This window comes from Enterococcus songbeiensis, assembly GCF_005405265.1.
In the GTDB taxonomy this organism is placed as follows: Bacteria; Bacillota; Bacilli; order Lactobacillales; family Enterococcaceae; genus Enterococcus_C; species Enterococcus_C songbeiensis.
On the sequence record NZ_BJDS01000019.1, the window covers coordinates 1 to 57,671 of the forward strand.

Genomic DNA, 57,671 nt, shown 5'->3' on the forward strand with positions numbered 1-57,671 from the left:
TAACAAAAAAAGAGAACACCGGAATGCTCTCTTTTCCAGATTTAATTCAAAACAACACTATTTGACAAAGAGCCTTTATTTTTACATTTTTTATGCGTGGGCTGCGATCAATTGTTTCAATTGGTCTTTTGTATGAACACCGACGACTTTTTCTACAACTTCGCCGTCTTTTTTCAATAACAAGGTTGGAATACTCATGATTCCAAAAGATGCGGGTGTTTCTGGATTTTCATCTACATCCATTTTTACGATTCGGAATTCATCTTCATCGTATTCTTCCGCTAATTGTTCTAAGATTGGTGCTTGCATGCGACAAGGACCACACCATGTTGCCCAAAAATCGATCAACACTAACCCCTTATCTGTTTCTTCAGAAAAAGTTTTATCTGTAATTGCTTTTGCCATTTTTTCTGGCCTCCTCTTTATTATCTGAATCAATTATAGCATTGACCTTTTTTTCTTCCTAATTTCTTGCTTACAAATAGTAAGACTACTTAAAGGTCACAATAGTTGCTCCGTTCCCGCCTTGATTTGCTGGAGCAAATTCAAATTTCTTCACGCTGGAATGGTTTTTCAAATATTCGGTGATTCCTTGACGCAAGGCACCGGTTCCCTTTCCGTGAACGATCGTCACCTGTGGATATCCTGCCAAAATGGCAGCATCCAAATATTGATCGACTTCGTTTAGCGCTTCTTCATACCGCTTGCCCCGCAAATCTAATTGATTGGGAACTGGGGCACTGCTTGCTGAACGAACGGAATTTACGATGCGTTGAACGGGTTCTTTTGCCGGTGCAACAGACTGAAGATCGGTTTCCGGCAACGTCATTTTTAAAATTCCCAATTGTACTTGCCATTGCTCGCCTTTTTTTTGCAACAGGATGCCCCGCTGTCCGTAAGAGGTGACGAGTACTTCATCTCCAGCTTTTAATTTCTTAGCTTGTTTGGCTTTTTGCAGTACTTTATTTTTCTTCAACTGCTCTTCTTGATGGAGATTACCTAATTTTGTCCGTACATCGATCAGCTCATGTTCTTTTACTTTTGTCTGACCGCCAGCCAGCTGCATTTTTCGCAGATCAGAGATAATTTTCTCGGCTTCTTCTTTGGCTTGTTCCACGATTTCATTGGCTTTCTCCCGTGCTTTTTTCATTTCAGTTTCTCTTTCATCGAAGAAAAAGCTGTAAGCCTCTTTTAAATCTCCGTGGAGTTTTTGCGCTTCCTCCACATAGTGACGAACTTCTAAATACTCTGTTTCCGTCATTTTGCGGCGATTTTCCAAATCTGCAATCATTTCATTCAAGTCTTGGCTTTCGCCGTCCATGATTTGTCGGGCTTCATCAATGATATTTTGAGGCAGACCCAACCGCTTCGAAATCTCAAAGGCATTGCTTCGTCCCGGAACACCAATCAGCAAACGATAGGTAGGACTCAATGTATCCACATCAAATTCCATGCTGGCATTGATGGTATTCGCCCGATTATATCCATAAACTTTCAGTTCCGGATAATGGGTAGTCGCCATCACATAGGCAGATTTTGCACCTAATTCATCTAAAATTGAAATCGCCAGCGCTGCACCTTCTTGTGGGTCGGTTCCTGCACCAAGCTCATCAAAAAGTACTAGGCTGTGGGCATCAACTTTTTCCAAAACGTTAACAATCGTGGTCATATGGGAAGAAAAAGTCGACAGACTTTGTTCGATGGACTGTTCATCCCCGATATCTGCAAAAATTTCTGTAAAAATTCCCATCTGGCTTTCTTCATCCGCTGGGATGGGCAAACCAGCCTGTCCCATTAATTGCAGCAAGCCCAAGGTCTTCAGGGTGATTGTTTTCCCACCGGTATTTGGTCCGGTAATCACGACTGCCTGGTACTCCTTACCAATCGTGATATCATTTGCCACAACCTTTTCACTGTCAATCAGTGGATGGCGGGCGTGCTTGAAAACCACGTGATTTTCCGGACTGATTTGCGGAACAACTCCTTGGACTTCTTTGGCAAAACGGGCTTTGGCATTCATAAAATCTAATTTTCCCAACACATAGGCATTGTGCAAAATATCCTTGCGGTGAGGAACCAATGCTGCGGAAAGTTCTGCTAAAATCCGTTCGATTTCTGACCGTTCAGCGATTTGATGCTGCCGCAGTCGGTTATTTGCCTCCACGATTTGTTTTGGCTCAATAAAAAGCGTTTGTCCGGAAGAACTTTGGTCGTGGACCACACCTCCAAAAACACTTCGGTATTCTTGTTTTACAGGAATAACATACCGATCATTTCGCATGGTCACAATCGTGTCGCTTAAATAGCGGGCATTTTTCCCACGAATGATTCCATCCAATTGTTCTCGGATCGTTTGTTCGCTGCGACGGATGTTTTGGCGAATACTCCGCAGTTCAGGAGAAGCATCGTCTGTCACATAGCCGTCTTCATCAATCGCTTCCTTTAATCGACGATTCAAGTCAGGAATCGTAATCAGTTGTTCTGCCCATTCATACAAACGCAAAAAATCAATCTCGCTGTCTTCTAGATCATTGATAAATCGCTTGATTTCACTAGTTGTCGACAGTACTCGGGAAACCTGTGCCAATTCGATACCGTTCAAATCGGCACCGATTTCGATTCGCTTCATTTGCGGGCGGATATTTTCAATTTTGGGAATCGGAATTCCCCCACGCAACCGTTGAACCTTTATTCCATCTTCTGTTTCCTGCAGCCAAGAGGTGATTACCGACTCTTCGCTGACTGGCTGAAGTTGTGCCAACTCTTCTTTTCCTTGAGAAGTTGCCAAATATTGTGCCACGAGTTGTTTGACTTTATCAAACTCCATAACACTAAGAATTCGATGATTCATTTTTTCACCTACTTTTCATTCATTCAAAAAAGGCCAGATTAAATAGCTAGTAGCTCAATCTGGTCCTTTCTACATTTACGCTAAAATATTTGTTACCCAAAGCTTTTCAAAAAACCAAGATAAAAATGGTGAATGTTCTACCATTGTACGGGCTGTTACACTCTTTCGAAAGACATTTTGGATGGTTGCTAATGGAACCATCGACAACACATACAAAATCAAGAAGATAACCGTGTAAGCTAGCAACACGTTCAAAACACCACTTAACAACCAGTCATTTGCCGGCAATAACCGTCTAAATCGTAAGTTGTTAAAGAAAATTCCAATAAACTTTGTGATCAGCCAACAGATAAAAAAGACCACTAAAAAGGCAATCGCTGCATAATACGCCTTATCTAAATCCAGTGCAGTCGTCTGATCGAAGAAAACCATTTTAGAATCTTCGGTAACTGATGGGTAAGGAATGTATAGCTCCAGCTTCTCCGCCAGATCTTTGTAAAAGACATTTGCGAGAATCATGGAGAAAACAAAACCAATCGTATACACAATCTGTAACGGTGCACCACGGCGACCGCCAACATAAAATGAAATAATTAAGATAAGAAGGAGGATCAATCCAAACATTCTTGATTCCTTTCTGCTATTCCTGCGTAGCTTTTTCTTGAATATCCCGCTTGCGCTGTTCATTCAAAATTTGTTGCGCTTCAACATGATTTTTGATTTCTACATCTTGCCGACCAGTACGATCCAGAACATCTCGAGCTTCTGCTTCAATCGCTTCAATTCGTTTGATTCGATTTTCCAATTCGGTGGATTTAATCGCCTGCTTATGTAATTCTTGGCTTTTTTTCTGAAGTTTCAAGAGTTCTTCTTGTTTTTTTAGCTGATCGGAGATCGCATTGACCGCCAATAAAATAGCCGCTTGCTCCGTATCAATTTGGGGAGACATGGCTCTGATTTCATTCAATTGTTCGTTGACCAACTTCGTAACAGTATCCATATGACGATTGCTTTCACGTCCGATGATGGTATATGTTTGGTTGGCAATCACCGCTTTGTAACGCTTTTTTTCTGTTGCCACGGGAATCAATTCCTTCCTAGTTTTACCAGCATTCCTAAATATAACACGCAGACAGCCGTTTCACTTTTCGCAAACTCTTATTTATTATAAGCGAAAAACAAGAGAATTTCTACGGCTAGTCCAAATTATCCCTCACGTTTTTTTCAATCTATGGTAAAATTTACATCAGAGAAAAAAGACAGGATGAAGAAAATGAGCCACGTAGTATTAAAAGTTTCCAAAATAAAGATCACTGAAATGAAACATGCCTATCAAAACGATCTGCTGTCAAAGCAAGTCCCTTATACGGATTTCATTGCCAAAAAAAACGGTACGACCATTACTGCCTACACTTCCGGCAAAGTCATGTTCCAAGGTCCACAAGCCGAGCAAGAAGCCGCTCGCTGGGGAAGCGTTTCAGAAAAAAAGACTCCTACAACAACTGTTCTACCAAAAGATTTTGCGCAAAAAAGCATCATCGGCAGCGACGAAGTGGGCAATGGAAGTTATTTTGGTCCGTTGGTCGTCTGTGCTGTTTATGCTGAACAACCCGTTTTACCAGCTTTACAAAAACTAGGAGTCAAAGATTCAAAAATGCTGACGGATGTTCAAATTCGAAATCTGGCACCTAAAATCAAGGAGCTAGTTCCCTATCAACAACTGATTGTTGATCCCAAGAAATACAATGCGATTCAACCCACCTACAATGCTGTTCGTATGAAGGTTGCATTGCATAATCAGGCAATTTATTTACTGCAACAAAAAATCGCCCCTAAACAGCCAGAAGCGATCTTGATCGATCAATTTACAAATGAAAAAAATTATCGAAACTATTTACGAGCAGAAAAAAATCAAGTGACCGAGAAACTTTTTTTCATTACCAAAGGCGAGCAATACCATTTGGCTGTGGCTGCTGCCTCGATTCTTTGTCGAGCAGCCTTTTTGGACGCTCTGGAACAGGCTTCAACTGAAGTTGGTATTCCTTTGCCTTCAGGTGCTGGTGCAAAATCCGATGCCGTTGCCGCAAAAATATTAACAAAAGGCGGACTGGCGCTTTTGACCAATTATGCCAAACTACATTTTGCCAATACGCAAAAAGCTTTGAAATTAGCTGGAATGGAATAAAAAATTTGGTCAAAACCAACTAATCATAAAATTGATCGAGTACTCTTCATTCAACGCTCAACGATAAACCTCTGGCAATATAAATTGGTGATTTTCTTCAAAAAGTAAACCAATCTGTAACAATAAATCTTCCCGACCTTTCGACGCCATAAACTGAATCCCCATCGGCAAACCTTCTGCTGTAACGAATGTTGGCAAGCTGATGGCGGGATGTCCGGTGAGATTGGCAAGCTGAGTGTAGGGAGTGACCACTAAACTTTTTTCAAACATTTCATGGATCAAGCGATCCAATTGCTCCTTTGAAAATTCTGCGGAATGATGCAGTCGTTCACGGATGTCATCGCTTTGCAAATCCGCCAAAATTTCTGGGGCTGGGTGCGCAGTAGTAGGCGTCAGAAATAAATCATAGGAAGCGAAAAGCTGCTCCATTTTGTAGGCAGATTGATCCCATAAATGCAATCCATTAATGAATTCAGCAGCTTGAATATACTTTCCATATTGATAAATTCCCCAAGTCATTAATTCCATGTCTTCTTTTTCAACAGGACGCCCAATTCCTTCTGAAATTTCAGCAAACATCGCCGCCGTTTCACCGCCGTACATCAGATAATAACTGTCGATCAGTGCTCTGCCATCCAGCGGGTACTTGATTTCAGTTACTTCATGTCCTGCCTCGGTTAAAAAAGCCACTGCCTGTTTTACCGCCTCTTGCCCACTTGATGCCACGTCACTACCAACTGGGGATTCTGTTGTAAAGGCAATCCGTAATTTTGAATTAGACGCTGCTTTGTGGTGGTGCCATTCTTCTCGCACCGCTTGATAAGGAGCAACTTTTTCGACCCCTTCTCGCAGTCCGTAAAAAAGACGTTCCGTATCTCTCATTGAAATAGTTACCGCAAAATTAATAGCTGCTCCTTGCCACCCCCGCCAATTATTTGGTCCAGTAGGTATGGCTCCGCGTGTCGGTTTTAAGCCAATCAAGCCACAAAATGCGGCTGGGATTCGAATTGAACCGCCGCCATCACTGGCTCCAGCCATCGGAAAAATTCCTGCTGCAACCGCCGCTGCCGCACCGCCACTTGATCCACCCGGCGAATGTGTTAACTTCCAAGGATTTCTTGTCGGTCCATAAAGCTCGGGATCAGTGATATTTTTAAATCCAAATTCCGGTGCATTTGTTTGACCAAGAGGAATCAATCCGCATTTTTCCAACTGACGAACAAAATTATCCGTTCGTTTTCCCCGACGCTGACGCAACACACGCGAACTGGAATTCGCCAACCAGCCCTGCTTTTCCTGTCCTAGCATCTTCAATGGAATTGGCAGTCCGGAAAACAATGAATCCGTCGTTTGTCTTGAATGAAATTCCCTGATTGCCTGTCCTTCATCAAACGTAATAAACGCATTCAACGCTTTTTGTTTTTCTACCTTTTGTGCAATGTCCTTCACCAATTCTTCAAAACTGACCTTCTTTTTTGCTAACTGCTCTGACCAATAGATACCATCTTTCATCTTGATCCCTCCTTAGCACTTTTCTTATTCATAGCATAGCTCAAATTTTTCTACAACCCATCTGCTTGATGGGAAGCGAATAACACACGTCATTTTTGAATTATTCCCCATTTTATGGCAAAATACTAACGAAACTCATGGGAGGAATAGAAATGAAAAAAATTGCCATTATTGGCGGAGGCATTATCGGTTTGACCCTCGCTAATTATTTGGATACGAATAAATTCTCAATCACCCTTTTTGACGAGCCCACTGGTCAGGCAACAGGCGCAAGTGCCGGTATCATTTCCCCTTGGCTGTCAAAACGGAGAAATAAAAAATGGTATCGTCTGGCTCAAGACGGCGCAGCTTTTTTTCCAAAATTGATTGCAGATATGCAGTTGGATGAAAAGATCTATCAACAAACCGGCACCCTTCTTTTGCGAGATACTGCGGAGTTGGAAACTGTTGCGCAACTTGCTGAAGAAAGAAAAGCTGGGGCACCTGAAATCGGCGATATCCAATTATTAACGGCAGCAGAAACTCAAGCATCCTTACCACTCTTAAACAAAATTCCCTCACTAAAAATTTCTGGTGGTGGAAAATTGGATGGCAAGGCTTATCTGCAACACTTGACTCGGCGAGCAAAAGCAAAAAATATCACGATTATTTCGGCGACAGCCAATCTTCGTCAGACAGAAACCGGCTGGCAAGTTCTCACGGATCAGCCAGTGGATTTTGATTTAGTTGCTTTAACTCCCGGACCACGATTAAAACAACTACTGGCACCACTAGGATTTCAAGTTGATCTTCAACCACAAAAAGGCCAGTTAGTCGTTTTTGAAACAAATTTCAAGGAAAGCGGCAACTGGCCAGTGGCAATGTTAGATGGGGAAGCAGATTTGATTCCATTTATGGATGGTACTATTTTATTGGGGGCTACCCATGAAAATGACGCTGGTTGGGATTTGCAACCCACCAATGAAGCTTATTTACAACTGACAGAAAATAGTCGGCACTTCTTGCATGCACCAGATGAATTATTTTCCCACTTTAAAAAAATACAAGTAGGTACCCGTGCTTACACGGCAGATTTTGCACCATTTTTCGGACCACTGGAAACAGCCCCTTCTCTTGCGGTTGCCAGTGGATTAGGCTCCTCCGGCCTAACAACCGGACCTTATATCGGTTATCTTTTAGCAGAATATTTCAACACTGGTCAGCTTCAAACCACCCCTTACGAAAAATCCTTGGATACCTATATCCAGTAGTGAATGACATTAGTAAAGATTATTTGCTGGAAAGAATCATCTCTTCGGTACAATAAGTGTTCCTTAACTGAAGTGATCCCAAAAGTTAGATTTTTGATCTAGCTTTTGGAATCACTACAAAATCAGGGAACATTTTCTATTTGTAACCCAGAGTTGTTACGTTTCTCATTTATTGATAAAATAAAAAATACAAACGCTTTCTAAATAAGTACTCAACGCTACGTTGTATCCTATTTTATTCTATTCAACAAAAAAGACAGCTGTCTTTTATAGTAATTCGTCAAAGCGAGGGATATAGTGATGTTAGAAATCGGTGAGCAATTAAAAAAGTTAAGGGTACAAAAACAGTTAACACAAAAGGAGGTAGCTGACTACTTAAATATTACACCTCAAACCATCTCTAAGTGGGAATTAAATCGAAGCTATCCAGATTTAGATCATTTAGTAAAGCTGAGCCGTTTTTTTAATGTAGATATCAATTTAATTTTGGGTATAAAAAAAGAAAGTTTTATAAAGGGATGGCTCACAAAAGAGAAAACAAGAAAAAGGGAGTCAAAAATTATGAAAAGTGATAAAGTAGACACTATTCACGGTAATGAAAAAATCGTCATTATTAATAAAAAACATGACCTTGATGAATTTACTGCCTATCCTAAATTGCGTTCACTTGCGTCTCGTTGGACTTCAACCAATACTCAGAATAATTACCTACGTTTTAATTCCGAACTGACTGACGTAGAGCTTTGTACAAAGATTTCCCAAATAGTCCATGTTCCTATCGAAGATGTTCGCATTTATGAAGCCCCATTTTTATGGATTTGATGAGATATCAGCCCGCAACACCGTTTCTTCTCTCATGAAATTTTGACATTCCACTGATCGCCACAACATTAAACGACAAATAAGCTGAAATCCATTAACCGGATTTCAGCTTGTTTGGTACCTATTTTTTATTCGGTTCCTCAATCAGGTACCCATCTTCCATACGATACACCCGATCACTCCATTGAATCATGCGAGCATCATGGGTGACCATAACCGTAGCTTTTTCGTTTTCATGGGCTTCCTTGACCAACAGCTTGACCACCTCATAAGCATGATCTGTATCCAAACTGGCAGTGGGTTCATCTGCCAAAATCAAACTGGGCTCGTTGAACAGTGCTCGGCCAATCGCCACTCGTTGTCTTTCCCCACCGGATAAATCCCGAGGAAATTTCTCTTTTAAATCATAAATATCTAACGAACGCAAAATACTTTCCACACGTTGGTCTTCTTTTTTTCTCTTCTCCACTTTATCGACTAAATAAAATTGCTCCTTTACCTTTAAAAAAGGAATCAAATTGGAACTTTGCAGAATAAAACCGATTTCTTTGAAACGTAGGTTAGAACGCTGTTTGTCCGGTAATTTAGAAAAGTTCGTATCATTAATAAAAATTTCTCCCGAAGTCGGATTTTGCAGTCCGCCGGCAATCGTTAGAAAGGTGCTCTTCCCTGAACCGGATGGCCCAATGATACTGACAAACTCCCTTTGCTTCACAGTAAAATCAATGCCCTTTAGCGCTGTGATTTCCGTATGACCTTTTCCAAATGTTTTGACAATATTTTTCATTACCAGAATATCTTTCATCACTTTTTACCCTCCGATTGCCGTAATAGGATCAACTTTTGCAACTGTTCGAATAGAAAACAGCCCGCCGATAATTGCTACTAACAACAAAATACCGCTGTATAATAACCACTGACCGCCCATGACCGCAAAAGGCATGGCATCAGGCAGGACAAAGCTTGTTCCATAAGCGAGGACAAAGGCAATCGCCACACCCAGCACGCCCACGATAAAGGATTGACTGATGATGGATTTCGTAATGAATTTATTGCTGATTCCCTGTGCTTTCATCACACCAAAAATAGCCGTCTTTTGCAAAGTGATTACATACATAAAAATCCCCACTACCGCAGCAACAACGAAAAATAAAAAGTAAATCATTGCACCAAGAGTCAGATTTTGTGCGGAATACCCCGGTAAGTTTTCAATGAAGTCAGTGGTTGTCAGTTTTTCCAGTTTTGTTTCACTGTCAGCATTGATTTTACCATTTTTCGATTGCAGCACGATGCCATTGATTGGCTTAGCATCCTCAGATAAAAATTGCTGTTTACTGAATTTCAACTTAGTCCAGGTATCTAATGACGTATAGGCAACCGGTGTGACTGCGTAATAAGTCTCGGGAAAAATACCTGTGATGGTTAATTTCTCCGATGAACTGCCGATTTCAACCACATCTCCAACTTTAAATCCTTTATCGGCTAAATTCTTTGAGATAATAATTTCATTTTCTTGATTGAAACCTTTTCCTTTAGTAATTTCTGGGAGCAAAAAAGCATCTTCCGATGTCCCGAACACGGAAATATTGATTTTTTCTTTTCCCTTGGTAATGGCTCCGCTATATAAACCGATAGGTGCTTTTTTTGTTCCTTCAACTGCCGCTAAATCACTTCTTGTCAATTGTGAGGCAGCAAAGGTTTTATTTGCATCCTCAGATAGAACAATTTCTTGAGCATCCCAATCAATAATTACCTTTTTCACTTCTTCTGCCAATCCACTAGCCAAGCCGGATAACATAAAAACTACATAGGCAATTAAAAACATGATACCGATTACTAAGCCATAACGCAGCTTTGCATAGCGCATTTCTTTGATTGCTAAAAACATAACCTTCTCCTCCAACATATAAACTATTTCTCAGGTGACACTTTGTCACTCGATTTATTCTAAACTAAAATTCTCTCTTTGTCACAAAAAGAAGCTTGAAAAATTTTTATTTTCCTGCAACCTTTTGCTGCTTTCTATGCTCTAAATTTTTAAAACCTCCAGCGAGAAAAGTTTTCTCGCTGGAGGTTTTAAAATTACCACTCTGAAATACTTCCTTTGGTTGGAGAAAAAGCATCCGTAATTGCATCTGCATAATACATGCGACGCAAGGTACTTGATAACACCATTTTTATGACGGATTGCAATTGTTCTGCTTTATTAAGAGAATCCCCCTTCTTTTGTTTATCCCTTACCCTGTATAACCCAAACAAACCTCATGATAAGGAAACCAGTTCTCTGTTAAAACCACCTTGTCTTTATTCACTTCGTCTAAATGATGCATAAGAAACTGATCCAATTTATTTTGCTTGAAATATTTTTTTAAGTGTATCTTGGGTTGCACTCTTTTCTGATGCTGATCCACTTCTAAGAATCCAGCGATTTCATCATCTGATAAAATCAGGTAAAAACTTCTATCTAACAGCACATCTTCTTTTGAGAATATTGGGGCTTCACTTTGGTAAATTGATAAATTATATTGATTATCTTCCTTTACAAATGATTCACAAAAGATTATTTGACTAGTTTTCTTTATAATCGACAGTTCATTTTTTTCTATCTTTTTCAATAGAATACTTTTCATGTTCCTCACTCCTATTTTTTTATCAGTTAACTGGTGTGTCATATCTTACAATCTTTTTGTTGCAAACGCAACATTTATTTGTTTTTTCTTTTACAATTCAGCTAGTAAGTGGTACTATATACCAGTAGTAAGTAACACTTATTAGTGGGAAAATAAAGAGTCGAGGTGCGTTCTCTGGAAAATCTAACGGAAATGTTGAAAGGTGTGTTAGAAGGCTGTGTGCTGGAAATCATCAGTCAAGAGGAAACTTACGGCTATGGTATCACGCGTCAGCTCAATGATCTAGGGTTCACCGATGTCGTAGAAGGCACTGTCTATACGATTTTAGTGCGCTTGGAAAAAAATAAATTTGTTGCTGTCGAAAAAAGACCATCTGGAATTGGACCACCAAGAAAGTTTTATACCCTTACGGACACGGGGCAGGAAAAATTAACCACGTTCTGGGAAAAATGGAATTTTTTAAGCACACGAATTACTACTCTCAAGGAGATGAAAAAATATGGCAAATAAAATTATCAAAAACAGTTTAGACGTCATGGAAAAAGGACTGGAATCCCTAAAAAATATAAAGAAGGACAAAAAAGAATACCGAGAATTTTTAGCCCGAGTTAAAACTCTGCCTGAAGAATATCACTTTGTTTACGAAAAAATCTCTCACTACATGTGGGGAAATTTTGGCGGCGGTGATGGCTATGATTTAATGGCGATTCAAACAGATTTATTGGAATTATTTGAAGCAAGTGTGGCAGAAGGAAAGAAAGTGTTGGAAGTTACTGGTGAAGATGTAGCAGAATTTAGTGATGAACTGCTGCGAAATGCCAGAACATTGACGGAAAATCAACGGGAAAAACTCAACCGCAGCGTACAAAAAAAAATCAATAAAAAATAAATTGAAGTAAAAAAGTGAGACACATGTCTTGCTTTTTTTTATCCTTTTAATTCCTTTAGTTTCCTAATTATCAATATTTTTTTCATTTTATTTCATTTTCACTAAATATATGTTACTATTTAGGAAACAAAAGGAAAGTAGTGAGAACTATGAAGGACATTTTAGGAAAAAACAAGAAATTTCTGATTATCACCTTTATGCTGGTTGGACTTACGACGGTGACAAATTTGGTCATGCCGCTTGTATTACAGGGAACGCAGGCAGAAAACGTCGGTCACTTCTCAAAAATTGTGGGAACGATTTTTGCTGGATTAAGCGTTTCTTTTCTTTTACAACTGTTTCTTTTAATCTACCGTCAAAATTACGCAGCTCATATGAATACCTGCTTTCTTTCTGAATTGATCAAAAAAATGTATCAAATGAAAGTAGCAGAATATGTTCGTCTGGAACCAACTTATCTTCTTAATCGTTGCTTCACGGCAGTCGATGCTCTTTATCTTTTTGTCACTTCTTCATTAAGCGATTTAGCTGGCAGTATTCTAATGTTAGGTGCGGTTTTGGTCTTTGCCTATTTTATCCATTGGTTGATTTTTATTCTTTTACTATTTTTGATTCCGTTAAATTATTTTGGGTATCGTTTGATTAATAGGAAATTACAGGAAAAGATGCTGAAGATGCAGTTGCAATCCGCTACGGTGAATAAAGATTTGGTGGTCACCTTGAACAATGTTGATTACGTGAAACAATTTGCCGATTTCTCTTCGTTAGAAAAAATTTTTCATCAAGACCTATTAGCAAGTTATCAAACGCTTGCGGATACAAATAAATTTGCGCAAGGTAGCAGCGCAACACTACAATTTATCAATCAGCTTTGCCAAAATGGTCTTTATTTATTTGTTACCTATGATATTTTTAATGAGCAGTTGCCTTTTTCCAGTATTCTGTTACTTGGCATCCTGCTCCCGCTCTTTTTTTCCGCCCTTAGCCAATTATCAAAAATAAATATCGATAAGAAAACCTTAGACACCAGTCAACTGTTTATCACAGAACAATTACAAGAAAACTGCGAGCATGAAGGTGCAACCGCAATTACTGGTATTCAAGAACTCCGATTTGAAACACCTCGTTTTTCTCGGAAAGAAATTTTTTCCTATCCATTATCAGAAAAACTGGTACCTGGAGACGTCGTTTATTTAAAAGGAATTTCTGGAAGTGGAAAATCCTCCCTGTTAAAACTGCTGCTAGGATTTTATGAAGCGGAAGGAATCACAATCAATGGCATTCCCATCAATGACATTAAAAAAAGTTCTCTGCGGCAACACATTTGCTACGTTTCACAGCAGGTCACGATTCTTTCACGAAGCTTAGAAGAAAATATCGGCTGGGGGCGAAAATTAACGCTGGAAGAAAAGCAACGAATCGAAGAGTCGGAGATATTGGCACCTATTTTAAAAACCAAGAACTGGCAGACGATTCTTAGAGAAAACGGAGAAAATCTTTCTGGCGGGGAAAGACAGCGCATTGCCCTTGCTCGACTTTTACTTTTACACGCAGATGTCTATATTCTTGATGAGGCAACCAGTAGTATCGACCAAGAATCAACTCAAAAAATTTTGGAAATGCTTTTTAAAAAGACAAATCAGGCAATTTTCATTTATACTAGTCATGATGAATTAAATCAACGGTTTGCAACAAAAATTATTCAATTATAACGGAGGAAGTCCATGAATGAAGAATACATTTATACCGTAGAAGATATTGCAAAAAAATTAGAAGTCACCCCTCGAACAATCCGTAATTATTTAAAATCAGAGATGCTTAGAGGAAAAAAAATAGGCGGAAAATGGCGATTTTCTGAAAAAGAATTGCTGGCCTTCAACTCTGTTGATACCGATGATCCCCATGCACTTTTTTTCAATCAAAAACCCATTGAAACACAAGCTATGTTAGTGATTGCCTATGTTTTCGACACCACCGAACAGCTAGCTAAAACAAAAAGTCTTCTTCTGGCAGAATTTGATGCCGTCTATTCGGGAAATCAGCGCAGTTTTTATTTTCAAAAAAAAGACGATCATCACGCAGAATTCACATTGATTGGCCCTTTTCCCTATATTTTGCGTTTTGGCGGATGGATCGAAAAACAACTGAATTAATTGTCTGTCTGCGAGCCCTTTTGAAAAATTCCGTTTTTCAGCCATTGGGTTCGAAAAGCGTATTCCTGAAGCAAACGTTCCTTTGGCCATCGGTAGACAAAATAATCACTTAATAAATCAATCACGATTTCCATTGTAAATCGTAAAAAAGACATGGCTTCCTCCCGGGAGGAAAATTGAAAGGCGTTTTTAATCAAAATTTGCTGCCATTGCTGATTGAGTCCTCGCATTTGTGCCGCAATTTCAGGATTGTATGTGCGGGGCAGTTTTTCTCCCAAAACCAGAAGTTTCATCCCACGATAAGTATCCGAGTGCTTCTCCAATTGTAAAAAATTTAGTAAAAAGCGTTGGATTCCTTCGAAAAATAAATCTTCTTCACCATGAATATCAGCCACGATTTTTTCATGAAGAATTAAGGCGGTATCATCTAATAAGTAATGATATAGGTCATCTAAATCAGTAAAATATTTATAAAAAGTTCCCCGAGAAACCTTTAATGCTTGGATGATATCGGCAACCTTAACCTGATTTAAACTTTTGTCTTCAAATTCCCGTAAACAAACGGATAAAATCTGCTGTCTTCTTTCTTCTGAAAAATTCAAAAAAGTAAGATTTGGCATTCTTTTGCTCCTTTGCTCTCTTAGTTACTTGTACTATAGCATGGAGGTGACAGCTTGTCATTTGAGAACCTGAAAAAAACCTCTCTTTGAAAAGCTCAGGCTTTCAAAGAGAGGTTTGATTTTTCTTAAGCTGCAAGAGGCTCGATTTTTACAAATTGTCCCTCTTCCGATTCCAGAATTTTTACGATTTCATGGTAACAAATCATTTCGCTCTTTTCTTCGATTTCCAACAAAAGAACCTCGTATCCTGTCATCGGCATCCCTACCACCAGATTCTTAGTTTTCAGGTGAAGTTGCATGATTTCCAGCATTTGTAGCGACAATTTTTTTAACTCCTGTGGTTTCTTATTCTGTCGCCATTGTTCTTTTTGAAATAGTTGCAGACCGCCAAATAATATGGCATTTTTGACCGTTGCTTCTTGAATGACTTTCTTCATGTAGGTTTCCTCCATCAGACAAGCTGCTGGATCGTGACAGGTTTTTCTGCATGAACAGTCGCTGTTAATTTTGGTGTGTAATTTTTTGAAATTTCGTTTAACCGATTCGCCTCTTTTTGTGAGCAATCCACATAAAAGATAATCCCATCGTAGTGTTCCTCAAAACGTTGCAGGAAGGCTTCCGCTTGTGACAACCATTGTTTTTTAGCCAAATTATCATAAAAAATAACTTGTTTATTGCGTAATTGTGTCTGCGGCAATTGATTGCCAAAGCCCACAACTGCAATTTTATCTCCTGTATGGTGCCGCTTGATATGTTCCCAAACCTGTGTGATTTTTCGTTCGTTTCCTTCAATAATAAACATGCTAAATCTCCTCTTTCTAAAATGATCAATTTGATTTAGTAGGCAGCAATAGCCTGACTAAAAAGGATTCTCCATGCATGGCTATCACCCCCTTTGATTAAAAAATAACAAACGGTATCAACTACATTGTAACAGGTTAAAAAATTAAAGCAAATGCTGCTACAAAAAAAGAATTTTCTTTTTTCTTGTCCATTTTTCCTCAGATACTGCTAAAATAGAGGTATCACAAACAAATGAGGCCACAAAATGAATTTTCAAACAATCCAATCAATCTATCCCGAAAGTACCTTGAATCTACTACCAAGTGAAGACCAAGGCATTGTTAGTTTTCCTGTTAGCGAAGGATTCGCCTGGATTAAACGGACTGAGCTCGGTTTAAAGGAAGAACAGCTGTTGCAGGCACTGTTGCCACAAAAAAAAGCTACCAGTCCGGCAATTCAGCACCAATGGTATCGTATTCTTTTCAAGGACGAACCAGCTGCCAAAGAAACGACTCTCCGAGTAATTCAATTACAGCTAAAACCTAATACCGGTTTTTTGAAAAAAGAATGGCAAAACGAAATCAGAGACATGTTCCCAGCTTTACTGGACTGCTTCTTTTTAGACGACACTCATGTCTTTATCGTGGAAGAAAAAAAAGATACCAACTATACTGCCGAAGAAATTTTCGGACTATTTCAAGCTTTAGACAGCGATTTTGATGTCTACTCGCAAATTTTTGTTGGTGCTTTTCACAAAAATATTCTTGCCATTTATGAAAATTTCCAAGAAGAACGCAAGATTTTCCAAAAACAATTAACGATTGCTGGTACTCAAAAAGAATTTCCCTTCACCCAATCAGCAATCGCCTATCTTGTAGAAGACACCATCAAAGAAAACTTTTTTATGCGCTCTTTTTATGAAGAATGGTTCGTTGATGACATGTCGACAATTTTGCAAAGCCTTTGGCATAATCAAGGAAATGTCAGCTCTACCTCAAAAGAATTATTTTTGCACCGCAATACGCTTCTTTACCGCTTGGATAAATTCCAAGAGGAAACCAAGTTGGATGTGAAAAATATGGACGATCTGATGTTTTGTCATCTATTGATCTCCTGCTTTGGGACGAAACGATTGTAATAAACACCACCGATATTCCTTTGAAAAAGAGAACTGCCATCCAGTAATCTCTGCAATAATATGAAATCGCTTATACATTTTAATCGGATGAGGAAGGGAATCCTATGACAGAAAAAGAAAAATCTTATGCTGGTTTATTGTATCAACCCAGTGACCCTGAACTTGTTTCAGACCGCGATACCACAGTAAAAAAACTTTATGACTACAACCATCTCCATCCTCTTGACCGTGATGCCCGAAAAACAGCCATTCATGAACTATTGGGCAGTGTTGGAAAGAATTGTGTGATTGAACAGCCGCTTTTTTGCACGTACGGCTATAACACTACGGTTGGTGACAATTTTTTCTTAAATGTGAATTGCAAATTGATGGATAGTGGAAAAATTACGATTGGAAACAATGTCTTTATCGCACCGAATGTTTCTATCGTAACTGAAGAACATTCAATGAATGTTGAGGAAAGAATCGCCGGCCTAGAATACGCCCATCCGGTCAATATTGGTGACAATGTCTGGATTTGCACCGGCGCAGTTATCTTACCTGGCGTAACAATTGGCGCAAACAGTGTGATTGGTGCAGGCAGTATTGTTACAAAAGATATTCCAGCAAATAGTTTAGCTGTTGGCAATCCCTGCAAAGTCATTCGTGAATGAATAAATGACAAATAAACCCTGTTAAAAAAGATTCTGCAAAACATAACAAGCCACTAAAGCTAGATTTTTCACTCTAGCTATTAGTGGCTTGGTTTCATTCTTTTTGCTTTTATCTGTGATTCCTTAACTTATCGTTGCAATTCATGGCAGATTTTTTTAGTTGCCGGATAAATTTCACGATAAATTTCATACAGGTCTTTGTAGCGTGCTACATTTTCTGCAATTGGTTGAACAGCCGGCTGATAGCCAATAAACTGCTTGCCGCAATCGGAAAGAGAGTCATACCAACCAAGACCCACAGCAGCCAACATCGCCGCTCCAAGTCCTGGTCCTTGTTCGGCAGTTAGGCACAGAATTTCCGCATTAAAGATGTCTGCTTGCATTTGTAACCAGTCAGGATTTTTAGCACCTCCACCAACTGAAACGATTCTCTTAAAGGACTTACCGGCAACTTCTTCCATAAGAACTTGAGAATCCTTTAAAGAAAAAGTAATTCCTTCCAATACTGCTCGGGCAAAATGGTTCAATGTGTGATTTGTGTCTATTCCGATAAAACTTCCTCGAATTTTACCATCCACATGAGGCGTCCGTTCCCCTACGATATACGGAGTGAATAGTAATCCTTCCGCACCGGGAGCTATTTCCTGAAGACCGGCTAATAATTCATCAAAAGATTGCTCGGGGGCAAAGGTTTCTTTGAACCAAGTCAAACTATGACCGGCTGCCAATGTTACGCCCATTGAATAAAGCTGATCTTTTAACGCATGATTGAATAAATGAAGCTTTCCCTGATAATTTGGTTGCGCAGATTCTTCCAAAGAAAGAAAAACTCCTGAAGTCCCAATACTTGCCATAGCAGTTTTCGCATCAAAAATGCCCGCTCCTAACGCACCGCAGGCATTGTCAGCACCACCGGCAAACACTTGAACTTCCTGAGAAAACCCAAATTTTTCTTTTATCTCTTGGCGAAGGATACCTGTCTTGCCGGTTGACTCGATCAATTCCGGCAAATAATTATCAGGAATAGCAAACTTTTCTAATATCGGTGTCGCCCACGTTTTTTTTGCCTCATCCAGCAATAACGTGCCCGCTGCATCAGAGTAATCCATATGTTTGGTACCTGTCAGATAAAAACCTAAATAATCTTTAGGTAACAGAATGTGACGTACTTGCTGCCAAACTTCCGGCTCATTTTGCTGCAGCCACAAAATTTTCGGCAGTGTAAAACCTTCTAAGGCGATATTTTTCGTGAGTGCCAACATTTCCTCCCCAAAAGAAGCCATGATTTCTTGACACTGTTTCGTTGTTCGCACATCATTCCACAAAATCGCTGGACGCAGCACTTCATCTTGTTCATCCAAAACTACCAAGCTGTGCATCTGTCCCGAAAAACTAATCCCCGCCAATTCTTCAGTAAAATCGACGACCGTTTCTTTCAACTCGAATAAAACTTTTTCACAGGCTTCGATCCATTCTTGCGGGTTTTGTTCGCTATACCCGGCCTTAGGGTGTAATAAAGGGTAATCCCCCACTGCAGAAGCAATGACTTCTCCTTTTTCGTTGACCACCAATCCCTTCAACGAGCTCGTGCCCAAATCGATTCCAACTACGTAAGACATGCTCCACCTCCTTTATTCTTTAATTCCACCAGCAGTTACTCCACCTACAATATATTTAGACAAAAATAGATAAATCAATAGGAGCGGGATAATACTTAGTGAAATTCCTAAATACATACTACCAAATTCAGTTCGATAGACATCCGTTTTCAACAATTGAATCAACATTGGTAAGGTATATTTTTTTGCATCATTAATTAGTATCAATGGCATTAAGAAGTTATTCCAAGATGTGACAAATGAGAAGATAGCCATTGTTGCTAGGCCCGGTTTCATCAAAGGTAAGATAATATTATGAAATATCTTTATTTCTCCTGCACCATCTAAGCGTGCCGAATCAGCCAAATCCGGATGATAAATTGTTTCTAAGTATTGTTTCAAAAAGAATACTGATGTTGGTGCAGCGATAGATGGTAAAATTAGAGGAATAAAACTATTCAATAATCCTAATTTACTCATAAATTGATAAAAACCAATCATACTGATTTGTTGCGGAATCATCAGCAATCCCAGAATAATTGCAAATGCCGCTCTACGTCCTTTAAAATTATAAGCAATTACACCATAAGCTGCTAAAGCAGAAAAATAAACATTAAGTACAGTCGAACCAGCTGAGATGAAAAAACTATTTCTAAATCCTCCAAAAACATCAAATCCCTTATTCATCAGCACTTCCCAGTTGTATCTTAGATTACCACTTGGAATAAGAGAAAGTCCCTGTTGAATTTGCTCCGCTGATCGTGTTGAATTGACTAGGACCACCCAAAAAGGGAGAATACTCAACAAAGTAAGTAAAATAAGAAAAACGTATATCAAGATTCGTTTCATTTTATAAGCGTTACTCATTATTTACCCCTCACTTTGCTGTTTTCCTTGAAGAAACGGAATAGTAATGTACTTAAGACGATAGATAGTACTAATAAAATTACTGAAGCTGTGGCAGCTACATTAAAGTTTCTACTACCAGTGAAAGCCTGTTTGTAAATAAACATGGTAATCGTTGTTACGCTATTACCTGGATTACCATTTGTTAATAAAAATGGTATATCAAACATTTGCAAACCACCAATTAAAGATGTTACCAATGTATAAAGAAGAATTGGCTTCAATAATGGTAAAGTTATTTGACGAAATATTTGATTGTCATTGGCTCCATCAACCATTGCTGACTCAAAAAGTGAATTATCAATGCTTAGGATTCCTGAAACCAAAACAATTGTAGTCTGTCCATACCACATCCAAAACTGAATGAACGAAACAATTAGCCGAGTTCCCATAACACTTCGGAAAAAGTCAAATGGTTCCTCAAGGACACCTAAATTTGTTAATACTAAGTTCATTGGTCCCATCGGATAGCTAAACAGTGCATAAAACAGAACTGCTACAGAGGCTGCAGTAATAATATTTGGTAAATAAAAAACTACTTTGAAAAAGCTAGTATTTTTAAGTCTCAATTTAATATTGGTAAACCATGCTGCCAATAGTAATGCCAACCCAATTTGAGGAATAAAGTTGACTCCCCATAAGATGAAGGTATTTTTAATAGATTTGATAAACATAGCATTTCCAAAAATATTCGTATAGTTTTCTACACCGATAAAATTTGCAACTGGATTCCATCCTTTTAAGTCCGTGAAGCTTAAAAAAATTGTATAGATAATTGGATAAAGTTGAAAAACTAGAAACGCGATAAAAAAAGGCGCTAAAAACAAATAACCGTATCGATTATATCTTTCAAATTTCCCTTTAGTTTTTTTCACATCTGACCCTCCCTTTTAAAAGAAAAGGGTTGACCGATGCCAACCCTTTTTTCATTTTGTTAGTCAACTTGAACATCAGGATATGCATTTTGAACAGAATCTTTAAAGCTTTGAATTGCTTCTTTTTGATCCATTTCTCCCTTAGAGAATGGTGTTAAGCAATTGTCAATGAAAAGACGTTCAATTGTTTGATCATATTCTGTTAGAATCTTTGCATTAATATCTTTTACCATTGAAGAAAATTCATTATAGTGATTTTGTCCGCCTAAAAATTCCTCACTATAATTTCCTTTTATTTCTTCCACAACTTTTTCATTTGAAACAAAGTCACCTGTATCTTCTGCCCATTTTTTTAAGAACTCTGAATCCGTTGTGATATAACCAATCAAATCTGCAGCTTCTTCCTTCATTGTTGAAGTTTCTGTTGCACCAACCCAAGTACCTCCCCAGAACCATGAAGAAGGGCCTTGGATCATTCGCCAGTCACCTTCTGTCGTCTTAGACTTATCTGCTGAAGTTGCGTTAGGTTTCAACCAATAGTGAAGCCCCCATGTTGGCAAACTGTAACCAAATGTAGCATCTCCATTCATTCCAGCAAACCAAGCTTCAGATTGTCCTTCTGTATCTTGAGTTAATTTTTCACTTACGAATTTTTTAGAAATATCTAATAATTCATATAGCTTATCGTCAATCACAAGTTTTTCATCTTCAACCCAACCGTGTTCACGTTGACCGAAGAAGGGTTTAGCCAGATCTTGAACACTAGATATCATATAAACTTCACCGTTACTTTTTTCTTTGATCTGCTTTGCAACATCATAGAATTTGTCATAATCAGACATTGCCTCTTGTGCCGCAGCTACATCCTGAATATCTAATAAACTTTTAGCTAACGAATCACGATAATAAAATCCTCCAGGCGCTGCTTGCCACGCTAATGCATGCAGAACTCCATCTTTATCGGTTCCTACATCCTTAACAAACTGGTAAGTGTCTTTCGCTGCCTCATCTAATCCGAGTTCGCCAATGTCTGCCATTAAACCAGATTCAACATATTTTTTAACGAATGCAGATTCAAGTGCAATCACATCAGGTGCATCTTTTGTTCCTAACACAGGATCTAATTTTGTTTCAAATTGATCAGATGGTATTTCAACTACCTTCACTTCATATCCCAAATCCTTATGGGCTGGTTTATAATAATCATTAATCATTTTGGATAATTCATCAGTAAATGTCCAAACAACTAATTCTTTTTTTCCACCACTATCACTTTCATCTGCTGCACTATTTTTCCCACTTGAACCACATCCCGACAGTAACAACATACTTGCTGCAATAACTCCAAAGCCAACGCCCATTCTTTTCCAGCTTTTCATGAAAAAATCCCCCTTTTATTTTTCTTTATATTCAAAGAAATCAAAATCAGCAACTGCCCTAAATCCGGATGTATCGATTGCGAACATTCCAATGAAAGCTCCTGTAAAGAAACCTTCTTGTGTTTCTACTACATAATCATCGGATAATTTGAGACTATCAAATAGATAATCAATCACTACCCATTCCTTTTCATCAAATGAGTATGCATATTGATAGGTGTTGAAATTCACGATAGTTTTAAAAAAGACAGCGTTAACATTTTCGGGAATCACAATTTCCTTCTTATAAAGAGGCATCGTAATTCGTCCGTTATCACTATCCATAATGTCAATAATTCTTCCGTATTCTTCGTGATGGGTAATATGGATAGATGACCAATTTTTAGTATTATAATAATTAGTCATTCCAGCAAGTTGCAAAAAAGATGTCGGAGAAAACTCAACTTTTGTAACGGCTTCAAAAGAAAAATGTTGCCACCGTCGCGCCACCAATGACTTATAAAATAGGGAATTAAACGATTCTCTACCATATAATCGTAAAAATCCGCTTCTTTCTGTCAAACTACCTATTTCTTCACTAAAAGGTATCCGTAATGTTTGAAAATCTAACGGTAATTTTTCCTCATTAAAATCTATCCTACTTGCTTCTTCAGGCCACTTCACCTCCGAAATGTTTGGTGACTCAACTTCGTCTTGCGGAAAATTCCCTCCTACAATATAAGGCCACTCATCTTTCCAGAACATTTTTTGAATTGCAGTTTCACGACCCAGTGGGCAATATCCTCTGTTTTCAAGAAGAGGAGTTTCCGGGCGTTTCAAAGGTCGCCCTGTTAAATGAACAAAATACCATTCATCTGTATGGGTATGAACAATTGATCCATGACCAGCTTTCTGCAAATTAAGATGTGGATATCCCCAAGAAGAAATCAGTGGATTTTCTGGATGAACTTCAAACGGACCAACAATAGATTTAGATCGAGCAATTGTTGAAGCATGTTCGTATTTCGTTCCTCCTTCCGCAGTTAAAAGATAATAATAGTTATCAATCTTATAGAGGTGCGGAGCCTCTGTTAATTTACGGTCGGTTCCTTTAAAAATAACCTTCGCTTCACCAACCAGTTTCTTTTGCTCATGATCATATTCCTGTAATACGATTCCATAAAAACTATGATGGTATACTCGGTAATCCCAAACCATATTAACAAAATACTTTTTACCATCTTCATCATGGAACAATGATGGATCAAACCCAGAACCATTCATATAGATTGGTTCTGACCAGTCCCCATCGATTGTTTCACAAGTAATCAAATAGTTAGAAACATCTTTCCAATTATTTCCTTGGACTTCTTTAACATCTGAATAAATTAGCCAGAATTTTCCATCATGATAACTTAAATCTGGCGCCCAGACTCCTCCAGAATCAGGGTTACCAAGCATATTTAACTGGCTTACTCGATTAACTGGAGTACTTACTAGCTTCCAATTTTTTAAATCCTTTGAGTGATAAATCATTACACCAGGAAACCACTCAAAGGTTGAAGTTGCAATATAATAATCCTCCTCTACTCTGCAGATACTTGGGTCTGGATTGAAGCCAGTTAATATTGGATTTGTAATCATTTACAACTCCTCCTATACCAAATAATCATTCAACCGTGATTTCACATATTCTAAATGGTTGGATTCATTCATGATATCATCATGTTCCAGTGCATATTCTGTCAAAGATTCCAAGTTTTCTTCATTAGCGACGATTTTGGCGCCGATGCCTTCTTGGTAGCTAGCATAGCGTTTTCCCTTGATTTCATCGAAGAATCGTTCTTCTTTCAGAGCTGCTGCTGCTTTTAGTCCACGAGCAAAAGTATCCATACCTGCGATATGTGCTAAAAACAAATCATCCATTTCAAATGACGTACGGCGAACTTTTGAATCGAAATTGATCCCGCCAGGTGCGATGCCACCATTTTCTAAAATTTCATACATAGCCAAAGTGGTGTCGTAAATATTTGTTGGAAATTCATCAGTATCCCATCCTAATAGCACGTCTCCTTGGTTAGCATCGATAGAACCTAACGCATCATAACAGCGGGCTACATTCAACTCATGTTCAAAAGTATGACCTGCTAAGGTTGCATGATTGGCTTCGAGATTTAATTTGAAATCATTTTCCAAGCCGTATTTTTGAATGAATGCCATCGTTGTCGCAGCATCAAAATCGTATTGGTGTTTGCTTGGTTCCATTGGTTTTGGTTCTAGTAAAAATTGAGGTTTATGACCGATTTTTTCACCATAAGCAATCGCCATTTTGAATAGACGTGCAATGTTGTCTTGTTCAAATTTCATATCGGTATTTAATAAAGATTCATATCCTTCACGGCCGCCCCAGAAAACATAATTTTGTCCGCCAAGTTTTTTACTGATGTCCAAGCCTTTTTTGACTTGTGCTGCTGCATAGGCAAAAACTTCTGCGTTGTTTGAAGACGCTGCCCCATTGACAAAACGTGGATGAGAAAACATATTTGCTGTATTCCAAAGCAATTTCGTTCCGGTTTGTTCCATTTTTTCTTTGATTAAATCGGTAATTTCATCAATATTTTGGAAAAATTCTTCCAAAGAATCTCCTTCTGGTGCAATATCAATATCATGGAAACAGAAATATTCCACATTTAATTTTGTCAAAATTTCAAAGAAAGCTTCTACCCGATTTTTTGCTGTTTCCATCGGTGTTTCACCAAACCATGTCCGTTGATTGACTGGACTGCCGAATGGATCAGAACCATCTTGGGTCATGGTATGCCAATAAGCCACCGCAAAACGCAGTTGTTCTTTCATGGTTTTCCCCATCACGATTTCGTCAGGATTGTAATGTCGGAAGGCGAATGGATTTTTGGTTTTAACACCCTCATATTGGATTTTTTCTACATTTGGAAAATAACTCATGTCTGTTTCCTCCTTAAATTTTTCTTGCCTTTAGTTTGTTAGTACGATAAACTAACTTACAAGAAGAATATTAAACGAAACAAAAATGTTTGTCAAGCGCTTTCAAAAAAATATTTTGATAAACTATACATAATTAGGCAATCATTTTTTTTTACGATGTCCTTTACTATTGGAGGGTTATTATGATTTCAACAAAATACACCATTCGTGAGCACAATGAAGCGAATATTCTCAATACCATCATTAGGAAAAAAGAAATTTCTCGAGCAGAAGTCGCCCAACAAACCGGTTTGAACAAAGCCTCGGTTTCTGCTATCACCAAAAAATTATTAGACGATCAATTAATTTTCGAAACACGGGTGGGTGATGCCTCAAATGTAGGTGGTCGGAAACCCATCATGCTGACTTTTAATCGAAAATCTTCCTTGGTCATCGCCTTTGACCTTGGCTATAATTACATTGAAGGAATGTTGGCGTTTATTGACGGCACGGTTGTCGATACCATTTCTAAACGCCGGATAACAGTTACAGCGGCAACGATTTTTAATGAAATGAAGCAGATCATTGATCATTTTATCGAGATTCAGCCCCCTACTCCCCATGGAATCGTCGGTCTGACTGCGGCTATTCATGGATTGGTGAAGCAAGAAAAAATTATTTTTACACCCTACTATGATTTGGATCAAAGTACGTTTATCGAAGAGCTGCAAAAAAACTATGACTTCCCTATTTTTATTCAAAATGAAGCAAATTTGGCAGCATTGGGAGAATACACTTTTACCTCTCAATACCAAAATCTAGTGAGTATCAGTGTCCATAGCGGGATTGGTGCGGGAATCGTCACCAGCGGGAAATTGCAGCAAGGAAAACACGGACAAGCCGGTGAAATTGGTCATTCCATTCTTTATCCTAACGGGCGGGAATGTCCTTGTGGCAATCACGGTTGTTTGGAACAGTATGCTTCCAACAAAGTTACCTACGATCAATTTGGCAAACTGAAAAATCTGGATTACGTGAATTCAGAAATTCTATTACGTTATGTAGAAAAACAAGATGCCGAGGCATTGGCGGCAATCCAGCAAAATGCCGCCCTTTTGAGTGTCGGTATTAATAATATTATCATGATGTACGACCCCGAAATCGTTGTAATCAACAGCTCTCTTTATCGGCGAATTCCTCAAATGGTAAATTTAGTTACCGAAGAATTAAAAAGCCGTTTTTCAGAATCTGTGATTATTCGAAATACCTTGTTGGAAGACAAAGCGACTCTATATGGTGCCTTTGCTGTCTCGGCCCAAAATTTTTTAAATATCCAGAAACTGAAGTTGATTTAACCTAAAACAACCTCCAATTGTTAGATTTTTGACCAAACAATTGGAGGTTGTTTCATTTTTTTATAGTTAATTTCCTTTTGCTAAACTTTCTTTGTGTTGGGCTTTGATTGCTGCCAAAAGTTCTGGGTCTTGCAAAAGATCAAGCGCTGTATTTGCCAATAATTCAGCTGCAATCGCAATCGACGCCAAACCTTTTTCACTGCGGGCTGCGGCTTTGAACTCTTCAGAATGCCCTGCAATATAGTCGTCTGAAATGGAAACAGTCGGTTGGATGGTTGGGATAACCTGACTGACGTTCCCAACATCAGAAGAACCTAAACTTGCTCGTTCAGAAGTATCGATTTCATCCGATGGGACGCCGGCTGCTTGTGCATGATTGAAAAAGACTTCATCAAATAACGGTGTGACGATCACATCATCTACTGCATTTTGAAATAGACCAAATTCATAAGAAGTTCCCGTTGCCAATGCCGCCCCTTTTACAATGTTCTCTACCTTTTGGTACACTTCATCCAAGGTTTTGCGATTTGCCGCCCGTAGATAAAAACGTCCCGCAGCATATTCGGGAACGACATTGGCTGCGACTCCGCCATCCGTGATAATTCCATGGATATTGACGTCTTTTGGCAGATGCAGGCGCAACCCATTGATTCCGTTGAATACTTGAAGCAAGGCTTCCAGCGCATTGATTCCTTTTTCAGGTGCTGCCGCTGCATGGGAAGCTTTGCCATAGAATTTGATATCTACCGGATCATTTGCCAAAGATTTCGTGGTTTTGCTGTAACGATAGGCCGGATGAATGCAAAGAGCTGCATCGACATCATTGAAAAAACCTTCTCGCACAAAGCTGCCCTTTGCTGAGCCGTTTTCCCCGCCTTCTTCTCCCGGTGTACCATACACTCGAATCTCACCACCGATTTCATCAATGACTTGCTTCAATCCACTGGCTGCTAAAACAGAGTAGGTTCCAAATAAATTGTGTCCACAGGCATGACCGATTCCCGGTAAGGCATCAAATTCTGCAAGAAATGCAAGCGTAGGACCTTCTTTTGCAGAAACATAGCGGGCGTCAAATCCGGTACGATGACCGGCAACCTCTTTAGTGACCGTAAAGCCTTCTTTTTCCAATTGTTGGATTAAGGCATCCGAGGAATAGAATTCATAATTGCTGACTTCCGGATGGTCGTGAATATCTAAAGCAAGTGCTTGATATTCTGGTAAACGTTGATCAATAAATTCTTTGATAGTTGCTTCAATAGTTGTAGTTGTCATAATAAATTCCTCCAATTTTTATTTACGGCCAAAGGTTTCCCAAGCTGGGATACTGGAGCCTTTTGATGTTTCTTCAATCACTTTTTCGGTTTCTTTTGTTTGGTACGCATCAACGACTTTTTGGTACACTTCGTTGTCTTTCTCTTCCTTGCGGGCAACGATAATGTTCACATACGGTTTTGAATTGTCATCCACTGGTTCCAAGAAAATCGCATCTTCCGTCGGTGTAAATCCGGCATCCACTGCTACACCACTGTTGATCACAGAAATATCCACATCTGACAACGCACGGGCAGTTTGGGCGGCATCTAATTCAGAAATATCAAGATTCAATTTATTTTCCGTGATATCCGAAACGGTCGGTGCTTGCGCTTTTGCCGGATCAACAGTAATCAAACCCGCTGTTTGCAGCAACAATAATGCTCGCCCCCCATTTGTAACATCATTCGGAATCGCAACTTTTGCCCCCTCTTTCAACTCTTTAACATCTTTGATTTTTTCAGAATAAATACCTAATGGCGCATTAACGGTATTCCCGATGGAAACCAAATCCGTGCCATGTTCTTCATTGTAATTATCTAAAAAGAATTGATGTTGAAAAGAATTCAAATCAATGGATCCGTCTGCCAAGGCAGCATTTGGTTGATTGTAATCTGTGAATTTCACATATTCCAAGTTGATACCTTCTTCTTTCAATCGATCTTTCACATCATCCCAAACATCGGTATCGGCACCGATCACTCCTAATTTCACGGTTGTTTCTTTGTTTTTATCTGAAGCTTCTGAGGCTTTCCCCTGATTACTGCATCCTGCGGCTACCACCAAGAATGCTGCCGCTGCTAAAGCGATTTTAAGATATTTTTTCATTTTACTTCCTCCAATTAATGACTGATTTTTTTTATGATACGATTACTTACAAATTGACTAATAAAAACGAGAATTAAAATCAAGAGCGTAGCAACGATGGTGACATCCGTTTGAAAACGATTATAGCCTCTTGAAATTGCCAGATTGCCTAACCCGCCGGCACCAACTGCCCCAGCCATAGTAGTCAACCCGATAACATTAATGATTGTCAAAGCAGAAACCCGGACGATTCCCGGCAGTCCTTCGATTAAATAAACCCGGAAAATAATTCCCGCCGGACTGGTTCCCATCGCTTGGGCGGCTTCAATCACCCCAGGATCAACTTCCAATAAGGCATTTTCGATTTGTCGGGCGAAGAAAGGAACTACGCCAACAATCAGTGGCACTAGCGCCGCTTTTTCCCCAATCGTAGTGCCGACAATAAATCGCGTGGTCAATGCCAACAGTGACAGCAAAATAATAAAGGGAATCGATCGAACGATATTGATTGCTTTATCTAAAATTTCGTATACCGGACGATTTTGCAGAATTCCCTTTGGTCGGGTAACAACTAAAATCACTCCCAACAAGATACCGAAAACGCCGGCAATCAAAGCGGTCCAAACAGACATGAAGAGCGTTTGTTTCGTGGCTTCAATAAATTCATCGGTGATGCCAATGACATTGGGAAAATATTTTTCAAGAATCGTTTCCATCAGTGGTACCCTCCTTCAACTGCGATTAGTTGTTCTTCTGGTTGCTTCAAAATATTCGTGTAAACTCCTTGTTTTTTCAAATAATTCAATGCTTGTCGCCGCTGTGTGCTTTCGCCAGCCAGTGTGACAATCAAACTGCCTAATGGAACATTTTGTAAAATCTCTACGTTGCCATATAAAATATTCGTCGTTACTTGGTAGCGGCTGTAAAGTTGAGCAATCAGCGGTTCATTGGTTTGATCGCCAACATAAGCGAGTTCCACCAGCCATTCATTTTCATTCAACGAGGCAAACTTAGGATTTCCCAGAATCGTTTCCAGTGCCTGATCGATATGAGTTGCTGTTCGAATGAATTCACGGGTCAGCGCTTTTTGCGGCCGGCTGAAAATTTGGATGCTGTTACCTTGTTCAATAATTTCGCCCTCTTCCATCACCGCTACTTTATTACAAATTTCCTTGACCACTTGCATTTCATGAGTAATCAAAACAATTGTCAACCCAAGACGTTGATTCAATTCCTTTAAGAGCGCCAAAATTTGCAGCGTGGTTTTAGGGTCCAGCGCGCTGGTGGCTTCATCACAAAGTAAAATCTCTGGATCATTGGCCAATGCCCGGGCAATGGCGACCCGTTGTTTTTGCCCCCCGGATAACTGGTTGGGATACGCCAGAGTTTTATCCGACAACCCCACCAGCTCCAATAGCTCCGCAACTTTTTGATGACGTTCCTGTTTCGATTTTCCAGAATATTTTAAAGAAAAATCAACGTTATCAAAAATTGTGCGACTGTTCATCAAATTGAAATGTTGAAAAATCATGCCGATTGCCTTGCGTTTTTCCCGCAGTTGTTTGGCAGATAATTCTGTTAAGTTGGTACCATTAATGATTACCTCCCCATTGGTTGGTCGTTGCAATAAATTGATTACCCGCACCAAGGTACTTTTTCCAGCGCCGGAATAACCAACGATACCATAGACATCACCTTTATCGATTTTAACGTCCACATCTTTTACTGCTTGAATCTGTTCACCCTTTTGTTGAAAAGTGACAGTAATATTTTTTAGTTCAATCATTTTTTCTCCTCCGATTCCATATTTTTTCTAGAGGCAACACATTCGTTTCATGTCTGTCATTCCTCCCAACAAAAAAAAGCATCCTCAAATCAGCGAAAAAATCACTGACTTGAGGACGCTTTTTTGCGTGTTACCACCTCATTTTGACCTGCATTCACATACAGCTCCTCTTCGAGTACAAACATACTCTAGCGCTGTATCGGGCGCAGCCGTCATCGTCTCACATTCTCTGCTCGGGATGATTCACTCCATGACCATTTTCCAAAAATGTCCTTTTGCTTCTTCTCAGCGTTCGAAGCTCTCTGTTGAAAAGTTTCTTTTTGTACTTATCATTTCTTCGTGATGAAGGATATAAAAAAAAGCCCTTTTACCGGTCTTTACCAGTAAAAGGACGAATAATCGTGTTACCACCTTTTGTTCGGAAGATACTTCTTCCCTTGACCCGACTTCTTTTCTTTCAAAGAGATCGGCGTTTCTTTTAACGGTGAAACCTCCGAGACTGCCTACTTATCGACACTCTACCCTCCAAGGCCATGTTCAGCTTTTTCGACCTGACGTTTCACACCAACCAACGTCTCTCTTCAACGCGTCCAAGCTTACTTTCCTTTTCATCGGGAACAAATTTCTTATTGACGTTAATTTACAGTAGTTTTCAATCGATGTCAACTCTTTTTCTGAATTTTTTTTGAAATGCCAGAAAATCTTCTCTGAAAAAAAGAGTGTCTTGTTTTTATTCGGCAATGATTTTTACATCAAAGGGTGCTAACTCAATGGTGCCGCTAAGGGCTGTTTCCGTCAGCAACTCTTTACCGGCAGTTGGTACGGTTACTGTAACAGGTTCGTTTTTATGATTCAGCAGAAAATGATAGGTCTGATTTTCTTTTACTCGGGTCTTCCATTCAATTCCTTCTGGTAAATCAAATGTTTCAATCGGCAACTCTTTTAATAGTTCATCAAATAATCGTTTCATTCCAGTTTCAGACAGCATCGTTCCCACATAATAGGCCATACCGGACCCCTTTTGATTACGGGTGATTACGGGGGTGTCAGCATAGAATTCTCCTTTACCGTAATTTGCCAACACTTCTGCTGTATTAGGATGAATAATGTCACACAGCATCCGACAATCGCTAACAGTGCCATCATTGAAAACAACCTGAGTCGTCTTTTCTGGTGGCAAAGCATCAAATTCTTCTACCCAAATACCTAAAGTTTCTTTTAACGGTCCCGGATATCCGCCAAGATGCACATTATCGGTTTCATCGACTAAACCACTCATCATTGTCGTTACAAAATGTCCACCGTTATTGACATAAGCATCGATTTTTTGTGCTTGTTCCTGATTGATCATATACAGACAAGGAGCGATTAATAAATCATATTTTTCAAAATCGCCATTGATGGAAACCATGTCAACATCAATGTTGCGGGCAAATAATTCTTGGTAGTAATGATGAATCTGATCGACATATTGTAGCTCGATCGTGGGACCACTGGTGTATTCTAGCCCCCAGTAATTCGACCAGTCAAAAATAATTCCCACTTTTGCCGGTGTCACAGCATCTAGTAATGTATCCCCTAATTTTTCCAATTCCTGCCCTAACTCAGCAGTTTCTCGAAACACACGGGTATGTTCGTTACCGACATGTTCAATCACAGCTCCGTGAAATTTTTCGCACGCCCCCACGGATCGCCGCAACTGGAAGAATTGAATCGTATCTGCCCCGTGAGCTACCGCTTGGTAACTCATATTTTTCATTTGTCCCGGACGTTTTAAGGAATTATAAGGCTGCCAATTTTGTTGACTTGGTGTTTGTTCCATCAACATAAAGGATTGACCGTCTTTTAGTCCCCGCATCAAATCATGGCGCATTGCTGTCAAACTGATTGGGGTATCGTAACTTGGGTAGTTGTCCCAGGAAACAATATCCATTTCCTTTGCCCATTTGAAGTAATCCAAATCTTTAAAGGTTCCCATCAAGTTGGTCGTAATTGCTGTTTTAGGATCGTGTTGTTTAATTGCCGCTTTTTCATCGGTAAAATTTCGTAAAATTGAATCCGACATAAAGCGCCGGTAATCGATAGAAAGCCCGGCAAAAGCAGTTTTTTCTGTACCGATTGCATCGCCTAGTGCGTTAGGAACCACGACATCTTCCCATGAGTAAAGTGTGTGTCCCCAAAATGCCATATTCCAAGCTTTATTTAATGCCTCGATTGTATGGTATTTTTTCTTCAGCCAAACACGAAATTCTTTGGCACAATTTTCGCAATAGCAGTTGCCACCATACTCATTCGAAATATGCCAACAAACTACATTTTCCAAATGGCCGTAGCGTTCGCCTAATTTTCCCGCCAGCTTGGCACTGAATTTTCGGAAGGTTGGGCTGTTAGGACAGGCATTGTGCCGTTGACCAAACTTGTGGGCACGTCCTTCAAAGTCCGTCCGATTAACATCCGGGTAGCGACGACTCATCCATGCAGGCAGTGCCGCTGTAGAAGTTGCCAAAACGATTTGATACTTGTGCTTGGTAAGCATTTCAACAATTTTATCCAGTGTAGAAAAATCATAGGTTTCTTCATCAGGCTGTAATTGTGCCCATGAAAAAACGTTAATTGTTGCCGAGTTGATTTTTGCTAAATTCAGGATGCGCATGTCCTCCACCCAGATTTCTTCCGGCCATTGCTCTGGATTGTAGTCTCCGCCAAATAACATGTTTTTAAAAAATGCCATTACTTTTTCCTCCTTCAAAGTGAAAATAGAAAGCCTTTTCTTTTGTCTTCATTCTATCACGGTAAAATGGTAAAATAATCATAGAATCATCTTCAATTCTATAAAAATATGAAACTAAAGCAGGTGGTACCATGCGTTATACTTTTAGTCGAAAAGATTCCGGTCTTCCGTTGTTTGTCGATAGTGTCGGAATTCAATGGGATCAAGACCCAATCACCCGTCCACAAGGATATCCGTATATTCATTGGCTCCATACTCAAGAAGGCGCTGGAGAGGTGAGTGTTGACGGAAAAAGTTTTATTTTAGAAAAAAATAAGAGTATCTTAATCAATCGGTCGGTCCCCCATACGTATGTGCCGACAACCGAAAAATGGTTGACTGCCTATTTTACCTTTGGCGGTGCATTGGCAGCAGAAATTTTGACACTGCTGGGAATCGGTGACTACCTTCTGCTCAATGAGCCATTGCCGGAATTGAATCATTTTATCGAACATCTGGCAAAAGAAATTGATGTGGATGATCCCGCAGCTCCATTAAAAACCTCCGGAATGATTTATTCTTTTTTGATGCTGATCAAAGAAGTCACGGCAAACCAAACCCGCGGAAATAAATACGGCGAATTAATCCAGCCGGTGGTCCAGTATATGAACGATCATTTCGCTGAGACTATTCGCAATGAGGATTTAGCTAAGCTAGTGGGGTATAGTCCGCAATATTTATCAAAATTATTTAAAGAAACGTATCAACTTTCTCCTTATCAATATTTATTGGAGTTGCGTTTACGAAAAGCAAAGGAACTGTTGGCAAACGATGCCTTGCTGCCGATCCAGGAAATCAGCGAGCGTGTGGGCTTCAATGATGTCAGCTATTTTATCGCCGCCTTTAAACGCAGTGAACAAATGACTCCTAAAAATTTTCGTCGCTTCTATCAACAATAACTAAGCAAGGAACTCCCCCATTAAAGGCAGTTCCTTGCTTAGTTATTCGATGGAAAAACCATACCCGCGAATATGTTCCTCCAAACGCTGCAAATAATCTTGCGCAATCGGGCTGAGTTCTAATTGACGATGCTTTAGCCAGCCAATCGTGATGGAGTCATCGACTTCCAAAGGGATTGCGACGATTTTGTCATCGTTTAACTCACTGCTGATAATCCCGGAACTGATCGTATAGCCGTTCAACCCCACCATCAAATTAAAAATCGTCGCCCGATCACTGACTTTAATGTTCATCTTGTGGTCCAGCGTACTGAGAATTTCCTCAGCAAAGTAAAAAGAATTAACCTCCCCTTGCTCGTAAGAAAGATAGGGATACTCTTCTAAATCGGTCAAATTGACCGATTTTTTTTGAGTCAGAGGATTTTCCCGACTGACAAATACATGGGGCAATGCCGTAAATAGCGGGGTAAATTCCAGATTTTTTTCTTTAAAGAGCTTTTGCATCACCTGCCGATTAAAAGTATTGAGGTACAAAATACCGATTTCACTTTTAAAACTGGTCAAATCGTCTAAAATATTCTGAGTTTCTGTTTCCCGTAACGTAAACTGATACTCCTCTGTATTAACCTGCCGAATCAATTCCACAAAAGCATGCACCACAAAAGCATAGTGCTGAGCTGAAACAGAAAAGGCTTGTTTTCGCGGCGTTTTCTGCTTATATTTTTCCTCCATAAGATTTACCTGATCCAGAATCTGCCGGGCATAGATCATAAATTCTCGTCCCTCATCCGTCAGAGTAACCCCCATTTTATTTCGCAAAAGCAGTTGAATGCCCATCTCATTTTCCAATTCTTTTACGGCATTGGATAAGCTGGGTTGTGTTAAATACAATTCTTTTGCCGCTTCATTGATGGAGCCTCGGGCAACGATTTTTTCTAAATAAGCTAGCTGTTGAATTCGCATGCTGTGACCTCCTGCAATTTTTCTATAGTTTACACCAAGTTATAGTTTAAAACTATAACCAATGATTAGTTTTTTCAGTTATCCATAAAAAGTAAAAAGTGATAGTTTAGTCACTAACAACAAAAGGGGGCTTTTTTATGACAACAACCATCATCGGATTCCCGCGGATTGGGGAACACCGTGAATTAAAATTTCAAACAGAAAAATATTTTCGTTCGGAACTTTCAGAAGAAGAATTACAAACCAGTGCCGCTGCTTTACGGGAAAAACATTGGAAACTGGTCCATGCCAGCGGGGTCGACAGCGTACCCAGCAATGATTTCTCTTTTTATGATACGACCTTGGACACGGCTTTTTTGCTAAATATTTTACCTGAAGAAATTCAACACATCGATTTGTCAGGGCTTGATAAATATTTTGCACTGGCTCGGGGATATCAAGGAGAAAAAGGCGATATCAAAGCTTGGCCGATGAAAAAATGGTTCAATACCAACTACCATTACATCGTTCCTAAATTTGAAAAAAACACAGAAATCAGCGTAGTCGGCAAGAAAATTTTTGATGAATTCCTAGAAGCAAAAGAACTGGGTATTCACACACGTCCTGTTCTTTTGGGGCCTTTCACTTTGCTACAGATCAGTGATTTTGCACCCGAAACCCAACCGGAAGATTTTGTGCCGTCTTTGATTGCTGCCTATCAGGAAATTTTTGCAACATTAGCGAATCTGGGGGCCGGTTGGCTGCAATTGGACGAACCGGCTTTAGTCAAAGACATTTCTTCTGAAGAGTGGGCGTTATTCCAAGCCCTCTATGTTCCTTTGTTGCAACAAAAAAATGGCCTGAAGATTTTGGCTCAAACCTATTTCGGTGATGTTCGGGATGTTTATTCCTCGTTGGTTCAGCTTGATTTTGATGGAATCGGTTTGGATTTTGTGGAAGGAATCAAAAATTTAGAACTGGTTGCCAACGGATTTCCTGCCGAAAAAATCTTATTTGCCGGTATTGTCAATGGAAAAAATATTTGGCGGAATCACTACGAAAAAACACTGGCACTTTTACAGAAACTGCCTGCTGAAAATGTGGTTCTAACAACCTCGTGCTCGTTGTTACACGTGCCTTTTTCTACAGAAAATGAAACATTTCCGACCACAATTCTTGACCACTTTGCTTTTGCAAAGGAAAAGTTAACGGAATTAACGGAATTGGCTGCGATTTTTTTCAACAAAGAAACTGCACTACTTGCTGAAAATCAGCAACTTTTTGCTAAAAATCGAACCAACAAAAATCATAAGCTAGCAGAGAAAATTGCTGCTTTATCTGCTGCTGATTTCACCCGTCAACCAGCTTTCTCTGATCGTGAACAGCTACAAAAAGCCGTTTTTGATTTGCCTCTACTGCCAACAACAACGATTGGGTCCTTCCCACAAACACGAGAAGTCAAACAAACTCGGGCAAAATACAACCGTCACGAAATCTCAGATACAGACTACGACCATTTTCTGGCAACACAAATCGATGACTGGTTGAACTGGCAGGAATCGATTGGTTTAGACGTTTTAGTTCACGGAGAATTTGAACGAAATGACATGGTGGAATATTTTGGACAGAATCTTTCCGGCTACCTCTTTAGCCAAAATGGTTGGGTCCAATCCTATGGAACCCGTGGTGTGAAACCTCCGATTATCTGGGGAGATGTTGTGCGGGAAAACCCGATCACGGTAAAATGGTCCACCTATGCCCAAAAACAAACGACCAAAATTGTCAAAGGTATGCTGACAGGACCCGTTACGATTTTGAACTGGTCTTTTCCACGAGAAGATATTTCATTAAAAGAGTCTACTTTGCAAATCGCACTGGCAATCCAAGAAGAAGTCTTAGACCTTGAAGCCAACGGTATCCGAGTAATTCAGATTGATGAAGCAGCACTTCGAGAAAAATTGCCTTTACGAAAAACCGACTGGTATTCTGAATATCTGGATTGGGCAATCCCTGCCTTTCGTTTGGTTCATAGTCAAGTGCAGCCCACCACGCAAATCCATACTCATATGTGTTATAGCGAATTTACGGATATTATTCCGGCAATTGACCAAATGGATGCCGATGTGATTTCTTTTGAAGCTTCCCGCTCAAACTTATCTATTTTAGATGAATTGAACGCACAAAACTTTCAAACGCAAGTGGGACCAGGTGTTTACGACATCCATTCTCCACGGGTTCCTTCCACAGATGAAATTCTGCAAACAATCCATGCAATTTTAGCTAAAGTACCAAAAGAAAAACTTTGGATCAACCCAGACTGTGGCTTAAAAACTCGGGGCATTCCTGAAACCCGTGAAAGTTTGACGAATTTGACCGCAGCTGCAAAACTTGTGCGAGAGGAGCTTTAATATGAGTCAAGAGCAGAACGGAGGTGGCCCCTCCTTTTCCTTTGAAGTTTTTCCGCCAAATACCCAAACCGGCACGGAGAAAATTTTTGATACTTTGAATCAGTTACAGGATCTCGCACCGGATTTCATCAGTGTAACCTGTAGCAACAATCAAAAAAATATCGAAACCACTACCCTCAAGTTGGCCGGCTACATTACGAATCAGCTGGATATCCCAACAATTGCACATCTACCGGCTGCCTATTTATCCAAGGAGCAGGTGGATGTGATTTTAGAAAAGTTGCAACTCTTAGGCGTTCGGCGACTGTTGGCTCTGCGAGGAGATATCTTTCCTGACATGCCACCAAAAACTGATTTTCATTTTGCCAGCGATTTAATCGCATATATAAAAAAACAAGCCCCGCAATTTGAAATCAGCGGTGCTTGTTATCCGGAAATCCATCCAGATTCTGCTAGTCGAGTGGCAGATGTTAAAAATCTAAAAAAGAAAACGGAAGCCGGATGCAACCAACTGATTACTCAGCTTTTTTTTGACAACGAACTTTTTTATCGCTTCCAAGAACATTGTGATTTAGCAGATATCGATGTGCCGATTATCGCCGGAGTCATGCCTATTATCAACCGCAACCAAGCCTTGCGTCTGATCAAAACCAGCGAAGCCAAATTGCCTCGAAAATTTTTGGCCATATTAGAAAAATATGAACACAATCCCCTTGCATTACGAGATGCTGGCATCGCATATGCCATCGATCAAATTATTGATTTAGTCACTCAAAATGCCGCAGGAATCCACCTGTATACGATGAACAATGCGGATACCGCCCGCTCAATTTATCAAGCAACTCGGTCGTTGTTTCAGGGAGTTGGGGTGTAAAATGCAAACCGACCATCTGCTCTTACCTGAAAAAGGATAAGGGGAAATGGTCGGTTTTTGGGTTGGGAGCATTCAAAACAGCATAGCTCTAAAACGATTATTCTCTTTATCTTGAAGATTTTAAAGTTTTGGAAGCATTCAAAACAGCATAGCTCTAAAACTTATAAATTTTCTTTCACCACCAATCCAAAGTTTTGGAAGCATTCAAAACAGCATAGCTCTAAAACTCAAGCATATATCCAACGCTTGACTTGTTAGTTTTGGAAGCATTCAAAACAGCATAGCTCTAAAACTCGAAAACGCTCCTTTCTGAAGTTGCTATTGTTTTGGAAGCATTCAAAACAGCATAGCTCTAAAACTATATTTTTGATCGAGAAGCCGATGCAGAAGTTTTGGAAGCATTCAAAACAGCATAGCTCTAAAACTACCGGGTTGGGTAATGTCAGATAAAATCGGTTTTGGAAGCATTCAAAACAGCATAGCTCTAAAACGATACGCCGATTGTATACTTTGGGGATTTCGTTTTGGAAGCATTCAAAACAGCATAGCTCTAAAACTCCACTAATACATCAGCATAAGCAAAACGAGTTTTGGAAGCATTCAAAACAGCATAGCTCTAAAACCTCGCAGAAGTTTTTTGCTTCTGAAAAATTTCGTAATCGCACTACTCGTCCATAGCAAGACTTCAGTTCTGAATGCTTCTATATCAATGTTTAATCAGTATTTTATTTTCAAAGAACACACTTTCATTATACCATGTTTTCGATATGCAAAAAATAATCCTCATCTAAAATATATTGAGGTAGTCCCCTTATTTCCCTTGGCTCTAAAAATAAAACTTCTGCATTATACAACGAGATATAATTATTTAATTCTGCTCTCTCTTTTTCAGTAAGATACGAACAGACATTAATCAAGACCAATAATTTTTTCTTAGAAAGATACTTGAAAATCTGAATAATCTCAATGAGTTTTTCAAATATCGTATCGCTGATTGTTTCAATACGAATACCTAGTGCTTTGAATAGTTCCAGCACTGTAATCTCGTCCTCTTCTAAATCAAGATCATGCTCCAGCAACTCATAACCAATTAATTCACTGATAGTGGCGGTCAATTTATTGATCATCGATTTTACTTCTGGTTTTTCATTTAGCTGATCCTCTAAATCTGAATAAATTAATTTCAACGTGGCGGCTGAATTAATATCATAGCCCAATATATCCGTGATAATCATCAACTCACTTGGTTTAACTGTACGCTGCTTTTCATCAAATAATTTCAAATCACTTTCACCATCATACTGATAGAAAAGTTTGATCAAATGAGAAAAAACTTGTACATCCTCTACGACAAAATAAGTAGATCCTGTCAGTTCTATGGGATTATCTAATAGTGTAAAATTAACTTTCATCATAACTTTCTCCTAAAAAAACAATTCTAGTATCTGAATTCCCTACGGATTTCTCTTGTTCTCCACTTAGATAAAGCATTCTAGAAAACTGTTTTTCTGTTACTGTTAGTACCGTAATCAACCCTTTTTTAGGATTATTTTGTTTCAGACGGGCAACCATCGCTTTATTTGCTGTACCATTCAGAAGAATTTTACTGTAAACAGAAAACTGATGCATAATGAACCCTTCGCTCAGTAAGAATTTCCGAAAACGGCGATAGGCTTTTCTTTCATCCGCTGTTTCTGTTGGCATATCAAACATTAAGATTAGTCTCATATATCGATAACTCATATCCTGAATTCTGGAATCCTTTCCGTTTCTTCATTCAAAACTTTCACCACTTTTTTCGTATAATCACTGGCAATATTTGTTAGGTACATTTCTTTGTTATTGTAAGTATATGTTGCCGTAAATAAGTCAAAAAGAGCACGCTTGATCGTTACAAACGGATTGTTGCGATTAACATAAACAATCTGATCCACAAGCAGACGAAAAGGCTCCATCAAATCACTTGCCAAATTGAAATCATTGAATTGATTAGCATGTTTCAAGCCGAACTGTGTCATACAACCTGATTTAACGATTTCGCGAGCAAATATACTCATTAAAAGCGTATATCCATAATTTAGTCCTGCATTGATTGCATTGTCCGTTTCTCGAGTGAACTCATTTCCAAATAGTGTATTAAAATAAATTCGAGCAGCATGTCCTTCTCGATTACTTGGATCAAAGATCTCTAAAGTTTCGTGTAATTTTAGTAATGCTTTCGATTTTTCATCATATCCTTGATACTTCAAAAACTGACTTTGATTCAAAATTTTTTGTGAGATAATTTCTGTCCAAACGACAGATTTCCGATCCATAGACCAGGAAATCTGCCGAGGTAATTGCAGACTACTATCGTGACGACCATAAAAAGGAAACAATTTTCCAATGGGCAAGCGCTTATCATCGCAAAAAAGGACAAGAATGTTTTCATCCACCAATCGTTTGATAAGCATCGTTGTTAGTGTAATATCCGTTGTTTCTAGTAAAAGCACATCTATTTCTGACAAATGAATCATCTCGTGTTGATCAGAAGATTTAAAAATCAGATGGTTATTTTTGTAAGATAGTTTTGAATGTGTATTAATAACAACCGTCCGCCATCCCATTTAGTCACCTAGTCTCCTCCGAGTTTCGTATAAACCGGTAATAGATTGATTGATAATCGTTGCTTCTAATAGTTCATTTACACTTGTATAGCGTTTACGGGGAATTGTCTCCCCGAAAAACTTAAAGTCTGCTGGGGCTCCAAAAGCATTCAATTGCATCAGATCAACAAATGATTGAGCGATCTCTTTGACTTCCGAATCCATATTTTTAGCATACAAACTGAGGATCTTTTCCAAATTTTTATCAACAAGAGTATATTTCTCAGCAAAATCTTTTACATGCACCATTATCTCTGAGAATCCGCTTTGATGTTCTGTAACATACTTCAAACTATCCGGTTTCTCATTGCAATGCTTGGCATGATATAAAAGAGTAACTAGATGGGCAGGTAAAACCATTTGATTTCCTTTTTGTGCCTCTTTTGCACTAGCAAGTAGTCGACGGCGGCCATCATCAAATTCATACAAAGAATATTTAGGTAATTTCATGCAAATTTGAGGATTTTGATATCCTTTATTTTTCAAAAATTCACGTTCATTCTTTTCAAAAGCTGCTCGTTCCATAATAGTAATTCCGACAATTGTTTTTACAAGTTTCCGAGTCTTGCCTTTTTCATAACGAATGACCACCGAATAAGCAACATTAGGGCTATCAAAACCACCATACTTTGTAGTATCCCATTCTTTTTTTCGTGAAATAAGTTTGTCAGAATCTCCTTTTGGTAAAATAGATTCTTTTGAAAAACCACCTTTTTGTATCTCCACTTTCTTCACAATATTCATCTGCCGATAATTCATTACTTTCTTAACTTTACCAATATATTTTTGTTCCCAATTAGTCTTAACTTCATCTTTAAGTGGTTTTGAGAAGTTCATCAGATTTGAGTAAAGATGCTTCTTAGCAGTCGCTCTATTCTCCTTAAAGGCATTGAATCGGTGGAATTCCCCATAAACGAATTCAGGTTCGAGTTGTGGATAGATTTTAAGCAATGCAGTTGCCACTACCCCATTCAAATAGGCATCGTGTGCATGATGGTAATCGTTGATATCTCGAACTTTATATATACCAAAACTTTCTCGAAATTGGCTTGTTAGAGCAGATTTCAGGGTGATAATTCTTACTTTACGAATCAGATTACCTTCATCATCTTTTTCAGAATTAAAGCGCTGATGCAAAATCCGTGCAACATTTTTGGTAATTTGGCGTGTCTCCACCAACTGACGATGAATGAATCCTGCTTTATCATCCTCCGAAAGCCCACCACTTTCTGCTTTTACCAAATTATCGAATTTTTTCTTACTAATTAAGCCAGAACGATAGAGGCTTTCCCAGAGAGCTCTCATTTTCTTAACAACTTCCTTACTAGGAACATTATCTAATTTCCCTCTGTTCTTAGAGAGACTAACTAGCACACGATTATCCAAAGAATTATCTACAATAAAACTTTGCGGAATAATATGATCGATATCATAGGTAGAAAGCTTGTGAATGTCCAACTCTTCATTTGTATACATATCTTTTCCATTTTGTAAATAATACAGATACAGCCGATCTTTTTGCAGTGCTTTATTGTCGACTGGATGTTCTTTTAAAGTTTTACCGCCTAGATCGTCCATTGCTTTTTCTAAATTTTTTAATCGTGGGCGAGAATTTCTTCTACCGTTAGCAGTCGTTTGATTTTCACGTGCCATCTCCACTACGATATTCGTTGGGGCATAGCCCATGATTTCTACCAGTTCATCCACGATTTTCAGACTTTGAAAAATTCCCTTTTTGATTGCTGGACTCCCGGCAAGATTCTGAACAATTTCAATTAAGCTCTCCTCTGAATTAGCTTTTAATTGTTCTTTTTCTATTTCTTCTTTGAAAGTCAAGCGATTATCATTAATCAACTGCATGAAGTTCCGATTAATATTTTTTTTCGGTGCATCATCATTGATTAAATAATCTAGAATAGTCTTATTTGATTGTTTATCATGGATACCGTTAATAAGTTTTGCTGATAGACGTCCCCAGCCAGTATAGTGCCTCCGTTCCAAATCTTTTATCGTTTTTTCACTTAAACGATCCGAAAATTTACTCAACTGTTCTCGAAGCATTTTTCGATCCTCAAAAATCGTCAATATCTTTACAATTTCTTCAAACATCGGTTCGTTTGCTGGATCATCAAGTACTTTAGGATCAATCTTTAGCTTGAGAAAATCATGATATGTGTTAAAACTTGCATTAAATTTATTTTCTATCCCATCAATTATTACGTCATCAAGATTATATTCATTGCGCAAAAAATTGCTTAAATCTTTTTTGGTTACTTTCCGGTGCTGCTTGAATAAATCGATGAAAATTCTTTCTTTTTCCTCACTTGAAAAATTCTGTACCTCCCCTTGTTCATCCTTATACGTTACTTTCGTCAATTCATTATAAACAGTATATTTTTCGTAGAGCATGCTGTGCTTTGGCAAGACCTTCTCTGATGGTAAATACAAATCAAAGTTAGTCATACGTTCAATAAATAATTCTGCCGATTTACTTAAATCAACAACTTCTGCCAAGTTCCAAGGTCTGATTGGTTCGTCTGATTTTCTTGATAACCAGGAAAATCTACTGTTGCCGTTGGCTAATGGTCCCACATAGTAAGGAATTCTAAATGTCAGTAAATCTACAAAATTTGAGAATTTTTCTTGTAAAAAAGGATAATACATTGCTTGATGATGCAAAATGGCTTTTAGTTCTTCCAAATGAATCTGGTGCGGGATAATCCCATTATCAAAAGTCCGTTGCTTTCTCAAAAAATCCTCATTTTCAATTTTTTTAAGAAAATATTCTGCTCCATCTATTTTTTCAATCAAATTCGTGGTATATTTGTAAAACTTTTCTTGTGACGTTTTCTTGCTATTGTCAATATACCCTGCATAACCATCCGTATTCTTATCGTTAAAAATTTCATGGTATTTTTCTGGCAAATTTTTTCGAATAAATTCTTTGAATAATTTCAAATCAGTTTTATGATCCTCGTATCGTTTTATCATGCTGGCAGATAATTTTGCCTTGGTAGAATTATCCGTTACCGTCAATATCCCTGATAACTCTACTGCATTATAGACATTTTTTGCAGCTTCAAAAACATCAGCGTATTCATCGCCAATTTCGCCTAAAAGAGCTTCTAAGGATTCATCATATTCTTCTTTAGAAAATTGTAATTTAGCATCCTCTTCAAGCTCAAACGTTTTTTTGAAATTCCCTTGATTTCCGACAATCATTTTTAAAAACTGATCGAAGGTTCCATTCCTTTTTTCATCTGGAAATAAGGATAACACGCCTTCTGCCTTTTTAGCCCGAGAGACTTTATCCGCAAAAATAGAACCAATACTGATTGTTTCATCTACCGGATTAATCAAACTTTTATCCTCTTGTAGATTAAAGGTTTGATTGTATTTCTGAAGGAATGTTTTAAATGTTTCTTCAGTAGAGGTATTTTCTGTGCTTAATCGTCCCTCAATCAAAAAATGTCCCCGATATTTAATGATATGAGCCAATGCTAAATAAACAAGCCGTAAATCAGCTTTTTCCTCAGCGTCTGCTAATTCTTTCCGTAAATGATAAATCGTCGCATAATTTTTATGATAGGCAACTTCTTCTTCAATTGTGCCAAAAATAGGATGACGTTCGCTTAGTTTATCCTCCTCTATCAAAAAACTTTCATCTAATCGATTAAAAAAATTAGGATCTATTCGATTCATTTCCTCTTGGAAAAATGTTTGCAGGTAACTAATCCGCTGGCGCCGTCTGAAATAACGCCGACGCGTCGTTCTTTTTAGTCGCGTATCCTTTGCAGTCATCCCTTCATCAAAAAGGTCAACGCCCCAGAAATTTTTCTTTAAATAGTTTTTCTCCGTATTTCCATATACCTTCATTTTTCGTCTAACTAAATCAAGATCCTCTTGAAGAACCGCCCAGCCAACGCTATTCGTTCCGATATCTAATCCAATCGTATACTCTTTACCCACTTCTCTTCCTCCTATATATGTTACCGCTTTCTTTTTGTGATAACTTAATTAATACGATTCATTCCTAATTACCATGTTTATGCATCTTTTGTTAAAAAGACGATGATTTTTATTGCATATTTTTTTTAATTTGCTATAATCAGTTTGTTGGAAGTTTTCAAAACAACATAGCAAGTTAAAATAAGGCTTTGTCCGTTATCAACTTTTCAAGTGGCGCTGTTCTCGGCGCTTTTTTTTGTACCTAAATTCGTTGATAATCGTTGTGGAGATAACAAGCAAACCAAAATAACGTTTTTTATTTAACGTTAGTATTATACCATATTCTATTCAGCAGTTGTCGAAAATTATTCAATATTTCCCGTTAATATGAATATTGATTCCACAAAAAAAGACCTTCCTCCGAAAAGGAAAGTCTTTTTTAATTTCAAAAATGAAATTATTCCGCAGCGTTTGCGTCTTTGAGACCGTATTGAGAGCCAGATTGCTTTCTGGTGGTATCTGATAGGTAGAAAAAAGCGTAAGTACGGCATTCTTGAGGAATTATAAAATCTAATGAAACCCAGTAAAATTTGATTGAGAAGGTCAAAAGTATGGTCAAAAAATACTCGCCAGTGTATTATTTTTTCGTCATATGATCCTAATGATTCACTCTCTAACCATTTAAACACATTCTAATAGAATTTATCATCTCTTCAAAAAAACTGTTTTGAAAGGATTGATTTTTTAACATTTCATAATAGATATCACTATTCTTAGATGTATATATTTCTGCTCTATCACAAAGAACTTGATACTTCACGTCAAAATCAGGTATAAATTTTCTTAACTCTTCCTCCAAATTTTCTTCATAAGATGTATACAAATCACAAATCGTAGACTTAGGATTTTCAATTCTCACTCCTGAAAAATACTCTGTGATATTACCGTTTAGTTTCGCGTTATTTTCCTGATTTTTACCATCTTTATTCTTAGTATAATCCCCATCGAAGATTGCATATGTCTTTATACCAAAAAATTTTAGTATTTGCGCATATAAAATAATATTAGTTTTCGATCCACAAACTACGTAATTAATTCCTAAACGTTCAAAATAATTTGATCCAAAAAAAGAATCTACAACTCCTTTAACACACGCATGGTCAGTTGTCCCTTCTAGTAAAATAGCTTTATCTGAAAAAACAGCCTCTGAAAGACTATTGCTTAAAATATTTTTAATTTGGTTATTTATTGTAGATTCTTTTACATATTCTTTTAGAGAATCTTGTAGATCACTTAAAGAAAAACTTTTGATTTCTGACCCACTTCCGGATTCTACACAACTAACTTTTCTAATCTTATGAACTTCTTTTGTTTCAATAAATATAGAACTATGCGTTGCGAACATTACTTGAGTTTTTTCTGGGTTATCAGAAATTATCTTGCGCAGAGCTGAATTAAATATTCTAGTTTGAATAGGATGCTGATATAGTTCAGGCTCTTCAATTGCAAGACAAATCGTCGCATTATTATCACTACCTCGACCGTACTCAGCAAGATATTGTAATGCAGATATTATTAATGTACGTTGAAACCCATGTCCTTGTCTATCTACACTATATTGATTATTTTCATCCATAAAATCTACCACACTTATATCAAATCTAGCTTTAGGAGGGGTTATACTAGGCATTTTCGGTGTTACTATAACTTTTTTGTTAAGTGTATAATGTGAAATAACTTCATTCATGTTATTAGAAATCTCTTTTAGAAACTGACCATAAACCTCGTTATAAACTTGCCTCTGATTTTCTGTTATCGTAGTGTACAACTCATTTACTTTATCATCTGCCTCTTTTCGATCAATTGTACTTTCGATAATCCTACTTATTACACTCGACTTATTGTCATCATTTGCCTCTTCGTTCGCTCTCAAATTTGCACTAATAAAAATAAAACTAAAATTATTATTCATTACTCCTTGACCATTGAAGCCAAAAAAATCCGTACTTAAATGGCTAGGAACTTTGGATAATAGGTTTCTGTGAGCATTTTCAAACTCTCTCATTTTTGTTTCAGCATCAACTTTGCTCGTAGCCTTTTGTATAGTGGAAAGATTTTCATCTGTCTCGATAAGTCGGTTGAAAGTATCCTTTTTTTCTTTAGCTGTCTTTGACTCTTTTATCTCAGTAAATGGTCGGTATCCCATGCTATTTGCTGATAGCCGTTCTTCTCCACCACTTCCTCTTGTTTTTATTATTACAAGATTCTCCTCAATGTCAGTTACATATGCCCCTAAAACCTCTTTGTCATATTCAGTTAAACAATTAAAAATGACCTCAACTGAAATCTCATTACCATTATTACAATTGCAATCATCATCTGATAAATTATTATTCTTTCCATAAGCATTAAAAAACCAATCTAATGCATACATAATTGATGATTTCCCCGCACCATTAGGACCAATAAATGTCGTAATATCTTCGAACTCAATTTGAACATCTTTTAAAGCTCTAAAATTTTTGATTCTTACACTTTTAATTTTCATTTTTATCTCCTAGCATTATTCAGAATAACTTGTTACTGTTTTCGCTATCTTTTATAAATGCATCTATAGTAGTTCTATAGAAATTTTCATCTGCCTAGTGCTAAAAAGAGTGCCAGCAATACTTCTTTTATCTATTTAACAAAAGAAACAAACTGTAATAACTTCTCTATATGTTCTATCCGTCAGAATTCTTAATAGAAAGCCTGAATTTATGAAGCCAAGTAAATCTTAGAGTATGAATATAGTACTTAGCGAGCGCTTCAGTTTTCATTAATTTTTTTTCACGATAGTGGTTTGTTTAATATACTTTCAATTGTAACTCTTTCTTCAAGCTGTGAATCTTTCCACCTATCATAAGCATCATCTTCATAAGACAGATAATCATGCTCTCTTTGCAAATATTCACTGAGATTCCTTTTTAAATCCCAATAGTTTAATTCCGCTGAAACTATATCTTTCCATTCATATTCATCATTTAACATTTTGTTTACCCTATCTATAAATTCATAGGTTTGACCATCAACTTCAAAATCTAAGTCAAATTTATTAGGATCATTTATGAAATCAATATCTTCTAGAGAATTTTCATCATCTAGAAACTCTTGAAGTAGTTCGATTTTCTTGTCTCGAAATTTAAAATAGAAGTCTAAATTTTCAACACAGCTAGCATAGTATTTCTCATCCAACCAAAATATTTTATCTACTATTTCATTGATATTTCTTACAATATTATCAAGATCTTCTGAATTTAAGTTATGACTATTTAAAATATTATCAACGATTTTTTCATCTTCAAGCGCTAGAAGGAAATCTTTCTTCAACTTAATATTTTCGGAATAATAGATTTGTAAAATAATTTCTCCCCAACCATTTGAATATTTGTTCAATCTATATTTTCCATCGTACGTCCTCAGATGTTCTCTAAACTCCATTTCGTAAGTATCGTATTTATCTAAACATATGATAGCTATCATTTTTTCTCCAATAAATTCTGTTTTATCATTAAATTCATTCCAGTCGTTTAGTAATCTAGTAAAGAAATACTTATGTGATGCTTCTAAACGCAGCGAAGTAATCTTGTTACATTGTTTACTAAGTTGATGAAGATATACGGAACGATTAATTATATTTTTTCTCATTTTAATAAGATTGTTTATCTTATCATTTAAAAAATCAATAATACTTGGATTTAAAAAGTCAACCTTTGCTTCACTATCAAAACTTTCTTTGGTAAAAGTAATCCAAGATCCATCCAATTTTTGCAAAGATTTTTTCAAATTGAAGGTTGGGTCCAAATCTAAGGTATTGAATGATTTTTTTAGCCACTCTTCTTCCACAGGATAATTGTCAAACATTAACAGAGAAAATAATAAATACTTTTCCTCAAGCTCCAAGTTATCAAATAGATTATCGTACAGATTAGTAGGATGATTTAGAACATGCACAACATAATCATAAAAATTTTCTCCAGATTCTTTAAAGTTATTTACAATCAGTTCAACTAATCTTGGAAAATAGTTTCTATGATTTATAATTTTTCTCCAATTTTTTCCTCTAAGTAAATCATATTTTTCTTCAAGTTCTCTTTTATCAAATTCCTTGAGTATTGACCTTTTTTTCTCAAAGGTTTTTCTAAAAATATGTGCTTTATCAATCTCAGAGTATTTAGATAAATCGATAATAAAATTTTTTTCTTCTGTAAATTTTTCATCAATTAATTTTTGAAATTCAAAATTCGTCGTTTTTGCATTCTGAAGAATTTGAGTTCTAGAATTTAAGCAAATAAAAATATTATTTGAATTTTTCGAAGCTGAATAAAGTTTTTTTACATCTTGAAGTATTCTTTCGCTGACATCGAATTTATTACGTCCCAAAAAGTCATCGAAAACAATGAACAGATTTCTTTTCCTATTATTTCTATAATTATTATTGTATAGCTCCAAAACATTATCGATGTCTTCTACTTTCCGAACTATAACATCAAATTTATTTTCGTTATTATTAGAAAATAGATTTCCAAGCATTGCACAAGTTGTTGTCTTCCCAATTCCAGCAGGCCCTTGAATCAATAGAATATGTTCTCTTTGTAGAGTATGATAAGCTTCTCCTAAAAAAATGGTTTCAACAAAATAATTAAAGTCCAACTCTGAAAAGTAATCTTTCGATTCTAATTCAATACTATCCATTTTTTGTTTTTTTATGACTTTTGAAAAAGATTTTTCAATCAATCCATATGTTTCGAAAATATCTTTAAAACCCTTATCTTGTGAAAGAGTTGTTAAACTAGATGCAAAAATAATGTAATCATCACTTGGTATTACTTGTGGGAGCTTCTCATTTGCATAATCTCGAATTTCTTTCAATCCCGCTGGTGTCAATCCCATACTTGTTACAATCACATACCTGAATTTAGTTTTCCATCCGTACTTAACTTTCGCAGATAAAAGTTTATCAACCTCTTCTTTTAATAACCTAACAGCTGTCTTATGATTTTTTGTTACCTGCCAACGCTTCGCTTGAACAATGATCTTTGGACATTCAATATCATCGATTCCGTCTATTCCATCATCCTTTCCCTCTTTGAAACTATGAAGGCTAGAAGTATTAAATTTTTTCTTAGTAATTTCAATAGCGAAATTTTCAAACTCTGTTGTTGTTAAGCCGTCTGCTCTAATTCCAATATCCATATATCTGATTTCTCCCTGAAAAAATAATCTTTGATGGATATTTAAAAATTTTATTTTTCATCCATCTTTTTTTATTTATACCCTTAGCCTACTAGTTTAAATATCATCAATATTGTATCTTGGTGTTTAACTAATCAATAAGCTTAAAAACTCATTTAAAGTATAATTTTCCTGATACACCTATTACTGGGAAAGAATCACGAAGAATATCATACCTCCTCATGATTTTTCCTATTGCGTAGTGTCCGTTCAAGTGCCCCGTTCATGAATGGCTAACCATAGATTATAAGATCATTATAGAGTAATTTACCTACATTTTTGACTGTCTCCTTAAATTGCTTCATCACAAATAATATTTGGATTACCTCTCATTACATATCCAAATTGGGACATACTATACCCTAAACTGGATCTTAATCTCTTTAATTATTAAATCTGCTTTAATAGTATCCGATTTCATATTCTTATTGCACCTAGAATTTTATCTATTCATCAATAGATACTTACGCCTATATTGGTGAACGTCGTACTGAAGAATCAGCAATAAATTTTCGAGGGTCTTATACAATTAAGAAACTTTTACCCTGTAACGCCCCAGCCATATATGGATTCCGCTTTCACTATGCAATGCTTTCAATACATTTATTTTTATTCAATAAACCACTCTTCTAATTGCTCTGTATTAGTCTTACTATACAAATTAATCAATGCTGGTCGTAATGTTTCAAATGCCTCTATCAATTCTTCTCCTCCAAACCGTCCTGAAAAAGATTTATTCGTCAGTTCTTCGGACAATCGATTGATTAATTCTTCGGTTTTTTGATAATCTGCCAAGATATTAATTAGTTTCCCCACTAAATATCGATCTTCAAAATTACTATCCGCAAAAAAATCGTACTTATCGACTTCCTGCTTAACCAGTTTCATCATATCATCTTTTTTTTCATAATTAAATTCACCGGCTACATCCATGTATTCGATGATTCCACTCGTAATAACGGTGACTGCCTCATCTTTCTTCTGTTTAGATAATTCATCGGCAATCGGCAACTGATTGATTTCATAAGTTGTCAATTTCTGGATTTCTTTCTTGATTACTTCTTGCTGTAATTCATAAAAATAATCATCAATGAATTCTTCACAAGGATATCCTACCTCGTTTTCCCAACCTGGATTTTTAAATTCTCCGGTATAGAATTCTTCTTTGATTTTTTTCACGACTTCTGGGTAATCTTGGACAATCGTGATTTGTCCTTTTAACCGCAAGTAGTCCGCAATATATTCTTCAATCTCACCAAAATAAAACCAGCCTACAGGTCTCCCACTAATACTAGACAATTGATTAATCACGTTTTCAGGAGCTAGCGCATAGCCTTGAACATATGAGCTAATCGTTGGTTTCTTTACACCCAAGCGATTGCCTAACTCCGTAAAGGACAGATTCATACTCTCTTTTATTTCCTTAATTCGCTGTCCCACTTTCACTTTATCAGGTTGTAATAAACCAAACATAGACTACTTCCTCCTTGTTCTTTTTTCCATTATATCACTCGTATAAAATTTCGTATACATTTTTTGATAAAATCACTTGACTTCGTATAAACAAACGTATAAAATACAAATCATAGATGGCTGTCTATATTTTTTTAACTAATCGTATAAATTATCGTATATTAAAAAGGAGGGCTATTATGCCAATTAAAATCAACGATCTCACTTTACCAAAAGAAAAACTCGAAAAAGAATACCAAGTCGTCAATGTCACTCGCTGGCAGAAAGACGGCGAAATTCTAGGTTGGAGTTATGAATGTATCCTACCAAAACTCCGCTACGAAAAAATCAGTGTCAAAGTCAAATCCGAACATCCTGTGATTACTCTTGAAGAACTTACTCAACAAGGTTTAGCCATGGTTACGTTTACTAATTTAGAAATTTCTCCTTGGGGACGTTCAAATGGTCAATTTGTCAGCTACGGTTTATCAGCAACGGCAGATGCGGCAACTTTGCTTCCGAAAAAACAAGGCAATACTTCACAAATCTAATTCTCCTATGGGTTTGTTGGGTGGTTAGGACGGGAACGGCGGGGCAGCGCCCACAGAGCCGTTTCTGTCCGTTAAGACCGCCCAATAAACACATAGGCTGGAAGGACTGCCACGCAGGACTTCCCCTTAACTTGATTTATAGAACAACATCAGGCGAAAAATGATGGTTCTTTGACAACTGAATACGCATCAAGGAGTGATGATTTTTGAAAGCTTATAATCAGAAAATCATTGAGACTCCCACGTACCTTGAAATTTATGATTATGAAGCAATCATTACTCCCAAACAAAAAACAGAAAAAAGTGAAACCAATCCAAAACGAAAAGAAGAACTCGCTTGGCTTTATGAAGAAAATACGACTACTGATAAAAGAAAAAACTATGATGAATTATCTGCGCAAGGGCAATACGACAGTTTAAAACGAAAACAAAAATATTATCAGAATATGCGCTTTGAAATTGCCCGACTCGTGGATATGAACTTTGACAATCAGACGAAATTTTTAACCCTCACTTTCAGAGAAAACATTCAAGACATTTCCTATGCGAATAATGAATTCAAAAAATTTATCAAACGACTCAATTACGAACTCTACCATACAAAGAAAGCAAACCTAAAATACCTTGCCACGTGGGAAAAACAAGAACGAGGTGCGATTCATTACCACATTATCCTGTTTGACTTTCCTTTTATCTCCGTCAATCGCCTTACTACGATCTGGGGACATGGATTTGTCAAAATCAACAAGATTGATGTGGATAGTATCGAAAATCGCGGGCGCTACATCAGCAAATATTTCGATAAGGATTTGGATATGAAAGAGCATAAGAAAAAAGCCTTCTTCAAATCCCGCAACCTCAAAATACCCAGCGTCACAAAACAACTGGTGGAGCAACCTTTTGATGCCACAAATCAAGACGTGCTTTATACCAATGAGTATCTCGTAAGGCGCCCAATTTTTTACAATGCTGTAAATGAAGGTGGACATCCTGAACAAGTGATGGATTTTCAAGAAAGCATTGTCCGCTATACAAAAATAAAAAAATGAATCTCGAAAGTAGGTAAAAATATGACTGTTACTGTACCGATTGAATTCAATCAAGAAATAATTGAAGAACTTGTTCAATTAACAAAGCAAAAAATTGAGGAAGAACAAACGCAACAACCAAACTTAAACGAGTTGCCTCCCTATCCAACAAGGAAACAATTAAAGCAACACCTAAAAATTGGGGATACTCGCCTCAATAGTTGGATTAATCATGGTTTAAAAATCATTCCTTTTGGGAAAGAAACTCGATTTGACCGTGAAGATGTAAAACTATTTTTAGATAGTTTAAAAATCTAGCCTTGACTTACTTGTTGTGGCTGCCTATGATACCCATAAGAAAGGAGTAAATCTTCTCTTTGATATACTGGCGAGTGAATCAAAGGAGACAATTATGATCAAAAAATATCAAAAGAAAAATGGCACAATCGCCTATATGTTCAAAGCCTATCTTGGCATTGATCCTGTTACAGGAAAAAAGAAATACACCACCAAGCGTGGGTTTAAATCACCAAAAGAAGCCAGAAAAGCTTACAATCGCTTGATGGTGCAAGTAGAAGAAAATGATGTAGTGACAGATTCACAACGTCCTTTTTCAGAATTGGCAGATGAGTGGTTTGAACAATACAAAAATACGGTTCGTGAAAGTACCTATGTCGCCCAAAAATTAGCTTACAAAAAGCATATCTTCCCTCTCTTTGGTAATTTGAAAATCTCAAGAATTTCAATCCCATACTGTCAAAAACAAGTAAATCATTGGTATAGCTACTACAAAAAGTATTCCAATTTGATTGGTTTGACTTCCTCCATTTTCAAATATGCTTTGAGTTTACGTCTTATTCGGAATAATCCCATGGATGCTGTGATTCGTCCAAAACGTAAGAAACGAATTGACGAAGAACGCTATTCCGCACCTTACTATGAAAAGGAAGAACTATTGGAGTTCCTCGAAATTGCGAAAAACTATCCAGATCCGATTTATCCGATTTTTCGGATTTTAGCTTTTACAGGATTACGTAAAGGTGAACTCTTAGCCTTACGTTGGAAAGACATTGATTTTGAGAAAAGAACCCTTTCCGTCAAACAAACTTTAGCTACTTGTGACAAATGGGAAATTAAATTTCAAGTTCCAAAAACAGAAAAGAGCCTTCGAACAATTTCGATAGACTCTGAAACATTACAAGTGATTAAACGATGGCAATTGAAGCAAAAAGAATATTTTCTAAAAATGGGAATCAAACCGACAAAAAATGGGGAACAACTCCTATTTGTATCAGAAGAAAATAAACCATTGTATTTAGACTATGTAAATCACAACTTAAAAATCATTATAAAAGAGAACAACTTAAAACGGATCACACCTCATGGCTTTCGTCATACTCATTGTAGTTTGCTATTTGAATCCGGCGCTTCACTCAAAGAAGTTCAAGTTCGCCTTGGACACACAGATATTAAAACGACCATGGATATCTACACCCATGTTACAAAAAGACAGACCGAAGAAACGGCAAATCGTTTTGCAGATTTCATGAGTTCCACAGAGGAAAATCAAGGAAACTTGCAGAAGGTCAAAAGTATGGTCAAAAGCGAAAAAAAGCAGACTATCCCTATCAGATAGTCTGCTAAACGTTGATATATCAGCGTTTTTCTTATTGTGCAGCGTTCTTGTCTTTGAGACCGTATTTTTTGTTGAAACGGTCGACACGGCCATCTGCTTGGGTAAATTTTTGACGTCCAGTATAGAATGGATGTGAGTCAGAAGTTACTTCGACACGTACCAATGGATAAGTGTTTCCGTCTTCCCATTCAACAGTTTCTTGAGAGTTCTTAGTAGAACCTGACAAGAATTTGAAGCCTGTTGTTGAATCCATAAATACGACTGGATGATAATTTGGATGGATTTCTTGTTTCATGATTTTTTTCGCTCCTTTGCCCTGGTTCATTTGCTGCGCCAGAGTTATTTGTCAATTTACAACAGTAACATAGTATCATGTTTGCTGAGAAGTTGCAATTATCTTTTCGGATTTCTTTTTGGTGCTTTTTTTCCAAAAGAAACTTCTTGAAAAGCAGAAAACAACTGTTCGTTACTTTTGGTTTTCTTTAAAAATTGAACAAACTGCTCAGTGTATTCCAATGAATCACCACTCATATTATTCCGCAATTTCCAGGTTTCTTCCAATTGTTCGGCCGTCATCAATAGTTCTTCTTTTCGAGTTCCGGACTTTTTGATATCAATCGCCGGGAAGATTCGTCGTTCCGAGAGATCACGAGAAAGATGCAATTCCATATTCCCCGTTCCTTTGAATTCTTCATAAATCACGTCATCCATTCGACTGCCAGTATCCACTAAAGCTGTCGCCAAAATCGTCAGACTGCCGCCTTCTTCGATATTCCGAGCAGCACCGAAAAATTTCTTAGGTTTATACAAAGCAGCTGGATCGATTCCACCACTCAGTGTTCGACCGCTTGGCGGTACAACTAAATTGTAGGCACGGGCCAAACGAGTGATACTGTCCATGAGAATAACGACGTCCCGCTTATCTTCAACTAAACGCATTGCACGTTCTAAAACCAATTCCGACACTCGAGTATGGTTGCTTGGCTGCAAGTCAAAGGTAGAAGATACCACATCCCCTTTGACACTACGTTCCAAATCAGTCACTTCTTCTGGTCGTTCATCAATCAACAAGACAATCAGTTCAACCTCCGGAAAATTATCCGTGATACCGTTGGCGATTTCCTTTAAGACACTGGTTTTTCCGGCTTTTGGCGGCGCTACAATCAGGCCCCGCTGACCAAATCCTACTGGTGCAAAAATATCGATCATTCGGGTAGCCAAACGCCCCGGCGTTGTTTCCAAAGTCAAATGACGGTTTGGATATAAAGGTGTAAGGGCTGGAAAATGGGGCCGTTCTTTGGCTTCTTCAGGATCTTTGCCATTCACGCTTTCAACATGCATCAAACCATAATAACGTTCGGATTCTTTTGGTGGTCGAGCTTTTCCGGCGACTTTATCACCATTACGCAAACTGAATCGACGAATCTGGGAGGAAGAAATATAAATATCTTCCGCACTCGGTCCATAATTGATTGGCCGCAAAAAGCCGTACCCATCTTGCCCAACAATGTCTAAAATCCCTTCCATGTAAAAGAAGCCCTGCTTCTCCGCTTGCGCCCGAATAACCGCCAACGCCAATTCTTTTTTATTCATTTGACTGTAATAAGGAATTTTAAATTCTTTAGCATAGGTGTAGATTTCTTTTAGCGTACTGTTTTCCAGTTCCGCCATTGTTAAGTAGTCGCTCATAGTTGCTCCTTCATTTCAATATCTGCACCTAATGCAGTCAGTTTCTCGATGATATGATCGTATCCCCGCAAAATATATTCAACATTTGTGATGGTCGTTGTTCCTTCTGCCATCAAACCGGCGATAACTAAACACGCCCCCGCCCGTAAATCCGAAGCCACGACTTCTGCACCGTGCAGCTTGCTGGGACCGTTGATAATCACCATGTTGCCTTCTACCTGGGCATTAGCACCCATTCGCACAAGTTCTGGGATATGATTGGTTCGTTTGGCATAAATCGTATCGATCACTTCGGAAGTTCCGGCAGCTTTCAATAGAAGTGGAGTGATTGGTTGTTGCAGATCTGTCGCAAAGCCGGGATAAGGATAGGTTTTAAGGTTGGTAGGTTTCAATTCTTGAACGGGAAAAACTTCAATGGTGTCTTCGCTGATTTCCATCGGTACACCGATTTCTTCTAATTTGGCGATATAGCTTTCTAAATGTTCATAAATAACATTGTTGACCTTGATGCCTGCGCCCATCGCTGCTGCTAAAGACAGATAAGTTCCGGCTTCAATTCGATCAGGAATAATCGAGTGACGGCAGCCGTGGAGTTCACTGACGCCTTCGATACGAATCTCATTTGTACCAGCACCGCGAATTTTAGCACCCATATTGTTCAAAAGTGTTGCAACATCAATAATTTCTGGTTCACGAGCGGCATTTTCGATGACTGTTTTTCCTTCTGCCTTGACCGCCGCCAACATCACATTAATTGTTGCGCCGATTGAGACCATATCTAAGAAAATCCGATCCCCTTTTAATTTGTCAGAACGCAGATAAATCGCACCATGTTCGTTTGCCACAGAAGCACCTAATGCTTCAAAACCTTTAAAATGCAAATCAATAGGCCGTGGTCCTAAATAACATCCGCCAGGCAATCCAACGACAGCTTCGCCGAATTTTCCTAACAACGCACCCATAAAATAATAAGAAGCCCGTAAGCTGTTGATTTTTCCGCTAGGCATAGGAATTGAAACGATTCCTCGTGGGTCGATTTCTAATTGATTATCTGCAAAATGTGTTTTTACGCCCATGATTTCTAAAATTTCAATCAAAGAGTGAACGTCTTGAATATCGGGAACACCTTC

At 37.9% G+C, this 57,671-nt stretch carries 50 protein-coding genes, 1 CRISPR repeat array and 1 other annotated feature (1 of these 52 running past the window's edge); of the genes, 17 read left to right on the forward strand and 33 right to left on the reverse strand.

The genetic code is table 11. The features are described 5' to 3' along the window. Nucleotides 1–90: 90 nt before the first annotated feature. The 4 genes from trxA to zapA all read right to left on the reverse strand — a co-directional run bounded on the left by trxA (nucleotide 91) and on the right by zapA (nucleotide 3,932). A complete protein-coding gene (gene trxA / locus FFM66_RS09035; RefSeq protein ID WP_048604740.1) occupies nucleotides 91–405 on the reverse strand; it encodes a thioredoxin in 315 nt (104 codons plus the stop codon). A gap of 85 nt (nucleotides 406–490) precedes the next feature. Continuing rightward, nucleotides 491–2,851, reverse strand: coding sequence for an endonuclease MutS2 (locus tag FFM66_RS09040; protein ID WP_048604739.1), 2,361 nt, complete (start codon nucleotides 2,849–2,851; stop codon nucleotides 491–493). 75 nt (nucleotides 2,852–2,926) lie between these two features. Then, complete coding sequence (locus FFM66_RS09045; RefSeq protein ID WP_048604738.1) at nucleotides 2,927–3,475, reverse strand: CvpA family protein; 549 nt, start codon at nucleotides 3,473–3,475, stop codon at nucleotides 2,927–2,929. Nucleotides 3,476–3,491: 16 nt separating this feature from the next. Further along, nucleotides 3,492–3,932 (reverse strand): cell division protein ZapA, encoded by a 441-nt coding sequence (zapA, locus tag FFM66_RS09050; RefSeq protein ID WP_048604737.1) that lies wholly within the window; start codon nucleotides 3,930–3,932, stop codon nucleotides 3,492–3,494. Between the two features lie 192 nt (nucleotides 3,933–4,124). Here zapA and rnhC point away from each other — a divergent pair, with 192 nt between their 5' ends. Beyond that, nucleotides 4,125–5,036: a ribonuclease HIII gene (gene rnhC / locus FFM66_RS09055; protein WP_137605697.1), complete on the forward strand. Its 912-nt coding sequence runs from the start codon at nucleotides 4,125–4,127 to the stop codon at nucleotides 5,034–5,036. 57 nt (nucleotides 5,037–5,093) lie between these two features. Here rnhC and FFM66_RS09060 read toward each other — a convergent pair whose 3' ends face one another. Further along, nucleotides 5,094–6,548, reverse strand: coding sequence for an amidase (locus FFM66_RS09060; protein WP_137605698.1), 1,455 nt, complete (start codon nucleotides 6,546–6,548; stop codon nucleotides 5,094–5,096). A gap of 152 nt (nucleotides 6,549–6,700) precedes the next feature. Between FFM66_RS09060 and FFM66_RS09065 the strand changes: the two genes are divergently transcribed. Both FFM66_RS09065 and FFM66_RS09070 read left to right on the forward strand, forming a co-directional pair. Then, nucleotides 6,701–7,798 carry an NAD(P)/FAD-dependent oxidoreductase gene (locus FFM66_RS09065; RefSeq protein ID WP_137605699.1) on the forward strand — a complete coding sequence of 366 codons (1,098 nt, stop codon included), beginning with the start codon at nucleotides 6,701–6,703 and terminating at the stop codon, nucleotides 7,796–7,798. Between the two features lie 300 nt (nucleotides 7,799–8,098). Beyond that, a complete protein-coding gene (locus FFM66_RS09070; protein WP_137605700.1) occupies nucleotides 8,099–8,620 on the forward strand; it encodes a helix-turn-helix domain-containing protein in 522 nt (173 codons plus the stop codon). Between the two features lie 121 nt (nucleotides 8,621–8,741). Here the strand turns inward: FFM66_RS09070 and FFM66_RS09075 are convergent, their stop codons facing one another. The 3 genes from FFM66_RS09075 to FFM66_RS09085 all read right to left on the reverse strand — a co-directional run bounded on the left by FFM66_RS09075 (nucleotide 8,742) and on the right by FFM66_RS09085 (nucleotide 11,250). Then, nucleotides 8,742–9,425: an ABC transporter ATP-binding protein gene (locus tag FFM66_RS09075; RefSeq protein ID WP_137605733.1), complete on the reverse strand. Its 684-nt coding sequence runs from the start codon at nucleotides 9,423–9,425 to the stop codon at nucleotides 8,742–8,744. Nucleotides 9,426–9,431: 6 nt separating this feature from the next. Further along, complete coding sequence (locus FFM66_RS09080; protein ID WP_137605701.1) at nucleotides 9,432–10,508, reverse strand: ABC transporter permease; 1,077 nt, start codon at nucleotides 10,506–10,508, stop codon at nucleotides 9,432–9,434. Nucleotides 10,509–10,857: 349 nt separating this feature from the next. Then, the gene (locus tag FFM66_RS09085) at nucleotides 10,858–11,250 is read right to left on the reverse strand and encodes a hypothetical protein (RefSeq protein WP_137605702.1); all 393 of its coding nucleotides are present in this window, start codon (nucleotides 11,248–11,250) and stop codon (nucleotides 10,858–10,860) included. 174 nt (nucleotides 11,251–11,424) lie between these two features. Between FFM66_RS09085 and FFM66_RS09090 the strand changes: the two genes are divergently transcribed. The 4 genes from FFM66_RS09090 (at nucleotide 11,425) to FFM66_RS09105 (ending at nucleotide 14,292) form a co-directional block, all read left to right on the forward strand. Beyond that, complete coding sequence (locus FFM66_RS09090; RefSeq protein ID WP_048605325.1) at nucleotides 11,425–11,760, forward strand: PadR family transcriptional regulator; 336 nt, start codon at nucleotides 11,425–11,427, stop codon at nucleotides 11,758–11,760. Further along, the gene (locus FFM66_RS09095) at nucleotides 11,750–12,139 is read left to right on the forward strand and encodes a DUF1048 domain-containing protein (RefSeq protein ID WP_197076055.1); all 390 of its coding nucleotides are present in this window, start codon (nucleotides 11,750–11,752) and stop codon (nucleotides 12,137–12,139) included. Before FFM66_RS09090 ends, FFM66_RS09095 begins: the two co-directional genes overlap by 11 nt. Before the next feature lie 149 nt (nucleotides 12,140–12,288). Next, the gene (locus FFM66_RS09100; RefSeq protein ID WP_137605704.1) at nucleotides 12,289–13,851 is read left to right on the forward strand and encodes an ATP-binding cassette domain-containing protein; all 1,563 of its coding nucleotides are present in this window, start codon (nucleotides 12,289–12,291) and stop codon (nucleotides 13,849–13,851) included. 12 nt (nucleotides 13,852–13,863) lie between these two features. Beyond that, the gene (locus FFM66_RS09105; protein WP_048604729.1) at nucleotides 13,864–14,292 is read left to right on the forward strand and encodes a helix-turn-helix domain-containing protein; all 429 of its coding nucleotides are present in this window, start codon (nucleotides 13,864–13,866) and stop codon (nucleotides 14,290–14,292) included. Here FFM66_RS09105 and FFM66_RS09110 read toward each other — a convergent pair. From FFM66_RS09110 to FFM66_RS09120, 3 genes are all read right to left on the reverse strand, one after another. Beyond that, nucleotides 14,289–14,912, reverse strand: a complete 624-nt coding sequence (locus tag FFM66_RS09110; RefSeq protein ID WP_137605705.1) for a TetR/AcrR family transcriptional regulator — start codon at nucleotides 14,910–14,912, stop codon at nucleotides 14,289–14,291. The two genes, FFM66_RS09105 and FFM66_RS09110, sit on opposite strands and share 4 nt — an antisense overlap. Nucleotides 14,913–15,037: 125 nt before the next feature. After that, complete coding sequence (locus tag FFM66_RS09115) at nucleotides 15,038–15,349, reverse strand: hypothetical protein (protein ID WP_137605706.1); 312 nt, start codon at nucleotides 15,347–15,349, stop codon at nucleotides 15,038–15,040. Nucleotides 15,350–15,363: 14 nt separating this feature from the next. Continuing rightward, on the reverse strand, nucleotides 15,364–15,714 hold the full coding sequence (locus tag FFM66_RS09120; protein WP_137605707.1) for a hypothetical protein: 351 nt from the start codon (nucleotides 15,712–15,714) through the stop codon (nucleotides 15,364–15,366). Nucleotides 15,715–15,960: 246 nt separating this feature from the next. Here FFM66_RS09120 and FFM66_RS09125 point away from each other — a divergent pair, with 246 nt between their 5' ends. Both FFM66_RS09125 and FFM66_RS09130 read left to right on the forward strand, forming a co-directional pair. Further along, the gene (locus tag FFM66_RS09125; RefSeq protein WP_137605708.1) at nucleotides 15,961–16,833 is read left to right on the forward strand and encodes a helix-turn-helix domain-containing protein; all 873 of its coding nucleotides are present in this window, start codon (nucleotides 15,961–15,963) and stop codon (nucleotides 16,831–16,833) included. Between the two features lie 104 nt (nucleotides 16,834–16,937). After that, nucleotides 16,938–17,486 carry a sugar O-acetyltransferase gene (locus FFM66_RS09130; RefSeq protein ID WP_137605709.1) on the forward strand — a complete coding sequence of 183 codons (549 nt, stop codon included), beginning with the start codon at nucleotides 16,938–16,940 and terminating at the stop codon, nucleotides 17,484–17,486. 128 nt (nucleotides 17,487–17,614) lie between these two features. On the opposite strand, the gene xylB is transcribed toward FFM66_RS09130, so the two are convergent. From xylB to xylA, 6 genes are read right to left on the reverse strand one after another with little or no spacing between them, the layout of a single operon-like run. Beyond that, a complete protein-coding gene (gene xylB / locus FFM66_RS09135; RefSeq protein ID WP_137605710.1) occupies nucleotides 17,615–19,105 on the reverse strand; it encodes a xylulokinase in 1,491 nt (496 codons plus the stop codon). A 12-nt stretch (nucleotides 19,106–19,117) separates the two neighbouring features. Beyond that, a complete protein-coding gene (locus FFM66_RS09140) occupies nucleotides 19,118–19,951 on the reverse strand; it encodes a carbohydrate ABC transporter permease (protein ID WP_137605711.1) in 834 nt (277 codons plus the stop codon). After that, complete coding sequence (locus FFM66_RS09145) at nucleotides 19,951–20,865, reverse strand: carbohydrate ABC transporter permease (RefSeq protein ID WP_137605712.1); 915 nt, start codon at nucleotides 20,863–20,865, stop codon at nucleotides 19,951–19,953. Before FFM66_RS09145 ends, FFM66_RS09140 begins: the two co-directional genes overlap by 1 nt. Nucleotides 20,866–20,924: 59 nt before the next feature. Then, nucleotides 20,925–22,244 (reverse strand): ABC transporter substrate-binding protein, encoded by a 1,320-nt coding sequence (locus tag FFM66_RS09150; RefSeq protein WP_137605713.1) that lies wholly within the window; start codon nucleotides 22,242–22,244, stop codon nucleotides 20,925–20,927. Between the two features lie 15 nt (nucleotides 22,245–22,259). Then, the gene (locus FFM66_RS09155) at nucleotides 22,260–23,867 is read right to left on the reverse strand and encodes a glycoside hydrolase family 43 protein (RefSeq protein WP_137605714.1); all 1,608 of its coding nucleotides are present in this window, start codon (nucleotides 23,865–23,867) and stop codon (nucleotides 22,260–22,262) included. Between the two features lie 12 nt (nucleotides 23,868–23,879). Then, on the reverse strand, nucleotides 23,880–25,187 hold the full coding sequence (gene xylA, locus FFM66_RS09160; protein ID WP_137605715.1) for a xylose isomerase: 1,308 nt from the start codon (nucleotides 25,185–25,187) through the stop codon (nucleotides 23,880–23,882). Between the two features lie 182 nt (nucleotides 25,188–25,369). On the opposite strand from xylA, the gene FFM66_RS09165 reads away from it, so the two are divergent. Next, entirely contained in the window at nucleotides 25,370–26,521 is a 1,152-nt protein-coding gene (locus tag FFM66_RS09165) for an ROK family transcriptional regulator (RefSeq protein ID WP_048604721.1), read from the forward strand. Between the two features lie 66 nt (nucleotides 26,522–26,587). Here the strand turns inward: FFM66_RS09165 and FFM66_RS09170 are convergent, their stop codons facing one another. The 5 genes from FFM66_RS09170 to FFM66_RS09190 form a co-directional block, all read right to left on the reverse strand. Continuing rightward, nucleotides 26,588–27,793, reverse strand: a complete 1,206-nt coding sequence (locus tag FFM66_RS09170) for a M20 family metallopeptidase (RefSeq protein ID WP_137605716.1) — start codon at nucleotides 27,791–27,793, stop codon at nucleotides 26,588–26,590. Between the two features lie 18 nt (nucleotides 27,794–27,811). After that, entirely contained in the window at nucleotides 27,812–28,660 is an 849-nt protein-coding gene (locus tag FFM66_RS09175; RefSeq protein WP_137605717.1) for a MetQ/NlpA family ABC transporter substrate-binding protein, read from the reverse strand. 14 nt (nucleotides 28,661–28,674) lie between these two features. Further along, on the reverse strand, nucleotides 28,675–29,355 hold the full coding sequence (locus FFM66_RS09180) for a methionine ABC transporter permease (RefSeq protein WP_137605718.1): 681 nt from the start codon (nucleotides 29,353–29,355) through the stop codon (nucleotides 28,675–28,677). Beyond that, entirely contained in the window at nucleotides 29,355–30,425 is a 1,071-nt protein-coding gene (locus FFM66_RS09185) for a methionine ABC transporter ATP-binding protein (protein WP_137605719.1), read from the reverse strand. The genes FFM66_RS09180 and FFM66_RS09185 overlap by 1 nt, the downstream gene beginning before the upstream one ends. A gap of 384 nt (nucleotides 30,426–30,809) precedes the next feature. Continuing rightward, nucleotides 30,810–31,046, reverse strand: a binding site (T-box leader). A 109-nt stretch (nucleotides 31,047–31,155) separates the two neighbouring features. Next, nucleotides 31,156–33,156: a beta-galactosidase gene (locus FFM66_RS09190; protein WP_137605720.1), complete on the reverse strand. Its 2,001-nt coding sequence runs from the start codon at nucleotides 33,154–33,156 to the stop codon at nucleotides 31,156–31,158. 131 nt (nucleotides 33,157–33,287) lie between these two features. Here FFM66_RS09190 and FFM66_RS09195 point away from each other — a divergent pair, with 131 nt between their 5' ends. Continuing rightward, complete coding sequence (locus FFM66_RS09195; RefSeq protein ID WP_048604715.1) at nucleotides 33,288–34,094, forward strand: AraC family transcriptional regulator; 807 nt, start codon at nucleotides 33,288–33,290, stop codon at nucleotides 34,092–34,094. 42 nt (nucleotides 34,095–34,136) lie between these two features. Here the strand turns inward: FFM66_RS09195 and FFM66_RS09200 are convergent, their stop codons facing one another. Continuing rightward, nucleotides 34,137–35,057 (reverse strand): LysR family transcriptional regulator, encoded by a 921-nt coding sequence (locus tag FFM66_RS09200; RefSeq protein ID WP_137605721.1) that lies wholly within the window; start codon nucleotides 35,055–35,057, stop codon nucleotides 34,137–34,139. Nucleotides 35,058–35,194: 137 nt separating this feature from the next. On the opposite strand from FFM66_RS09200, the gene metE reads away from it, so the two are divergent. After that, the gene (gene metE / locus FFM66_RS09205) at nucleotides 35,195–37,444 is read left to right on the forward strand and encodes a 5-methyltetrahydropteroyltriglutamate--homocysteine S-methyltransferase (protein ID WP_137605722.1); all 2,250 of its coding nucleotides are present in this window, start codon (nucleotides 35,195–35,197) and stop codon (nucleotides 37,442–37,444) included. A gap of 1 nt (nucleotide 37,445) precedes the next feature. Continuing rightward, nucleotides 37,446–38,318, forward strand: coding sequence for a methylenetetrahydrofolate reductase [NAD(P)H] (gene metF, locus FFM66_RS09210; RefSeq protein WP_137605723.1), 873 nt, complete (start codon nucleotides 37,446–37,448; stop codon nucleotides 38,316–38,318). Between the two features lie 59 nt (nucleotides 38,319–38,377). Further along, nucleotides 38,378–38,941: a CRISPR direct-repeat array (repeat unit 36 nt; unit sequence GTTTTGGAAGCATTCAAAACAGCATAGCTCTAAAAC). 126 nt (nucleotides 38,942–39,067) lie between these two features. On the opposite strand, the gene csn2 is transcribed toward metF, so the two are convergent. From csn2 to FFM66_RS09245, 7 genes are all read right to left on the reverse strand, one after another. Further along, nucleotides 39,068–39,730 (reverse strand): type II-A CRISPR-associated protein Csn2, encoded by a 663-nt coding sequence (csn2, locus tag FFM66_RS09215; RefSeq protein WP_137605724.1) that lies wholly within the window; start codon nucleotides 39,728–39,730, stop codon nucleotides 39,068–39,070. Beyond that, nucleotides 39,720–40,061 carry a CRISPR-associated endonuclease Cas2 gene (cas2, locus tag FFM66_RS09220; protein WP_048604710.1) on the reverse strand — a complete coding sequence of 114 codons (342 nt, stop codon included), beginning with the start codon at nucleotides 40,059–40,061 and terminating at the stop codon, nucleotides 39,720–39,722. The genes csn2 and cas2 overlap by 11 nt, the downstream gene beginning before the upstream one ends. Next, nucleotides 40,058–40,924 carry a type II CRISPR-associated endonuclease Cas1 gene (gene cas1, locus FFM66_RS09225; RefSeq protein ID WP_137605725.1) on the reverse strand — a complete coding sequence of 289 codons (867 nt, stop codon included), beginning with the start codon at nucleotides 40,922–40,924 and terminating at the stop codon, nucleotides 40,058–40,060. The genes cas2 and cas1 overlap by 4 nt, the downstream gene beginning before the upstream one ends. Then, on the reverse strand, nucleotides 40,925–44,932 hold the full coding sequence (gene cas9, locus FFM66_RS09230) for a type II CRISPR RNA-guided endonuclease Cas9 (RefSeq protein WP_137605726.1): 4,008 nt from the start codon (nucleotides 44,930–44,932) through the stop codon (nucleotides 40,925–40,927). A gap of 652 nt (nucleotides 44,933–45,584) precedes the next feature. Then, a complete protein-coding gene (locus FFM66_RS09235) occupies nucleotides 45,585–47,459 on the reverse strand; it encodes an ATP-dependent nuclease (protein WP_137605727.1) in 1,875 nt (624 codons plus the stop codon). A 281-nt stretch (nucleotides 47,460–47,740) separates the two neighbouring features. After that, nucleotides 47,741–50,146, reverse strand: a complete 2,406-nt coding sequence (locus FFM66_RS09240) for an nSTAND3 domain-containing NTPase (protein ID WP_137605728.1) — start codon at nucleotides 50,144–50,146, stop codon at nucleotides 47,741–47,743. A gap of 648 nt (nucleotides 50,147–50,794) precedes the next feature. After that, nucleotides 50,795–51,658, reverse strand: a complete 864-nt coding sequence (locus FFM66_RS09245; RefSeq protein WP_137605729.1) for a helix-turn-helix domain-containing protein — start codon at nucleotides 51,656–51,658, stop codon at nucleotides 50,795–50,797. Between the two features lie 179 nt (nucleotides 51,659–51,837). On the opposite strand from FFM66_RS09245, the gene FFM66_RS09250 reads away from it, so the two are divergent. From FFM66_RS09250 to FFM66_RS09265, 4 genes are all read left to right on the forward strand, one after another. Further along, nucleotides 51,838–52,188: a hypothetical protein gene (locus FFM66_RS09250; protein WP_137605730.1), complete on the forward strand. Its 351-nt coding sequence runs from the start codon at nucleotides 51,838–51,840 to the stop codon at nucleotides 52,186–52,188. Nucleotides 52,189–52,394: 206 nt separating this feature from the next. After that, nucleotides 52,395–53,237 carry a rolling circle replication-associated protein gene (locus FFM66_RS09255; protein ID WP_137605731.1) on the forward strand — a complete coding sequence of 281 codons (843 nt, stop codon included), beginning with the start codon at nucleotides 52,395–52,397 and terminating at the stop codon, nucleotides 53,235–53,237. 21 nt (nucleotides 53,238–53,258) lie between these two features. Then, nucleotides 53,259–53,534 carry a DNA-binding protein gene (locus FFM66_RS09260; RefSeq protein WP_077452078.1) on the forward strand — a complete coding sequence of 92 codons (276 nt, stop codon included), beginning with the start codon at nucleotides 53,259–53,261 and terminating at the stop codon, nucleotides 53,532–53,534. A 94-nt stretch (nucleotides 53,535–53,628) separates the two neighbouring features. After that, nucleotides 53,629–54,852 carry a site-specific integrase gene (locus FFM66_RS09265; protein ID WP_246038434.1) on the forward strand — a complete coding sequence of 408 codons (1,224 nt, stop codon included), beginning with the start codon at nucleotides 53,629–53,631 and terminating at the stop codon, nucleotides 54,850–54,852. Nucleotides 54,853–54,883: 31 nt separating this feature from the next. On the opposite strand, the gene FFM66_RS09270 is transcribed toward FFM66_RS09265, so the two are convergent. The 3 genes from FFM66_RS09270 to murA all read right to left on the reverse strand — a co-directional run. Further along, nucleotides 54,884–55,147 (reverse strand): type B 50S ribosomal protein L31, encoded by a 264-nt coding sequence (locus tag FFM66_RS09270; RefSeq protein ID WP_137605734.1) that lies wholly within the window; start codon nucleotides 55,145–55,147, stop codon nucleotides 54,884–54,886. Nucleotides 55,148–55,245: 98 nt separating this feature from the next. After that, the gene (gene rho / locus FFM66_RS09275; protein WP_048604704.1) at nucleotides 55,246–56,541 is read right to left on the reverse strand and encodes a transcription termination factor Rho; all 1,296 of its coding nucleotides are present in this window, start codon (nucleotides 56,539–56,541) and stop codon (nucleotides 55,246–55,248) included. Continuing rightward, nucleotides 56,538–57,671: the 3' portion of a UDP-N-acetylglucosamine 1-carboxyvinyltransferase gene (gene murA / locus FFM66_RS09280; RefSeq protein ID WP_048604703.1), read on the reverse strand. The gene runs 123 nt beyond the window's last position; only the last 1,134 of its 1,257 coding nucleotides appear in the window; its start codon lies off the right edge, out of view; it ends in the stop codon at nucleotides 56,538–56,540. Before murA ends, rho begins: the two co-directional genes overlap by 4 nt.

Excerpts from the sequence above, each read along its gene's own strand:
- trxA (WP_048604740.1), bottom strand. The coding sequence starts at position 405 with ATGGCAAAAGCAATTACAGATAAAACTTTTTCTGAAGAAACAGATAAG.
- FFM66_RS09040 (WP_048604739.1), bottom strand. The coding sequence starts at position 2,851 with ATGAATCATCGAATTCTTAGTGTTATGGAGTTTGATAAAGTCAAACAA.
- FFM66_RS09045 (WP_048604738.1), bottom strand. The coding sequence starts at position 3,475 with ATGTTTGGATTGATCCTCCTTCTTATCTTAATTATTTCATTTTATGTT.
- rnhC (WP_137605697.1), top strand. The coding sequence starts at position 4,125 with ATGAGCCACGTAGTATTAAAAGTTTCCAAAATAAAGATCACTGAAATG.
- FFM66_RS09060 (WP_137605698.1), bottom strand. The coding sequence starts at position 6,548 with ATGAAAGATGGTATCTATTGGTCAGAGCAGTTAGCAAAAAAGAAGGTC.
- FFM66_RS09065 (WP_137605699.1), top strand. The coding sequence starts at position 6,701 with ATGAAAAAAATTGCCATTATTGGCGGAGGCATTATCGGTTTGACCCTC.
- FFM66_RS09070 (WP_137605700.1), top strand. The coding sequence starts at position 8,099 with ATGTTAGAAATCGGTGAGCAATTAAAAAAGTTAAGGGTACAAAAACAG.
- FFM66_RS09075 (WP_137605733.1), bottom strand. The coding sequence starts at position 9,425 with ATGAAAGATATTCTGGTAATGAAAAATATTGTCAAAACATTTGGAAAA.
- FFM66_RS09080 (WP_137605701.1), bottom strand. The coding sequence starts at position 10,508 with ATGTTTTTAGCAATCAAAGAAATGCGCTATGCAAAGCTGCGTTATGGC.
- FFM66_RS09085 (WP_137605702.1), bottom strand. The coding sequence starts at position 11,250 with ATGAAAAGTATTCTATTGAAAAAGATAGAAAAAAATGAACTGTCGATT.
- FFM66_RS09095 (WP_197076055.1), top strand. The coding sequence starts at position 11,750 with ATGGCAAATAAAATTATCAAAAACAGTTTAGACGTCATGGAAAAAGGA.
- FFM66_RS09100 (WP_137605704.1), top strand. The coding sequence starts at position 12,289 with ATGAAGGACATTTTAGGAAAAAACAAGAAATTTCTGATTATCACCTTT.
- FFM66_RS09105 (WP_048604729.1), top strand. The coding sequence starts at position 13,864 with ATGAATGAAGAATACATTTATACCGTAGAAGATATTGCAAAAAAATTA.
- FFM66_RS09110 (WP_137605705.1), bottom strand. The coding sequence starts at position 14,912 with ATGCCAAATCTTACTTTTTTGAATTTTTCAGAAGAAAGAAGACAGCAG.
- FFM66_RS09115 (WP_137605706.1), bottom strand. The coding sequence starts at position 15,349 with ATGAAGAAAGTCATTCAAGAAGCAACGGTCAAAAATGCCATATTATTT.
- FFM66_RS09120 (WP_137605707.1), bottom strand. The coding sequence starts at position 15,714 with ATGTTTATTATTGAAGGAAACGAACGAAAAATCACACAGGTTTGGGAA.
- FFM66_RS09125 (WP_137605708.1), top strand. The coding sequence starts at position 15,961 with ATGAATTTTCAAACAATCCAATCAATCTATCCCGAAAGTACCTTGAAT.
- FFM66_RS09130 (WP_137605709.1), top strand. The coding sequence starts at position 16,938 with ATGACAGAAAAAGAAAAATCTTATGCTGGTTTATTGTATCAACCCAGT.
- xylB (WP_137605710.1), bottom strand. The coding sequence starts at position 19,105 with ATGTCTTACGTAGTTGGAATCGATTTGGGCACGAGCTCGTTGAAGGGA.
- FFM66_RS09140 (WP_137605711.1), bottom strand. The coding sequence starts at position 19,951 with ATGAGTAACGCTTATAAAATGAAACGAATCTTGATATACGTTTTTCTT.
- FFM66_RS09150 (WP_137605713.1), bottom strand. The coding sequence starts at position 22,244 with ATGAAAAGCTGGAAAAGAATGGGCGTTGGCTTTGGAGTTATTGCAGCA.
- FFM66_RS09155 (WP_137605714.1), bottom strand. The coding sequence starts at position 23,867 with ATGATTACAAATCCAATATTAACTGGCTTCAATCCAGACCCAAGTATC.
- xylA (WP_137605715.1), bottom strand. The coding sequence starts at position 25,187 with ATGAGTTATTTTCCAAATGTAGAAAAAATCCAATATGAGGGTGTTAAA.
- FFM66_RS09165 (WP_048604721.1), top strand. The coding sequence starts at position 25,370 with ATGATTTCAACAAAATACACCATTCGTGAGCACAATGAAGCGAATATT.
- FFM66_RS09170 (WP_137605716.1), bottom strand. The coding sequence starts at position 27,793 with ATGACAACTACAACTATTGAAGCAACTATCAAAGAATTTATTGATCAA.
- FFM66_RS09175 (WP_137605717.1), bottom strand. The coding sequence starts at position 28,660 with ATGAAAAAATATCTTAAAATCGCTTTAGCAGCGGCAGCATTCTTGGTG.
- FFM66_RS09180 (WP_137605718.1), bottom strand. The coding sequence starts at position 29,355 with ATGGAAACGATTCTTGAAAAATATTTTCCCAATGTCATTGGCATCACC.
- FFM66_RS09185 (WP_137605719.1), bottom strand. The coding sequence starts at position 30,425 with ATGATTGAACTAAAAAATATTACTGTCACTTTTCAACAAAAGGGTGAA.
- FFM66_RS09190 (WP_137605720.1), bottom strand. The coding sequence starts at position 33,156 with ATGGCATTTTTTAAAAACATGTTATTTGGCGGAGACTACAATCCAGAG.
- FFM66_RS09195 (WP_048604715.1), top strand. The coding sequence starts at position 33,288 with ATGCGTTATACTTTTAGTCGAAAAGATTCCGGTCTTCCGTTGTTTGTC.
- FFM66_RS09200 (WP_137605721.1), bottom strand. The coding sequence starts at position 35,057 with ATGCGAATTCAACAGCTAGCTTATTTAGAAAAAATCGTTGCCCGAGGC.
- metE (WP_137605722.1), top strand. The coding sequence starts at position 35,195 with ATGACAACAACCATCATCGGATTCCCGCGGATTGGGGAACACCGTGAA.
- metF (WP_137605723.1), top strand. The coding sequence starts at position 37,446 with ATGAGTCAAGAGCAGAACGGAGGTGGCCCCTCCTTTTCCTTTGAAGTT.
- csn2 (WP_137605724.1), bottom strand. The coding sequence starts at position 39,730 with ATGAAAGTTAATTTTACACTATTAGATAATCCCATAGAACTGACAGGA.
- cas2 (WP_048604710.1), bottom strand. The coding sequence starts at position 40,061 with ATGAGTTATCGATATATGAGACTAATCTTAATGTTTGATATGCCAACA.
- cas1 (WP_137605725.1), bottom strand. The coding sequence starts at position 40,924 with ATGGGATGGCGGACGGTTGTTATTAATACACATTCAAAACTATCTTAC.
- FFM66_RS09235 (WP_137605727.1), bottom strand. The coding sequence starts at position 47,459 with ATGAAAATTAAAAGTGTAAGAATCAAAAATTTTAGAGCTTTAAAAGAT.
- FFM66_RS09240 (WP_137605728.1), bottom strand. The coding sequence starts at position 50,146 with ATGGATATTGGAATTAGAGCAGACGGCTTAACAACAACAGAGTTTGAA.
- FFM66_RS09245 (WP_137605729.1), bottom strand. The coding sequence starts at position 51,658 with ATGTTTGGTTTATTACAACCTGATAAAGTGAAAGTGGGACAGCGAATT.
- FFM66_RS09250 (WP_137605730.1), top strand. The coding sequence starts at position 51,838 with ATGCCAATTAAAATCAACGATCTCACTTTACCAAAAGAAAAACTCGAA.
- FFM66_RS09260 (WP_077452078.1), top strand. The coding sequence starts at position 53,259 with ATGACTGTTACTGTACCGATTGAATTCAATCAAGAAATAATTGAAGAA.
- FFM66_RS09265 (WP_246038434.1), top strand. The coding sequence starts at position 53,629 with ATGATCAAAAAATATCAAAAGAAAAATGGCACAATCGCCTATATGTTC.
- FFM66_RS09270 (WP_137605734.1), bottom strand. The coding sequence starts at position 55,147 with ATGAAACAAGAAATCCATCCAAATTATCATCCAGTCGTATTTATGGAT.
- rho (WP_048604704.1), bottom strand. The coding sequence starts at position 56,541 with ATGAGCGACTACTTAACAATGGCGGAACTGGAAAACAGTACGCTAAAA.